This window comes from Hathewaya proteolytica DSM 3090, assembly GCF_900142225.1.
In the GTDB taxonomy this organism is placed as follows: Bacteria; Bacillota; Clostridia; order Clostridiales; family Clostridiaceae; genus Hathewaya; species Hathewaya proteolytica.
This window is the reverse complement of the sequence record NZ_FRAD01000017.1, coordinates 1-57,671: the sequence shown is the minus strand read 5'-3', so window position 1 is coordinate 57,671 and position 57,671 is coordinate 1. Positions and strand designations below refer to the sequence as shown.

The 57,671-nt window shown below is 34.3% G+C and carries 52 protein-coding genes, 2 pseudogenes and 3 riboswitches (1 of these 57 running past the window's edge); of the genes and pseudogenes, 17 read left to right on the top strand and 37 right to left on the bottom strand.

Annotated features, from left to right (window positions below):
* A protein-coding gene (locus BUA73_RS10090) for an HD-GYP domain-containing protein (protein ID WP_072904003.1) crosses the window boundary here: on the top strand, nucleotides 1-161 show its 3' end. The gene continues 916 nt to the left of window position 1, outside the view; the window shows 161 of its 1,077 coding nt (coding positions 917-1,077); the start codon falls outside the window, past its left edge; its stop codon occupies nucleotides 159-161.
* A 340-nt stretch (nucleotides 162-501) separates the two neighbouring features.
* On the opposite strand, the gene BUA73_RS10085 is transcribed toward BUA73_RS10090, so the two are convergent.
* From BUA73_RS10085 to yedE, 8 genes are all read right to left on the bottom strand, one after another.
* Nucleotides 502-1,698 (bottom strand): 6-phosphofructokinase, encoded by a 1,197-nt coding sequence (locus tag BUA73_RS10085; protein WP_242942369.1) that lies wholly within the window; start codon nucleotides 1,696-1,698, stop codon nucleotides 502-504.
* A gap of 212 nt (nucleotides 1,699-1,910) precedes the next feature.
* The gene (locus BUA73_RS10080; RefSeq protein WP_072904001.1) at nucleotides 1,911-2,564 is read right to left on the bottom strand and encodes a hypothetical protein; all 654 of its coding nucleotides are present in this window, start codon (nucleotides 2,562-2,564) and stop codon (nucleotides 1,911-1,913) included.
* A gap of 199 nt (nucleotides 2,565-2,763) precedes the next feature.
* Entirely contained in the window at nucleotides 2,764-4,059 is a 1,296-nt protein-coding gene (gene lysA / locus BUA73_RS10075) for a diaminopimelate decarboxylase (protein WP_072904000.1), read from the bottom strand.
* A gap of 10 nt (nucleotides 4,060-4,069) precedes the next feature.
* Nucleotides 4,070-5,263 carry an aspartate kinase gene (locus tag BUA73_RS10070; protein WP_072904018.1) on the bottom strand — a complete coding sequence of 398 codons (1,194 nt, stop codon included), beginning with the start codon at nucleotides 5,261-5,263 and terminating at the stop codon, nucleotides 4,070-4,072.
* Between the two features lie 127 nt (nucleotides 5,264-5,390).
* Nucleotides 5,391-5,562: riboswitch (Lysine riboswitch) on the bottom strand.
* Between the two features lie 185 nt (nucleotides 5,563-5,747).
* A complete protein-coding gene (locus BUA73_RS10065; protein WP_072903999.1) occupies nucleotides 5,748-6,680 on the bottom strand; it encodes a cation diffusion facilitator family transporter in 933 nt (310 codons plus the stop codon).
* 114 nt (nucleotides 6,681-6,794) lie between these two features.
* A riboswitch (NiCo riboswitch) is annotated at nucleotides 6,795-6,913 on the bottom strand.
* Nucleotides 6,914-7,059: 146 nt separating this feature from the next.
* On the bottom strand, nucleotides 7,060-7,293 hold the full coding sequence (locus BUA73_RS10060) for a putative Se/S carrier protein (protein WP_072903998.1): 234 nt from the start codon (nucleotides 7,291-7,293) through the stop codon (nucleotides 7,060-7,062).
* A gap of 86 nt (nucleotides 7,294-7,379) precedes the next feature.
* A complete protein-coding gene (locus BUA73_RS10055; protein WP_072903997.1) occupies nucleotides 7,380-7,589 on the bottom strand; it encodes a sulfurtransferase TusA family protein in 210 nt (69 codons plus the stop codon).
* Nucleotides 7,579-8,682, bottom strand: a complete 1,104-nt coding sequence (gene yedE, locus BUA73_RS10050) for a YedE family putative selenium transporter (protein WP_072903996.1) — start codon at nucleotides 8,680-8,682, stop codon at nucleotides 7,579-7,581. The genes BUA73_RS10055 and yedE overlap by 11 nt, the downstream gene beginning before the upstream one ends.
* 250 nt (nucleotides 8,683-8,932) lie before the next feature.
* On the opposite strand from yedE, the gene BUA73_RS10045 reads away from it, so the two are divergent.
* Nucleotides 8,933-10,090, top strand: coding sequence for an aminotransferase class V-fold PLP-dependent enzyme (locus BUA73_RS10045; protein ID WP_072903995.1), 1,158 nt, complete (start codon nucleotides 8,933-8,935; stop codon nucleotides 10,088-10,090).
* Between the two features lie 69 nt (nucleotides 10,091-10,159).
* Here the strand turns inward: BUA73_RS10045 and cobN are convergent, their stop codons facing one another.
* From cobN to BUA73_RS10015, 6 genes are all read right to left on the bottom strand, one after another.
* On the bottom strand, nucleotides 10,160-13,858 hold the full coding sequence (gene cobN / locus BUA73_RS10040) for a cobaltochelatase subunit CobN (RefSeq protein ID WP_178139252.1): 3,699 nt from the start codon (nucleotides 13,856-13,858) through the stop codon (nucleotides 10,160-10,162).
* A gap of 23 nt (nucleotides 13,859-13,881) precedes the next feature.
* Nucleotides 13,882-14,676 carry an ABC transporter ATP-binding protein gene (locus tag BUA73_RS10035; protein WP_072903994.1) on the bottom strand — a complete coding sequence of 265 codons (795 nt, stop codon included), beginning with the start codon at nucleotides 14,674-14,676 and terminating at the stop codon, nucleotides 13,882-13,884.
* Nucleotides 14,660-15,691, bottom strand: a complete 1,032-nt coding sequence (locus BUA73_RS10030) for a FecCD family ABC transporter permease (RefSeq protein WP_242942368.1) — start codon at nucleotides 15,689-15,691, stop codon at nucleotides 14,660-14,662. The genes BUA73_RS10035 and BUA73_RS10030 overlap by 17 nt, the downstream gene beginning before the upstream one ends.
* Nucleotides 15,691-16,758 carry an ABC transporter substrate-binding protein gene (locus tag BUA73_RS10025; protein ID WP_072903993.1) on the bottom strand — a complete coding sequence of 356 codons (1,068 nt, stop codon included), beginning with the start codon at nucleotides 16,756-16,758 and terminating at the stop codon, nucleotides 15,691-15,693. Before BUA73_RS10025 ends, BUA73_RS10030 begins: the two co-directional genes overlap by 1 nt.
* Before the next feature lie 208 nt (nucleotides 16,759-16,966).
* Nucleotides 16,967-17,151, bottom strand: a riboswitch (cobalamin riboswitch).
* Between the two features lie 58 nt (nucleotides 17,152-17,209).
* On the bottom strand, nucleotides 17,210-17,491 hold the full coding sequence (locus BUA73_RS10020; protein ID WP_072903992.1) for a hypothetical protein: 282 nt from the start codon (nucleotides 17,489-17,491) through the stop codon (nucleotides 17,210-17,212).
* A 137-nt stretch (nucleotides 17,492-17,628) separates the two neighbouring features.
* Complete coding sequence (locus BUA73_RS10015; RefSeq protein WP_072903991.1) at nucleotides 17,629-18,807, bottom strand: DNA polymerase Y family protein; 1,179 nt, start codon at nucleotides 18,805-18,807, stop codon at nucleotides 17,629-17,631.
* Between the two features lie 197 nt (nucleotides 18,808-19,004).
* Between BUA73_RS10015 and BUA73_RS10010 the strand changes: the two genes are divergently transcribed.
* Nucleotides 19,005-19,412: a helix-turn-helix domain-containing protein gene (locus BUA73_RS10010; RefSeq protein WP_072903990.1), complete on the top strand. Its 408-nt coding sequence runs from the start codon at nucleotides 19,005-19,007 to the stop codon at nucleotides 19,410-19,412.
* A 30-nt stretch (nucleotides 19,413-19,442) separates the two neighbouring features.
* Nucleotides 19,443-19,943: an ImmA/IrrE family metallo-endopeptidase gene (locus BUA73_RS10005; protein WP_072903989.1), complete on the top strand. Its 501-nt coding sequence runs from the start codon at nucleotides 19,443-19,445 to the stop codon at nucleotides 19,941-19,943.
* Between the two features lie 22 nt (nucleotides 19,944-19,965).
* On the opposite strand, the gene BUA73_RS10000 is transcribed toward BUA73_RS10005, so the two are convergent.
* Nucleotides 19,966-22,101 carry a PAS domain-containing sensor histidine kinase gene (locus tag BUA73_RS10000; RefSeq protein ID WP_072903988.1) on the bottom strand — a complete coding sequence of 712 codons (2,136 nt, stop codon included), beginning with the start codon at nucleotides 22,099-22,101 and terminating at the stop codon, nucleotides 19,966-19,968.
* Nucleotides 22,102-22,315: 214 nt separating this feature from the next.
* Here BUA73_RS10000 and BUA73_RS09995 point away from each other — a divergent pair, with 214 nt between their 5' ends.
* The gene (locus BUA73_RS09995; RefSeq protein WP_072903987.1) at nucleotides 22,316-22,936 is read left to right on the top strand and encodes a hypothetical protein; all 621 of its coding nucleotides are present in this window, start codon (nucleotides 22,316-22,318) and stop codon (nucleotides 22,934-22,936) included.
* A 16-nt stretch (nucleotides 22,937-22,952) separates the two neighbouring features.
* Nucleotides 22,953-23,351 carry a (deoxy)nucleoside triphosphate pyrophosphohydrolase gene (locus BUA73_RS09990; protein WP_072903986.1) on the top strand — a complete coding sequence of 133 codons (399 nt, stop codon included), beginning with the start codon at nucleotides 22,953-22,955 and terminating at the stop codon, nucleotides 23,349-23,351.
* A gap of 125 nt (nucleotides 23,352-23,476) precedes the next feature.
* On the opposite strand, the gene BUA73_RS09985 is transcribed toward BUA73_RS09990, so the two are convergent.
* Nucleotides 23,477-24,328: a polysaccharide deacetylase family protein gene (locus tag BUA73_RS09985; protein ID WP_072903985.1), complete on the bottom strand. Its 852-nt coding sequence runs from the start codon at nucleotides 24,326-24,328 to the stop codon at nucleotides 23,477-23,479.
* Nucleotides 24,329-24,416: 88 nt separating this feature from the next.
* A complete protein-coding gene (locus BUA73_RS09980; protein ID WP_072903984.1) occupies nucleotides 24,417-27,377 on the bottom strand; it encodes a DEAD/DEAH box helicase in 2,961 nt (986 codons plus the stop codon).
* A 132-nt stretch (nucleotides 27,378-27,509) separates the two neighbouring features.
* Here BUA73_RS09980 and BUA73_RS09975 point away from each other — a divergent pair, with 132 nt between their 5' ends.
* Nucleotides 27,510-28,184: a Crp/Fnr family transcriptional regulator gene (locus BUA73_RS09975; protein ID WP_072903983.1), complete on the top strand. Its 675-nt coding sequence runs from the start codon at nucleotides 27,510-27,512 to the stop codon at nucleotides 28,182-28,184.
* A gap of 68 nt (nucleotides 28,185-28,252) precedes the next feature.
* Here the strand turns inward: BUA73_RS09975 and trxA are convergent, their stop codons facing one another.
* From trxA to BUA73_RS09915, 12 genes and pseudogenes are all read right to left on the bottom strand, one after another.
* Nucleotides 28,253-28,564: a thioredoxin gene (trxA, locus tag BUA73_RS09970; protein WP_072903982.1), complete on the bottom strand. Its 312-nt coding sequence runs from the start codon at nucleotides 28,562-28,564 to the stop codon at nucleotides 28,253-28,255.
* 126 nt (nucleotides 28,565-28,690) lie between these two features.
* On the bottom strand, nucleotides 28,691-29,431 hold the full coding sequence (locus tag BUA73_RS09965) for an FAD-binding oxidoreductase (RefSeq protein WP_242942367.1): 741 nt from the start codon (nucleotides 29,429-29,431) through the stop codon (nucleotides 28,691-28,693).
* Between the two features lie 150 nt (nucleotides 29,432-29,581).
* Nucleotides 29,582-30,643, bottom strand: a complete 1,062-nt coding sequence (locus BUA73_RS09960; protein ID WP_084672215.1) for a PTS sugar transporter subunit IIC — start codon at nucleotides 30,641-30,643, stop codon at nucleotides 29,582-29,584.
* Nucleotides 30,644-30,840: 197 nt separating this feature from the next.
* Entirely contained in the window at nucleotides 30,841-31,710 is an 870-nt protein-coding gene (locus BUA73_RS09955) for a DNA-binding domain-containing protein (protein WP_072903980.1), read from the bottom strand.
* Nucleotides 31,711-31,751: 41 nt separating this feature from the next.
* The gene (locus BUA73_RS09950; RefSeq protein WP_084672207.1) at nucleotides 31,752-33,077 is read right to left on the bottom strand and encodes a sensor histidine kinase; all 1,326 of its coding nucleotides are present in this window, start codon (nucleotides 33,075-33,077) and stop codon (nucleotides 31,752-31,754) included.
* A gap of 89 nt (nucleotides 33,078-33,166) precedes the next feature.
* Nucleotides 33,167-33,826 carry a response regulator transcription factor gene (locus BUA73_RS09945; protein ID WP_072903979.1) on the bottom strand — a complete coding sequence of 220 codons (660 nt, stop codon included), beginning with the start codon at nucleotides 33,824-33,826 and terminating at the stop codon, nucleotides 33,167-33,169.
* A gap of 28 nt (nucleotides 33,827-33,854) precedes the next feature.
* Nucleotides 33,855-35,636 (bottom strand): annotated as a pseudogene (recQ, locus tag BUA73_RS09940) (DNA helicase RecQ); the annotation flags it as partial.
* Nucleotides 35,637-35,668: 32 nt separating this feature from the next.
* Entirely contained in the window at nucleotides 35,669-36,322 is a 654-nt protein-coding gene (locus BUA73_RS09935; RefSeq protein WP_072903977.1) for a ribonuclease H1 domain-containing protein, read from the bottom strand.
* Between the two features lie 27 nt (nucleotides 36,323-36,349).
* A complete protein-coding gene (locus tag BUA73_RS09930; RefSeq protein ID WP_072903976.1) occupies nucleotides 36,350-37,600 on the bottom strand; it encodes a sensor histidine kinase in 1,251 nt (416 codons plus the stop codon).
* Complete coding sequence (locus BUA73_RS09925) at nucleotides 37,593-38,276, bottom strand: response regulator transcription factor (RefSeq protein WP_072903975.1); 684 nt, start codon at nucleotides 38,274-38,276, stop codon at nucleotides 37,593-37,595. Before BUA73_RS09925 ends, BUA73_RS09930 begins: the two co-directional genes overlap by 8 nt.
* A 21-nt stretch (nucleotides 38,277-38,297) precedes the next feature.
* A complete protein-coding gene (locus BUA73_RS09920) occupies nucleotides 38,298-38,888 on the bottom strand; it encodes a UBA domain-containing protein (RefSeq protein ID WP_072903974.1) in 591 nt (196 codons plus the stop codon).
* A 160-nt stretch (nucleotides 38,889-39,048) separates the two neighbouring features.
* The gene (locus BUA73_RS09915; protein ID WP_072903973.1) at nucleotides 39,049-39,417 is read right to left on the bottom strand and encodes a DUF4342 domain-containing protein; all 369 of its coding nucleotides are present in this window, start codon (nucleotides 39,415-39,417) and stop codon (nucleotides 39,049-39,051) included.
* Between the two features lie 201 nt (nucleotides 39,418-39,618).
* Here BUA73_RS09915 and BUA73_RS09910 point away from each other — a divergent pair, with 201 nt between their 5' ends.
* Nucleotides 39,619-41,376 carry a sensor domain-containing diguanylate cyclase gene (locus BUA73_RS09910; protein WP_072903972.1) on the top strand — a complete coding sequence of 586 codons (1,758 nt, stop codon included), beginning with the start codon at nucleotides 39,619-39,621 and terminating at the stop codon, nucleotides 41,374-41,376.
* 53 nt (nucleotides 41,377-41,429) lie between these two features.
* On the opposite strand, the gene BUA73_RS09905 is transcribed toward BUA73_RS09910, so the two are convergent.
* The 8 genes from BUA73_RS09905 to BUA73_RS09870 all read right to left on the bottom strand — a co-directional run bounded on the left by BUA73_RS09905 (nucleotide 41,430) and on the right by BUA73_RS09870 (nucleotide 49,844).
* Entirely contained in the window at nucleotides 41,430-43,601 is a 2,172-nt protein-coding gene (locus BUA73_RS09905) for a sensor histidine kinase (protein WP_178139251.1), read from the bottom strand.
* A complete protein-coding gene (locus tag BUA73_RS09900) occupies nucleotides 43,570-44,286 on the bottom strand; it encodes a response regulator transcription factor (RefSeq protein ID WP_072903970.1) in 717 nt (238 codons plus the stop codon). The genes BUA73_RS09905 and BUA73_RS09900 overlap by 32 nt, the downstream gene beginning before the upstream one ends.
* A gap of 208 nt (nucleotides 44,287-44,494) precedes the next feature.
* On the bottom strand, nucleotides 44,495-45,559 hold the full coding sequence (locus BUA73_RS09895) for a uroporphyrinogen decarboxylase family protein (RefSeq protein WP_072903969.1): 1,065 nt from the start codon (nucleotides 45,557-45,559) through the stop codon (nucleotides 44,495-44,497).
* A 129-nt stretch (nucleotides 45,560-45,688) separates the two neighbouring features.
* Nucleotides 45,689-47,032: a uracil-xanthine permease family protein gene (locus tag BUA73_RS09890; RefSeq protein ID WP_072903968.1), complete on the bottom strand. Its 1,344-nt coding sequence runs from the start codon at nucleotides 47,030-47,032 to the stop codon at nucleotides 45,689-45,691.
* Nucleotides 47,033-47,134: 102 nt separating this feature from the next.
* Complete coding sequence (locus BUA73_RS09885) at nucleotides 47,135-48,040, bottom strand: SMR family transporter (RefSeq protein WP_072903967.1); 906 nt, start codon at nucleotides 48,038-48,040, stop codon at nucleotides 47,135-47,137.
* A 10-nt stretch (nucleotides 48,041-48,050) separates the two neighbouring features.
* Nucleotides 48,051-48,824, bottom strand: a complete 774-nt coding sequence (locus BUA73_RS09880) for a class I SAM-dependent methyltransferase (protein WP_072903966.1) — start codon at nucleotides 48,822-48,824, stop codon at nucleotides 48,051-48,053.
* Between the two features lie 106 nt (nucleotides 48,825-48,930).
* Nucleotides 48,931-49,194: a ribosomal protein L7/L12 gene (locus BUA73_RS09875; protein WP_072903965.1), complete on the bottom strand. Its 264-nt coding sequence runs from the start codon at nucleotides 49,192-49,194 to the stop codon at nucleotides 48,931-48,933.
* Between the two features lie 62 nt (nucleotides 49,195-49,256).
* Nucleotides 49,257-49,844: a TetR/AcrR family transcriptional regulator gene (locus BUA73_RS09870; protein ID WP_072903964.1), complete on the bottom strand. Its 588-nt coding sequence runs from the start codon at nucleotides 49,842-49,844 to the stop codon at nucleotides 49,257-49,259.
* 189 nt (nucleotides 49,845-50,033) lie between these two features.
* On the opposite strand from BUA73_RS09870, the gene BUA73_RS09865 reads away from it, so the two are divergent.
* From BUA73_RS09865 to BUA73_RS13920, 9 genes and pseudogenes are all read left to right on the top strand, one after another.
* Nucleotides 50,034-50,735 carry an ABC transporter ATP-binding protein gene (locus tag BUA73_RS09865; protein WP_072903963.1) on the top strand — a complete coding sequence of 234 codons (702 nt, stop codon included), beginning with the start codon at nucleotides 50,034-50,036 and terminating at the stop codon, nucleotides 50,733-50,735.
* A 13-nt stretch (nucleotides 50,736-50,748) separates the two neighbouring features.
* Nucleotides 50,749-51,000 carry a hypothetical protein gene (locus tag BUA73_RS09860; RefSeq protein ID WP_242942366.1) on the top strand — a complete coding sequence of 84 codons (252 nt, stop codon included), beginning with the start codon at nucleotides 50,749-50,751 and terminating at the stop codon, nucleotides 50,998-51,000.
* A gap of 152 nt (nucleotides 51,001-51,152) precedes the next feature.
* The gene (locus BUA73_RS09855) at nucleotides 51,153-52,415 is read left to right on the top strand and encodes an IS1380-like element ISEcp1 family transposase (protein WP_000608644.1); all 1,263 of its coding nucleotides are present in this window, start codon (nucleotides 51,153-51,155) and stop codon (nucleotides 52,413-52,415) included.
* Nucleotides 52,416-52,637: 222 nt separating this feature from the next.
* Complete coding sequence (locus tag BUA73_RS09850; protein ID WP_072903962.1) at nucleotides 52,638-52,880, top strand: hypothetical protein; 243 nt, start codon at nucleotides 52,638-52,640, stop codon at nucleotides 52,878-52,880.
* A gap of 1,424 nt (nucleotides 52,881-54,304) precedes the next feature.
* Complete coding sequence (locus BUA73_RS09840) at nucleotides 54,305-54,895, top strand: hypothetical protein (protein ID WP_072903961.1); 591 nt, start codon at nucleotides 54,305-54,307, stop codon at nucleotides 54,893-54,895.
* Between the two features lie 49 nt (nucleotides 54,896-54,944).
* Nucleotides 54,945-55,619 (top strand): hypothetical protein, encoded by a 675-nt coding sequence (locus tag BUA73_RS09835; protein WP_072903960.1) that lies wholly within the window; start codon nucleotides 54,945-54,947, stop codon nucleotides 55,617-55,619.
* 685 nt (nucleotides 55,620-56,304) lie between these two features.
* Nucleotides 56,305-56,409, top strand: a complete 105-nt coding sequence (locus tag BUA73_RS14610) for a zinc-ribbon domain-containing protein (RefSeq protein WP_178139250.1) — start codon at nucleotides 56,305-56,307, stop codon at nucleotides 56,407-56,409.
* Nucleotides 56,410-56,423: 14 nt separating this feature from the next.
* Nucleotides 56,424-57,305 carry a cation diffusion facilitator family transporter gene (locus BUA73_RS09825; protein ID WP_047000134.1) on the top strand — a complete coding sequence of 294 codons (882 nt, stop codon included), beginning with the start codon at nucleotides 56,424-56,426 and terminating at the stop codon, nucleotides 57,303-57,305.
* A 215-nt stretch (nucleotides 57,306-57,520) separates the two neighbouring features.
* Nucleotides 57,521-57,671: pseudogene (locus BUA73_RS13920) on the top strand (IS1380 family transposase); the annotation flags it as partial.

Below are 57,671 nucleotides of genomic sequence, written 5' to 3'. Positions count from 1 at the left end.
AACGCATTGGCATAGTAGTAAAAAACTTTCCTGATTGCTGTACACGCCCGAGAGTTCGGCTTATCAACAAAAAAACTAACAAGATTACTAACGAATACATTAACCTTAAAGATGATATGCACACAACCAACATAACAATTATAGAAGTTGTAAACATTTAATATATCCAAATTATATTCACAAAGTATTTTTAGAACAAAAATAATGCCTGTGCTAAGTTGTAAGCTTATTCACAGGCAATTTTTGTTCTCCAAGAATTCTGTTTATACACATTAAATTTATACTTATCCACAGTTTTTTCAATATTTGTCCACAGATTTTGTGGACAACTGCATTATTTCGTATTTATAATCTGAATTTATAGTATTTAAAACATTTTTTATCTATTAAATATAAGTTTTCCACAATTCTACAGAACTTATCCACAGTTTTTGTGGATAAGCCTGTGAAAAAAACACTTTTTCTGTGTATATTATGTTGATTAAAGCATTTTCATATGACTTACAGTAATGTAGTATATTTAGACACTATATCCATGTGGTCAATTAAAGACTCAACATAGACATTCATATCCTCAGTTATGAAATCATTTTCTTTATCTATCCATGATTGCGGCAACACTTTTGTCATGTTTGCTACATCCTGAATTTCTATAGGCTCAATGGTATATGTATATGGAGTGTTGCTGTTTCTTATTATACCTGGCAATATACCACTCATATTCTGACAGGCGAATTCTACAGCCTTAGCTCCCAATTCAAAGGCCTCTTCTAAATCAACCCTTGAACTTACATGTCCAGCGCATCTTTGAAGTATGTTAAACTCTAAAGCCTTTACTCTCTTTGTCACACCTGACGACAAAATCATAGCCTTCAGCTTCTGTCCTACTCCCCCTAACTGAGCATGTCCAAATTTATCATGAGAAGCATTGTTGTTTGAGTTTGCAACAAAATCTCCATTAGCATATCTTATGCCCTCAGAAACTACGATATACAATCTATCCTTTTTCTCCAGTCCTTCTCTTACTGTATTGAGGAATTTTACATCTTCAAAAGCATTCTCAGGTACATATATGTGGTCCACAATCTGTTTCCCATTTACTTTGGCCGCCACGGCAGATGCAGCTAACCACCCAGCTTCTCTTCCCATGGTTTCAATTATAAGTACACTTTTCTGATCATATACGCTATTGTCTAAATAAGATTCTACAATACAAGTATTTATGTATTTCGCCGCACTAGCAAAACCAGGCGTATGGTCCATTATTTCTAAATCATTATCTATAGTCTTTGGTATACCCACAGCCCTAAAGTCAAGCCCTTTTTCTTTTGCATAATAACTTAAATTCTTCACTGTATCCATGGAATCATTTCCACCTATGTAGAAAAAGGTATCAATGTGGTGCTTCTCAAATATACTAAAAAGTTTTTCATATTGTTCACTATCTTCCTCTATGCTTTTAAGCTTGTACCTACAAGATCCTAGTACTGCAGCTGGAGTACATTTAATCTCCTGGCGTTGCTCCTCAGTAAGATCTGTTACATCCTTTATATTTTCATTTAATATTCCCTGAATACCATTTATGCCTGCCAAAACCCTATTGTACTTCCCACATTTTACTGCCTCTGTCAAAGCACCAATAAAGCTTGAATTAATAACGGCTGTAGGCCCTCCGGATTGTGCAATGATGCAATTCATAATTTACCTCCCATTTTTCCTAACATTATATATGATAATTATTTTTAATAATATACATCATTTCTTTAATAAACAATATTTATTATAACATATATAATCCAAAAATATATAGTAATCTATCTGTAAATAGTTATCTATGTAGCTATTATACGTTATATAAGGTAAATAAGGGTATCACAACTATGTTTACCATGTGATACCCTCATCTATTATTACTTATTTAAAGTATAGCTCTTTAGTATATAATGGCATACAACTACTCCATCCATACTTACCTCATATTTTACACATCCAAGTCCCTCTGAATAATACGAAGTTATAATCATTTTACTATCGTTCTCACTGTGGTTGTCCACTACTTTTACATAAGGACCCTTAAGCTGAAGATCGTCTAGTTTTAAATTTTCACCTACATCCTCTATTTGGCGATTTCCCATTTTGCTACCTTTTTCCAAAGGTTCCCACAAAACATCTGTTTTATCCCCAACATCATTTTTATCTAGATAATTAAGAGTTTCCAAACTTTCAGATTCTCCCTGTGAAAGCTCAGTATACTCCATTACACAACTTAATTTTCCATTATTCTTTTCATATACATTTACAAAGGCACCCCGTCCATCTGTTCCCACAGCCTGATATTTTTCTCCGTTACCTCTTATAAATTGAATATTAGGCGCAAGATCAGTACCATCATAAACAACCTTATAACTTTCCTTTGGAATAAAGGTACTTAAGGTAAGCTTTTCATCAGCCTTAACATTTGGAGTCTCCACTTTTCCATTGATACCAGGTTTAGCTTCCTGACATCCAGCAAGAAAAATCATTACACTACAACAAATTAATAGCTTTTTAAATATGCCTTTCATTTTTTCACCTCATAAATTATTTTCTTTATTATTTATATTATAGTTTATATTATGTTTATATTATATCATGAAAGTTTCTATTATTTAGAAACATAACTATTTTGTAAAACATTTTTGACTTCTTTATTGATTTATGTAAAAATAAAAAGTCCTAAACTTTAGAGGGAGTAAAAACTCCCGCTGAAGCCAAGACTTATTTTTAGTAAATCATTTCATTTTTTATTAAATCTGCATAGGTCTGTCTTTTACAAATTAATTTTGCCGTACCATTGGAAACCATTACCACCGCCGGTTTTGGTATCTTATTATAATTACTAGCCATGGAATACCCATATGCTCCTGTGTTCATAATGGCGATTATATCTCCAGATTTAATTTTTGGCAATGTAATATCCTTTATTAAGATATCCCCCGATTCGCAACACTTTCCTGCTATGGTAATACATTCTTCATCTTCTGAATTTACATTGTTTGCAACTATACTTTCATACTCTGCATCGTATAAGGCTGGTCGTATATTTTCTCCCATTCCACCATCTACAGCTACGTATTTTCTCACCTGTGGTATGTCTTTTATAGCTCCTATGGTATACAAGGTTATACCTGAATTACCAACTATAGACCTACCTGGTTCAATTGTTAAGATTGGAATATTTATATTATACTCTTTTTTCATATTTTCTGCTTTTTCTCGTATGATTTTTGTAAACTCCTCTATTTTCTTCGGCTTATCTCCATCTTTGTAATAAATACCAAAGCCACCACCTAAGTCTATCTCTTTTATCTCAATATTTAGCATTTCTTTTATTTCAGAAGCAATGTTGAACATGACCTTTACTGCCTCTTCATAAGGTTTAGTTTCAAAGATTTGTGATCCAATATGACAATGTATTCCTTGAAAATCTATGTGAGGATATTTTGCCACTTTCTTAACAGCTTTAATTATTCCATGATTCAATTTTGTAAATCCAAATTTAGAATCTATTTGTCCTGTTTTTATATACTCGTGAGTGTGTGCCTCTATACCAGGTGTGACTCTCAATATCACTCTCTGAATTTTTTCGTGTGCCTTTGCATACTTTTCTATTAGTTCCATCTCATAATAATTGTCTACCACAAAAGTGCCTACACCTAATTTAACTCCCATATTGACTTCATCACTGGTTTTATTATTTCCATGAAAATATATACGTTCCATAGGGAAACCGCTCTTTTGAGCAGTATACAGCTCCCCACCAGATACCACGTCTAAATACATACCACATTCCTTGATAATTTTACACATATATAATGTGAGAAATGCTTTTCCGGCATATGCCACTCTATTATCCGTATTTCCAACAAAACTTTTAGTATATCTGTTGCAATTATTGCGTATAAGATTTTCGTCCATTACGTTCAATGGGGTACCATAATCCTCCACAAGATTTTCGGCCTTAAAGCCACCTACATAAAGTTGATTATCTCTTATATCCATATTACCTATAATCTTCATGTTATCACCCCTATAAATTGAATTCTTGTGCAATGATGCTAACTGCTTTTTCTTCATCACTTCTATTTATGGCACAAGTTATTCTTATTTCAGAAGTGGTAATCATTTTTACCTCTATATGATTTTCATCAAACAATCTAAATACCTTTGCAGCCACTCCAGTGGCGTTTCTCATGCCTAATCCCACCACAGAAAATTTAGTTATATTTTCTTCTACGTTTATTTGGTTCTCTTGCACATATTTTGTCAATAAGTCCATACACTGACTCTTTTTTATCATTGGAATAGTAAATGATACACTTACCATTTTATTTACAGGAGCAGTCTGACTAATCATATCTATGCTAATATTATTCTCTGCAATAATGTTAAATAGCTTTGAAATAATATTTATATTTCCCTCTATATCTTTAATATGAATTACTATATCATCGTTATTAGTTGCCATACCTGTTACAGTTTTTAGTTCCATATCTTCATTGTTCATAATGTAAGTTCCCCCTTGATTTTCAGTACTTAGTCCCACGTATATAGGAATATTATATTTGCTTGCTAGTTCTACAGACCTTGCGTGCATTACCTTTGCACCAAGACATGATAGTTCCATCATTTCCTCATAACTAATATAATCCAGCTTTCGTGCCAAATCATATTTTCTAGGATCGGTACTGTATATACCATCTACATCAGTATATATTTCACATTTGGCATGAAGCTTACATGCCAATGCCACCGCAGTAGTATCAGAACCGCCTCTACCAAGAGTAGTCATATCACCTACACTATTCATACCCTGGAACCCAGCTATAATAACAATTTTACCCTGCTTCAGTTCCTCCATAATTTTTTTACTATTTATATCCTTTATAGAACCTTCCCCATGGGTATCCGTTGTTTCTATAGATATTTGGTACCCTGTATAACTTACAGCATCATAGCCCAATTCCTTTATAGCCATAGCTAAAAGAGAAATGGACACAATCTCACCTGTACTTAATAATTGATCAAGTTCCCGTTTGTCGGGTTTTGAACTTACCTCTTCCGATAGCTGTATTAAATGGTTTGTGGTCTTTCCCATAGCTGATAAAACTATGACCATAACATTTCCTTGTGATGCCTTCCCTACAACCTTCTTTGCAATATTTTTAATTTTTTCAGTGGTTGCCACTGAACTTCCACCATACTTTTGAACAATAATATTCATATGCATTCTCCCGTTTCTGCCTAACTCGTCAGAACTTGAGACACCTGTAAGAAACAAAAAGGATGCCATAAGGCTCAACCTTATCGCATCCTATATACGTTTTACACGCAATTAATACAACTTAAGATGACCCTGTAGTTCTCCACTTAAATAAGTGACAGCCATGCATATATTTTATGCATGGCCAGACCAAAAATCTGCAACATTTTTGACCTTCGGCCATGACTCCTTTCTATACCCATCTACATCTTGCAAGATTCCAGATATATACTCTTAATCACAGCGCCTCTACCCTAGGCATATTTTTATATTATTTTTTATATTCAATATTAATTATATATTATATGTATATAAATTTCAACTAATTTTTCATCATATACATACTTTTATCTGCCTCTTCTATCAATTGATCCAGTGTTTTATCGTCATTTTTATAAAATAACGAATAACCTATGCTCATATTCAATTCATAAGGACGTAATTTTTATATATGGTGCCCCCCACGTTCTAAAGGATTTACGTGTACCATACAATGCTTTACATCTGGGAAATGTTCCTCTATGTCGTCGTGAACCTGTTCCGCTATATTATGAGCCTCCTCTAAGGACATATCCCCTTTTAAGGCAATTTCTACATCTACATAAATCCGTGAGCCAAAAAGACGGCTCCTTATGTCATCAATATTTCCCACATTTTCATTATTCATTATGACTGCCTTCATTTCCTCTATGGTTTCCTGTGGGCACGCTTTGTCTACCAATTTGTCTATGGAATCCATAAATACATCGTAAGCCACCTTTATTATGAATATACAGATGACAACACTAGCTATAGGGTCTAGAATGGGGAAGCCAAGTCTAGCTCCAAATATACCTATAAATGAGCCTATAGACGATAATGCGTCTGAACGATGATGCCAAGCATCTGCCATCAAAGCACCTGAATTAATTTTTTTTGCTGCAGCCCTTGTAAACCAATACATCCATTCCTTTACTACAATAGACACCACTGCTGCAGCCAATGCCAAGAAACCTGGGATCTCTAAGGAACCATAATCCCCCCCGACAATCTTAATGATAGCTTTATAGCCTATTATAGCTCCAATACCAGCTAATGTAACAGCTAGTAGTATAGACGCTACACATTCCAACCTTTCATGCCCATACTGATGTTCCTTATCGGATTTTCTATTGGACATAGTCACACCAACCATAACGATAAAAGTGCTAAATACATCAGAAGCTGAGTGAACGGCATCAGAAACCATTGCCCCAGACTTTGCAACAATACCAGCTATAAGCTTTAATAATGACAAGATCACATTGACTATAACGCTTATAGTAGATACCCTCATAGCTATTTTTTTGTCCTCTTTAAAATCTCTAGTGTTCTTTGAATTTAAATTGTTTTGTTCCATAAAAAGTTACCCTCCCAAATTAGTAAGATAGCTCTATGGCACATGCAAAATCAATCAGTGATTCAGTTCCAATTGGGGTAAAGAAAAAACACCTATGGAACAATAATAGTAAACTACTGTCCCACAGATGTTAATAATTAAATAATATTCATCTGCTGCCACCAAAGAGTGGCCCGGCCCCACGAACACAACAACATAAATCCTATGTTCATCGCCTGCTCAGTTTGTACTGTAGATTTGTATGCAGTGCAAAGAGTATTGAATATATTTTATAACACTCATTGCCCATTGTCAATGAGAATAATACCACATTTTTCTACAAAAAATAGGCCTATACCACAAGTTTTTCACCCATAGTATAAGCCTATTTTAATTAAAATTATTCAGCGTCGTATATAAGCTTGTACCCCTCATCTGAAACCTGATAGATTTTCTCTACCTCATCATTGATGTCATCTTCCACAGATTCCGAATAAAACTTAGCGCAGATGCCACAATTGGAACTAAGCTTCCTTGGCACTGGCATAAGCTCGCAGGGACTACTCTTTGCGTCAAGTATTCGCTTAAATTTTATTGCACCCGAATGCGTAAAAAACAAACCTAAATATTCCATAGTAATTCTCCGTTCATATTGACAATTTACATTCCCCTGTTATATTATCATAACCCTTATTATTGTCAATACCATAACTATTTTGCCTATTTGATTGCTGTTATTACGTATCCATCTTCATCGTTGTCTTCCTTTACTGTAACCTTATATCCAGCATTAGTAAGGAATCTTGGTACATTTTCCTTTGGAGCTCCATCATCTACCAGCACTTCAACTTCTTTTTCACCCTTGTCTACAGCTTCTTTTGCAAGAATTACTGGCTGTGGGCAAGATAATCCTCTTGCATTAATTAGCATTAACTTTCACACCCTTTTCTTTATTCTTTGCCTTTTTATCAGCGAACTTTTCAGAATTTAAGTAAGATATTACAAGGAGTACTACAACACATATAATAACTGCAACCTTACCATTTGGAGTAGGTCCTTTACCTGATGAAGCAAGTTTGAAGTTATGGCAGAAAGCTGCACCTAGTACCATTCCAAGTATAGTGATAGATGAGTCACTGTTGCCTTCACCAGCCAATATAAGTTGTCTAAATGGACATCCGCCTAAAAGAACACTGCCCCATCCAACAACTACCATTCCAAGGAAATTCCAAAGACCATCATTATGAGCTATAGGTTGTCCCTCAAAACCGAATTTAAACTGTCCAAAAATTAAATTGCCTATAAATGCAAACAAAATAATACTTAAAAATCCTTTTAATAAATAAGTATCTTTGAACATAACTGTATCTCTGATACCGCCAACCATACACAATCTTGTCTTTTGTCCAATTATTCCTGCTACCATACCAACACCTAAAGCAAAGTATATTGGTGCATGCATAGAACCAGGTCCTTCAGCACTGAATATAATAAATGCAGGTGCTGCAATTAATAATATAAGCAATGCTACATTTACAATTGAAATCGATGTTCCTTCAATCATGCCTTGTTTGTATGTTCTTCTAAGCGAAAAACCTTTTTTAAGGCATACAATACCTACAAGAATACCTGCAATAAATCCAACAAGACCTACAACTGCATTCATGTCTCCACCAGCAATTCTAAGTACCATTCTCATTGGGCATCCAAGGAACATTAAAGCTCCTATCATAACCATAAAGCCTAGTATAAATCTTGTAAATGGAGAGGAACCACCCTTTGATTTAAATTCCTTTCCGATTAAACTCATGCAAAATGCTCCGATTACTATACCAATTACCTCTGGTCTTATGTACTGAACAATTTTTGCATTGTGTATTCCAACTGCTCCTGCAATATCTCTAAGGAAACAAGCGATACACAAACCCATATTGCCTGGGTTACCCATTTTTACCAGCGAAGCCGATAAAAACCCTATGATAGCACCGGCAATGATAATAATAATACCCTTTTTGTCTTTCATAATTACCCTCCTAATTTTTTGTTTTTTATGGTACCACATACCATTTTCTATGTTTTTACTTATAAGTTCCACAGTAATTATATCAAAGTGATTTGTTATATTCATATCAAATACATATTTTAAATAGTTTTTTATCTATCTATTTAAATTTTCTATAGTCATATTTTTACTCCTTCACACTACCCATATTTCATGAAATTAAGGTATAATAAATAATAAGAATATTAACAATGATGATTGGAGAAAATGTATGAAAAAAATATATTTAGACAACGGAGCTACTTCCTATCCAAAAGCTCCTGGCATAGAAAATGTAATTTCAGATTATCTACTAAACTGCGGTTCTTCCGTAAATAGAAGCACTTACAGCGACGCTTTTTCCACAGAAAATACTATTTTTGAAACGAGAGAATTGCTTTGTGAATTATTTAACTTTAATAAGCCTGAAAATGTTATATTCACAAAAAATATAACTGAAAGCTTGAATGTAGTAATGAAAGGCCTTTTAAAATCTGGTGATCACGTCATAGTATCCTCCATGGAACACAATGCCGTAATGCGCCCACTGACGTCCCTTTCTAAAAAAGGAATAGAATTTTCCAGAGTTCCCTGCTCTAGAAAAGGAGATCTAGATCCTACAATTATTGAAAAGTACATAAAATCAAATACAAAGGCCATAATAATGACTCACTGTTCTAATGTATGTGGTACCGTTTTGCCTCTTGAACAGGTTGGAGAAATATGCAAGAAACATAATTTATTTTTCATTGTAGATGCCGCTCAAAGCGCTGGTGTATTGCCTATAGACATGGAGAAATTTAATATAGACTGCCTTTGTTTCACAGGTCATAAGTCACTGTTAGCAGCCCCAGGTATTGGTGGATTCCTTATCAATGACAGATTAAACAAAGAAGTATGCCCTTTAATTGAAGGTGGGACAGGCAGTCTTTCCGACAAAGAAGAGCAACCCTCATATATGCCTGATAAATTTGAAGGTGGAACGCCCAATGTCATAGGAATTCTTTCTTTAAACACCTCCCTAAAATTTATAATGAAAACGGGCCTTGAAGCTATCCACACTCACGAAATGGAACTTTGCAAAGTATTCATGAATGGGTTAAAGGAAATCCCAGGATTGCGCATAGTTGGCCACCACGATCTCGAGGATATGTCACAAAGGTTATCCACAGTGTCAATAACTTTGGTGGACAAAGACATGGGGGAATTTGCACACACTTTAAGTCGTGATTACGGCATATCCACACGTTGCGGAATGCATTGTGCCCCATCAGCTCATGAAACCCTTGGCACCTTCCCAGATGGCACCATAAGATTCAGCATAGGGTATTTCAATACAAAAGAAGACATTGAATATGCATTGAAAACAATACAAGAGATGATGAAATAGAAATTAACTCATATAACAACAAACAAGCTACTACTTCAGTTTTACCTAAAGTGTAGCTTGTTTTGTATATCACAAATCTCTTTCTAACAAACTTTCATTGTCTAAACATTCTCTTTTTAGTACCTTTACAGTCTCCTCATCAACATGCCACATTTCTCTTTGAATTGCTTCTAGCATTCTCTCTATGATGTTTTGCAAGGCCCAAGGATTATTTTCCTTCATCCACTCTGAAAAATCTTTATCCTTTATGAATTTTTCTGTTATCTGATTGTATGTCCAATCGTCTATTACACCTGTGGTAGCACCCCAACCAAATACATAATCCACAGTTCTTGAAACATCTGTTGCACCTTTAAAGCCATGTTTCTTTAAGCCATTGTACCATTTAGGATTCAATAATTTAGTCCTTACAAGAAATTTTGTTTCCTCTTTTATATCTTTAGTCTTTACTCTTGTAGGGTCAGAAGAATCTCCCACAAATCCTTTAATAGCTTTTCCTTTAAACTCAGTGGTGGCTGCCACCATACCACCTAAATATGCGTAATTATCGTCATTGGCAATGACGTCTGTTTCCTTTGTATCTATATTTTTAACTGCTAAATCCAGTTTGGATAACCTGTTCTTAAAAGCTTCCTTGTGACACTGTCCGTAAACCTTTTTTCCGTACACATAGCCACCCCATTCCAAGTATACCTTAGCCATATCGCTGTTAGTTTTCCAATTCTTCTCGTCAACCAGAGTATTTACACCAGCACCATATGCCCCAGGTTTTGCACTAAATATCCTGTAAGAACTTATTTCTCTAGCCTCTTCTAAACTAGTTCCCTGATCCATCAGATCTTTTATATCCTGGTTCATATGCTTTAAAATATAATTCTGCTCTTCTTTTTCATGCATAGATGACACTTCCTGTATAGCTTCATCTATGAGTTCCATTAAATTAGGAAATCCATCTCTAAAAAAACCACTAGCCCTTATGGTTACATCTATACGTGGTCTGCCTAGCTCCTCTAGAGGTATAATATGAAAACCTTTCACCGTTGCACCACCTTGCTGCCATATAGGTCTAACACCAATGAGGTATAATATTTCTGCCACATCTTCACCTCTAGTTCTCATGGTTGGACTTCCAAACAAAACAATACCCACATTTTCAGGATAATCACCATTATTCTCCTGTCTATACCTCTCCAATAATTGTTTCCCTAAATCCACACCTGTATTCCATGCAAATTGTGATGGAATAGAAAAGGGATTTACTGTATAAAAATTCCTCCCTGTGGGAAGGATATCTGCTTGTCCCCTAGTTGGTGCTCCTGAAGGGCCAGGTGGTATGAATCTCCCATTTATAGCATCTACTAAATGCTCTATTTCCTCCCTGGTTCTACATATTTTATTCAAAAGATGGTGCTTAATGTATTTAATAATGTTACATAATTCTTCTTGACATAATACAAAATTGCTAAATATCCTTTGTCTTATATCACAATCTTCATTATCCATGGCAAATTGCACTAATTCAACGGACCTGTCATTGATATCTTCGATGATTTGTCCACCTGTTTTGTTATGTTCTACAATAATTCCAATATTTTCATATAGATAGTCTATAGAATATCCGTAGGCCATAGCTATAGTTTCTCTTAGAGATGGCACATCTGAATTAGACAACCTAGTTAAGGCTACTAAAAACTTTACCATGTTTTCCCCTTCAGGATATTGACCTAAAATATGAAGCCCATTGTTTATAAGTGTATCCTTCATTTCATTGAGATATCCATGAACTTTTTGAAGTTTATCCTGAAAACATACTTCTTCTAATTTAAGATCCTGTTCCAAAGCACATTTATTTATTAACTCCTCTATGTCCTTCTCCATACCCTCACACTTATCTGATTGATAGGTTTTTGCCTCATAATATTCATCTATTTTGTTTTCTAGCTCTTCCAACTCTTCGTACAGGCCAGCATTCTCCATGGCAGGTTCTAAGTGATCTATTATGCACGCATAACTTCGCCTTTTAGCTTGAGTACCCTCCCCTGGATTATTGATAATATACGGATAGATATTAGGTAAATCATCAATAACAACATCACTATTACATTCTTCAGATAATGCCACAGCCTTTCCTGGCAACCATTCCAAAGAGCCGTGCTTTCCCATGTGAATCACAGCATTAGCTTTAAATTTATACTTTATCCACCTGTAGTAAGCTAAATAATGATGTCCCATAGGTATATCTGGACTATGGTATATAGCTCCAGGATCCATGGAAAATCCCCTAGTGGGCTGTATACCAATAAATACATTGCCATTGACCACGCCCGGAATGATTATATTATCATCGTAAACCATGCCATCACCAAGTGGTGTACCCCACTTATCTACCATTTCATCTTTTACTTTTTCTTCTACTCCTTCAAACCACTGAAGGTACTGCTGCCTAGTTACAAACTTAGAGTTTTTTATTTTTTCATCCGTATTCCAACCTTCATGACCTGTAGCACACTTCAAAAGTTCATCCATAAGTTCGCCAGAATTTTCGTATATTTTTTCCACCAATATACCTTCATCTTTTAATGCTTTAAGTATATTAATTATGCTCTGCTGCGTATCAAGACCATAGGCACATCCAATAAATTCATTTTTAGGCGGATAATTGTGCATTATTATAGCTACTTTTTTCTCACTGTTGTCCATACTTCTAAGCTGGGCATAATTCTTGGCTATATTTACAATTTTGTTTATGCGCTCTACACATGGAATATAAGACACAACAGGTATACCTGAATACTTATTTATCCTAGTCTCCTTGTGAGCAATGGGTACAGTGATTATACCACCATCAAATTCTGGCAATGCCACATCTATGGACAAAGCTGACGGCAAAAGGCCGTAGTTTTCCTTTTTCCAAACTTTATAACTATCCGTATTTAGAATTGCTTGAATTACTGGTACATCTATCACATCTAGATATTTTTTATGTTCCTCACCCACAACACCATTGGCAAACATTACAACATTAATTAACACATCTATGACCGGTTTATCATCCTTAATGAAATATTTTTTGTATGCCCCTGCAATGCCAAGATTCCCTAAATTCTGATCTTTATATGTAGACACAAAGACAGGAAGGGCATTGCACCCCATAGCTTCTATTTTTTCAACCAAACTGTCCACAAACAAAACATCGCCATTTAGCCAATAATTCCTATAAAAACTTATACCAATGGTGATTTTGCTTTCATCATAATTTTCCTTTAAATAATCATCTAAAGTAGAAAATGTACCTAGCTTTGGATGATAAATTCCCTCCCAAGGCAAAGTTTTAGGATTTTCGTAGGGTTCATTTCCTTTATTAAAAACATTATTTAAATATTTAAACATATTTACAAAGTTTCTACTGCCACTGTTGACGATATAAGAGAACATCATCTTTGCCACTTTGCCTTCTATGGTATTATATTTCGCCGCCAATTTCATAGAATATTCAGTAGTTCCATGAAGGTAAATTTTCAATCCACGTGGCAGCTCTTGCATTATATCGCTAAAACCTGGAAGACTATCTTCATTTCCCATAAGTTGAATGATAAAAATATCCGCTTCCTTTAAAAATATATCCAACTCTTCCCTGCACCTTTTTAAAGCCAAATTTCGCTTGTGCCACACTTTCAATTGAATTTCATCCTTATTTGTTTCATCATAAGCCTTGCTGATTACTGATAAATACGTATCTACCGCTGTATAATAAGCTATTTTTAGCATATTTCCCTTCATCCCCACTACTTTTAAATTATATTTTGCACATTTTTGCTGTTTACCGGTATAAAAAATGGGCATTTATTATCTTCATCGTAAACTACTTTTACACTTATATTAAACACATTTTCCAGAACATCCTTTGTGATTATTTTTTCAGGTGGACCCTCTAGATATTTTCTATGATCTTTTATAACTATTATATTATCTGAGTATCTAGCAGCTTGATTTAAATCGTGTAAAACCATAACAATAGTTATATTCATCTTTTTATTTAATTTTCTTACTAGTTCCAATAACTCAAACTGATGTGAAATATCCAAATAAGTTGTGGGTTCATCCAATAAAAGTATGTCTGGCTTTTGAGCTAATGCCATGGCTATCCATGCTCTCTGCCGCTCTCCACCTGACATGGTGGATATTTGCCTATGCTGTAATTGTTCTAACCGTGTCTCATAGATAGCCCAATCTATAATCTCGTAATCCTTTTTTGTCAATTTCCCCATCCATCCCAGATAAGGATATCTTCCATATCCGATTAAATCCCTCACAGTAAAATCTTCTGGTACCATGGGGCTTTGTGGAACTATGGCCATTTTCTGCGATATTACTTTGGGATCAATTTCTCTAATATTCTTGTCTTCTAGATATATATTGCCTTTACTTGGTTTCTTTGTTCTTGAAATAGCTTTTAATATGGTGGACTTTCCACAGCCATTAGGCCCAATTATGGTGGTTATAGAGTTTTTTTCTATGTTAAAAGATACATCCTCCACAATAATCTCTTCGTCATATTTTAATTTTAAGTTATCTACTCTTAACACGTTTCTTCAATCCCCCTCTCAATAGATATAGGAAGAATGGAACTCCAAACAATGACAGTATAAGCCCCACAGGTAGTTCAATAGGCTCTACTACCACTCTTGCAATAGTATCACAGATTGTAACTAATGCTGCACCTAGCATAGCACTAGCTGGCAATAAGTATCTATAGTCAGATCCAATTACTATTCTCGTTATATGTGGTACAATAAGTCCTACAAAGCCAAGCATACCAACAACACTGACTGCACTGGCAGCTAATAGAGAAGACAGAAGAATTAAAATTAGTCTTACCCTTTCAATTTTTAGTCCAAGGCTAGTAGCAATTTCATCTCCTAGCATCAATATATTTAATTTTTTGCTCATAATCATGGACAGTATAAATCCAATCACCGCATAAGGAAGGATAAGTTTGAAATCTGCCCAAGTCTTAGCTGATAAACTTCCTACAGTGAACCCTAAAGTATTGTGTACTCTATCAGGATAAAAAATAAGTATCATATTAATGATTGCATTAACCAGTGAGGATATGGCAATACCAGCCAAAATCATTCTCAGAGGATTCACACCATCTTTCCACGATACTATGTATATTATTAATGTAATTGTAAATGCCCCAATAAAAGCACATGGTGTAAGTAGATATGAATAGTTTGGAATCAAAACCAATGTTACGGTAGCTACTAACCCCGCACCTGCTGAAACACCAATGGTATTTGGAGAAGCCAGGGGGTTTCTCATAACCCCCTGTAAAATTGCTCCTGCCAATGACAAACAAACACCTACCGCTCCAGCAACACAAGTTCTTGGGACTCTTACTTTCCATATGATATTTCTACTCAATCCTTCTTTATCAATAAATATAGCTTTAAAAATGTCGGGTATAGATATTTTATAGGCACCAAAGCTAAGACTTATAAAAAAAGATATTATTACACTAGCACCTAAAATCATCATCACAGAGAAAATATAAACCTTTTTCTTGTGCAAAACAGCTAAAGAGTTGTCAGTGTTCACTATTTAATCACCTCTGGGTATAAAATTTTACCTAACTCCTCAAAGGCCTCTCCATATCTTCCATTTGGCTTGTATAGGAATAAATCTTTAGGAAGATAATATATTCTGCCTTCCTTTACAGCATTAAGGCTGCCCCATATATCATTTGACATTACATCCTTCTCAAATCTCTTTTTACATTGTTCTACGTCACCCATAGTTGTAACTAGAATATAATCAGGATTTTTCTCCATAAGTCTTTCTATACTAAAATCTACTTTAGTCTTTCCTTTTCCATCTACACCATCCACAATATTTTTTCCACCCATAAGTTGTACCATATCTCCAACTAGGGAAGTAGGCAACTCGCATTGTACACTTTTTGTGGATGTAAAGAATATTCCTACAGTTGGTTGTTTGTCCACTTTTTTAGTTTTTTCTATAACAGCTTCACATCTTTTTGTAATCTGCGATATTTTTTCATCATATATCTTTTCTGTTCCAAGAATTTTAGAGAATAGATATAGATTTTTCTTGAATCCTTCGTAGGCATTAGTGCTACCGTCTATAATTGCAGTTTCTATCTTGTTTTCTTTAAGACTTTTTGCCAATTTTACCTGATCACTAGATGATGAAGAAATTATAACAAGATCTGGTTCCAATGCTAATAGTTTTTCAAGATTCACCTTGCTAAAAGAACCTAAATTCGTTATATTCTCAGCCTCTTTAGGTACATTAGTTTTCCCATCTACTCTAGCTATAGCCTCACCTCCAGCAAGATACCATAAATCAAGAATAGAATTTAAAAGTACCACAGTTTTTTTTGGGTTTTTTGTTATAGTGGATTCATCTCCAAAACAATCCTTGTATGTAACTTTAGTATCCGTATCCTTAAGAACGAAATCTGGATATAAATTTTTACTTTCGTTGCCTTTTGATTCGGTGCTTACTTGTGACGTTTTTCCCTTGTTATCCTCTTTCTTGTCTACTACTGACTTACCACACCCACTCATTGACACCATAATTGATACCGACATAGTCGCTACCATCAATAAGCTTAATGCCTTTTTTACACTTGATTTTACCATAATGCTATCCTCCATATGTATTATTGTAAATAAAAAAATCCAACCATTTTGGTTGGATTTGAAATCAAAATAAGAATCAGTATAAGAAATGGCCTTAACTAAAACCATAACTTGTTAAAATAAACTATGTTCTATAACACAAACATAAAGAGAACACTGCCATAATATTAACATACTAACCTTTATTTCTTTCACTTCCCACCGAAGCGATAAAATATAATATAAGGCAGGTCTCCTGACTTGTAGATCTTCTTACTCTCTTCCCTTCCCAAAAGAAATACTTTTCTTTCAGTGGCTCTAAAGATTTCATCCCTACACACAGTAGCGGGGGCTGTAAAGGCATCTCACCTTTTTCCCATTTAAACTATAGGTACCTCACATTTTCAATATAGAGTATACGATATTATGAATTCCGTGTCAATACATCCGTTATAATGATAATTAGTTTGTATTACTTTATTGCCCTTATCTGTTGTATAATATGTTCATGCTCCTTAACCTCACCAGTTAAGGAATTTACTTTACCCTGAATGTTCGCCATTTGAAAGGCAATTTTTTCCTGTTCTGCTCTTGTTACTTTTATATTTTCTTCGGTGGCCCTTGCTATAGCATAAAGCTCATCTATCTTCACAACCATAGCTTTCTGTGTCTTCTCGACGGTGTCAAGTCTTGCATCCATCTTGTCAAGTTTTCCAATTATAAGTTCAAACATTTGTTTAGTCTCACTATCCATAAATTCACCACCTAAACTTCTTATAGTATAATATATATTTTATCATTAGAATTTATTCATAACAAGTGGCAAAGCATTCCACTCAGCATAGATGTTTACATTATATTATGCACATAATCAAAGTCGTTTATTCCTACTCATTTCAGAAGCCTAGCAAAGCAAATTTTATTGTTTCCAAAGCGCTTACGTATATCATTTACAACATATTCTGCTTTTTCTTGCTTAAGCTGTGAATCATAACTGCAAAGTAAGTCTAGCTGAAGGGGGATATCCCTGGACTGCAAAGATTTAGTTCGCACTGTAAGAGCCCTAATATTTTTCTTCCAGGGATAACTTTTAATAAAAAGCTCATATGCTTTTTTAGCAATAATAAGACTACTATCTGTACTATATGCAATCTTGCCCTCGTGACTAAACGTTGAAAATTCATTATCTTTTATTTCTAATTGAATAACTCCTGCAACCATATTTTTGTTTTTCAGTTGTGATGCTACGGATTCTGAAAGATACAGAATCAGTTTCCACACCTGTTCATTGCTGCTTAAATCTTTACTTGTAGTAGTACCGTGGCCTACGCTCTTTACATCTTCACTATATAAAAAGTCTTTTACAGGAGATCTGTTTTGTCCATTGGCATTGCACCACAAATCATAGCCTACCTTGCCAAATTTATGAATTAAAAAATCTACATTACACTTTGCCAAATCTCCTATTGTGTGTATACAATAGCGATCTAACTTAGCTTTTGTAGATTTTCCTATACCTATCATTGAAGATGCTGGCAGCCACCATATCTTCTCCCTGAAATCCCTCGACGATATTTCGGTCACCGCATCAGGTTTTTTCAAGTCGCTGCCGAGCTTTGCAAATATTTTATTGTAGGAAACTCCCACGGATATTGTAAGTCCCAACTGCGACTTTACTTCTTCTTTTATTTTAAAAGCAATATCCGAGGGTTTTCCAAAGAGTCTTGTACTTCCCGTCACGTCTAACCAGCATTCATCTATGCCAAAAGGTTCAATGAGATTGGTATACTTATAATATATATTTTGAACAAGCTTTGAATACTTAGCGTACTCATCATGGTGTGGTGGGACTACTACTAAGCCCTTACATTTCTGTCTCGCCTGCCACACTGCTTCTCCCGTTTTTATACCACAGGCCTTTGCTTTGTTGTTTTTTGCTAGTACAATGCCATGCCTATCCTGTTCACTGCCTCCAACTATTATATATTCATTTTTCAGTTCTGGATGGAGCATACACTCTACAGATGCATAAAAATTATTTAAATCACAATGCAAAATTGCCCGGTCCATAAGTTTCACTCCCCCTTGACAATAGGTGAAAGTTTAGTTATGATTAAAGTGAAATTAGTTTCACCTTCTATGCTTTATATTCTATACGAAAGTTGTTTCACTGTCAATAGTTTTTATGAAATTTATTTCACCTTATAAAATATATCTAATCATATCCTTAATGTATGAACTTGAAATTAAAGAAAGGAAGTGTTATTATGCAGTTTAAAGACAAATTGAGAAAAATGCGAACTGAAAATAAAATGACTCAAGAAGAGCTATCAAATAAATTAGGTGTAACTAAAAGAACACTGATAAATTATGAAAAGGGGAATTGTTATCCCAAGAGCACTGAGATCTTCAGCAAACTTTCCTCTATATTTAATGTAAGTACTGACTATCTTATGATGGATGAAAGTGAAAACATAAACTCCAATGAAAAAAGCATTGAGATGGACTCCAAGCTTCAGGCTATGAACTTGATTTCTGAAGTAAGTGCACTGTTTTCAGGGGGTAACTTAGAAGAAGGGGACAAAGACGCTGTAATGCAAGCCCTTATGGAAGCGTACTTAGATGCAAAGAAAAATGGTGAGCAACACCATGAAAACATATTTACAAAATCATAAAAAAGTAAAGTTTAGGGAAGTGTATAATAAATGAGCTATAACTACATCGAAAAAATTGCATACGACCTCATAACTAGATATAAAAGCTGTGATCCTTTTGACATAGCCCAAGGACTGGGCATAAAAATAATGTATAGATCCGACTTTACTAAATTAAAAGGTATGTATGCCATTATATGTGATAGTAAATATATATTTATAAATTCAAATTTACCTTGGGAGATGCAGCGAATAGTATGTGCCCATGAGCTCGGTCACTCCCTGCTTCACGATGATCTAGCCCGTTCTTCTGTACTACAGGAATTTATGCTGTACGACATGAAGAACAGGCCAGAGTATGAAGCAAATCTTTTTGCTAGCTCACTGCTCATCGACTCCAAAGAATTTATATCATTAGCTCAGGAAGGTTACGATGTAGTTCAACTAGCTAGTATATTGAATACAGACATTAATCTTATCCTTATAAAAATGTCTCTTTTAAAGGATACCATTGATAGTGTAAATTTAAATAATGCCCAACACCACCTATAAGTTCTTAAAATTTTTACTTATACTACAGATATATATCTGAAAATTCCACCTCCACGCTAGTCTTAGAGCTCTGAAGTATTACAGAATCCTTGTTTGTAGAGGTCTCCCTTAACTTGCATAAAGGTATATAAAATACCATCTTTGTACCTTGTTTAAAGGAAGAATCTATATATATCTTGCCATTGTGCAGCTCAACGAATGCTTTGCACAAGGCTAGTCCTATCCCACTGCCCTCTGTAGTTCTAGTTAAAAGATTATCCACCTGAGTAAAAGAAGAGAAAACCTTTTCATAGTTTTCTTCGGCTATTCCGCACCCATCATCCTTTACCCATACATACAACCTGTTGCTGTTCCTATCCACATTGGCCCCCAAACCTATTTTCCCGCCAAGACTAGTAAATTTAATAGCATTGGACAACAAATTCAATATTACTTTCTCCATCTTCTCTTTATCACAGGATATGGTAATATTTACATTGTCTAAATAGCAAGAAAACTGTCTATTTATTATTCGGCAAAAAGATTCTACATGTTTAGTAATTTCTCTAATATAAGCCATAAGGTTCACATTTCTATAATTCATTTTCATACATCCAGAGTTTATGGCAGCTATATCAATTAAATTATTTGATAATCTTAAAATTCTATAGGAGTTTTGCTTTATAAGAGCAATGTTATCAATCTTTCCCTCATCCACAGAATTATTTTTATTTCGGATCTCTTCTAGCTGAACGGCAGACAGTATAATGTTTAAAGGAGTTCTAAACTCATGAGATATATTTGTAATAAACTCATTTTTCACTTTTTCTTTGTCTATCTCACTTTGTAATAATTTAGTTTTAGCTTTTAACTCATTTATGCCAGTTACATCTTGTCCAGTAAGTACTATTTCATTATTAATAGTGTCGATGTAGTAGTACACATCCAAATCCTTAAAAGAGCCATCCTTGCACATGGCCTTGCAAGGTCCCACATAAACCCTAGTATTATACCTTTTATTTGAGTCTATTACGTCCCTTAATTTTTTTGAATTACTTATAATCATTTCGTGTATTTTCTGCTGTTTAATTTCCTCAAAAGTCCATCCCAACAGTTTTATTACACTATAGGATGTGGTAAGAATATTGAATTCAATGTCCATTACGATACATAAATCCATGGAATTGTTCAAATATCTATTCAACGTATTTTGCAACTTTACCTTTTCGCTCAATTGATTTGTCACGTCGTGGAGTAACTGTATATTTTTCAAACATAAGGATATTCTATTGATAACACGCCTTATAAGAACGTACCCCTCCTCCTCTAAATGACCATTGCTTAAATAAATACTGAGCATTCCCAGAACTCTTCCATCATAGATTATAGGCATGTACATTATATACTTATCTAATAGATATTTGTTGTACGCATCTTCAAAACCATGCTCTGCAAAAAACCTCTCATAGGATTTCATAGGAACAGGATAAAATAGATTTTTGCAGTTTCTCTTCATGTATTCCTGCTGATAATCATCAAAAGGAAGCTCTACCCCATCCATTATCTTGCTATCTATGCCAATGCAGATTCGCTTCTTTATGATCTTAAACTTTTCATCATAGATCCATATACTCATTCCGTCCAATACAATTTTATGGCTTATCTCTTGCATGTACTCATACAATTCTTCATATATGAACTCTTCTTTTCTTTCATTGTCATCTCCTATGATGCTGTATTGTATATTGTATTGGTTTCCATATTCATCACTTTTCTCAGTATAAATGTCCTTCTTATATGAAACCTTTGCAATGCAAATACATTTGTTGCAATCTCCATTGTAATCTAATATGGGAATACTAGTAACTCTCCAGACCATTTCTTTCCCATCAATATATATACATTGGTTAAAACTCTTTTTTTCCTTTAAAATAATTATTTTCTGTTTAAGACTTGAAATGTATTTAGCATTTCGGGTTCCTAAAATCAGCTCTACATCTTTCGCAACATCTTCTTCGTTTCTTATGTTTAATACTTTAAGAAATGCATTATTAACATATGTATACTTACCATTGGCATCCACAATATACACTGGCATTTCATAATTTTTATAACTATTCAAATGGTATTCTAATTGGCCTTCATTGATATATTTGCAATCTATTAAATATTGATACATTGGTAACCTTCCTATCTTATATAATTAACACACAAATTATATCATACTACGCAATAAATATAAACTCAATATTTCACAGGACAAACTCTTCAAAAAATTCTAGACAATTTGCTAAAAAAATAACATTCTTCTTGTAATGTTTCTGTAATTCTCCTACAATAGAACATAGTATAATATAAAATATATAAGTATACATTTTAGGAGGTTGAAGTGAGTGAAAGTATCAAATAAAGTAAAAAGTAAAAAACTAAAACCAGCTAAGACATCAGCATTGCAGTTTATGTTCTTTTTTTTCCCCATAATGGCCATAGTATCCTTCATTCTAATACTAAAGTTCCCTGGAACAATAGATGCCACAAAGAATGTTGTAATTTCCATAGATAAAGAAAACAAAACTGTGTCAGGAACAGCAAATTTAGATAAGAATCTTTCCGTAAGCAAGCTTACAAATTTTTGTATTGACTCATCATTTGTTGTCCTAGATTATGCAGTTTCCAAAAACTTTGAGGTTAAGCCAAAATCCATGAAAATTAACAGTGAAAACTATATTGTAGACATAAAGCTTAATCCAGATTGCAAGTTAGAAGAATTGCCATCATCAAAACCCAACAGAAAATTATATATATCATCAAATGATTACATCTTAGATATGAAAATAACTGGTGCCAATGGATTTCAAATCTCTGGGGAAGATGCCATCTCTTCATTTGTAAAAAAACATCTTAATCTTTTCCTTAGAGGAGAACAAAACGAACTTTATGAAACAAGACCAACAGAAGCTTACTACGTTTATGAACCTAACCAAAAATTTCTCATGGAAAAAAGCAATAATTAAAATGTAGGTGAGTATGATGAAAAAGACAATACAAGTAGTAGGCGCCATTTTAGAAAACCAAAATAATGAAATTCTCTGTGCCCTCCGTTCTCCATCAATGTCCATGGGAAACCTTTGGGAATTTCCAGGGGGTAAGGTTGAAAAATATGAAGATTTAAAAGAAGCCATTGTCCGGGAAATAAAGGAAGAATTAAATTGTGATATAAAGGCATTAGAAATATTCAACCACAATGTCCATGAATATGAAAATATTATAGTTAACCTGATCACCGTGCGTTGCGAGCTAATAAATGATAGCCATCCTATAAAATCCGAGCACGCCGCCCTTATATGGTTAAAACGCCCATGTCTTTGCTCCTTGAAATGGGCACCTGCTGATATTCCAGCTATGGAAGCTCTCGCAAAAGAATTGTAGATGGAAAGTATATGTGGCTCTTTTGGCTATAGCAGTGATAGAATATCTATTAGGTAAATTTTTCAGTAAAAATAAAAACTGATACCCCACTAAGAAACACCTTAGTGATCGGTACCAGTTTTATTTTATTTACTATTTATTAAATGTGATAAAGGTTTAAAGGTATACCCCATTTCTTCCCATTTTGTAAGAAGGTCATCTAATACTTCTCCGTTGGTCTTAGACGTGTTGTGTAACAAAACCACAGCGCCTGGATGTATCCTTTCAGTCAGCTTACTCATAGCAGTTTCTCTGGACGGTTGACTATTTTGGTTCCAATCTGCATACGCTAGACTCCAAAAGAAAGTTTTATAACCAAATTTATCTGCCATCTTCAAATTATTTATATTGTATTTCCCCTGCGGTGGTCTGTAATATGTTTCAATATCCTTGCCTATGATCTCTTTAAACTTTTCAGAAACACTTTCCAATTCTTTTTTGAACTGAACTTCATCTGAAATCCTGGCCATATCTGGATGGTGGTATGTGTGATTTCCCACGGCGTGGCCCTCGGCTACCATTCTCTTTACCATTTCTGGTGCACTCTCTAGAAAGTGTCCTACTACAAAAAAAGTGCCTGGTGCATTATGTTTCTTTAATGCATCTAAAATAGGTTCAGTGTTGCCATTTTCATAGCCACAATCGAAAGTAAGGTAAACTACCTTCTCATCTGCACTTCCCATATAATATGCATTGTACTTTTTCATCTCTCCTACAGATGCTGTTCCCGTTGGTTGCTGCCCCTGAGTTTTAAATCCGCCCAAGCCCCAATTTTTTGTCTCCGTTGAGTTTGAAAGTATTGGGCTTACTTTAGTTAGATTACCATGGATAACCTTATCCGCAAATACTCCCATCACAGCAAACAACGAAATCGCAAATACGATTTTGAATACTCTAGCAGTACCATTGTTCTTCTTTAGTTTTTTCTTCTCTTCCATTGCAAACCTCCGATTCCAAGTTAAGCATTTTACTCAATTAGCTTTCCCCATTCTAACCTTTTTAATTCTGCAATGATTATTCTATTCACTAACTACATATATATTCATAAATATCATCTCTAACAGCAGTATGCAAAATATACTTTATCTCCACCGCTTTTTTGTTTGCCTCCTTCATGATGATTGGGTTAGGAGTTCCAACAGTATTTATCCTTCCAAGATAGTAAAATTCCTTGGAAATCTTGTCATCCTTATTTTTTCTCACAAACAGATGCATGCAAACATGATCCCTTTCCGCGCTATAAGCTTGCCTAACATCCGGTGATTCAGGACTTCTTCCTGATTTTGAAATAGCAATAATCTCATTCTGTGAAAGGAATCTATCATGATAGTTAATGGATGCTTGAATATCATCATCTTTATCATAATTTATGAAAACTGGATAAGTTTTTGTTTTGCTGTTAAATTTATATCCACCAATATTAGTGGCTACCTCGCATTTTTCCCATTCTAAGAGCCAGCATACATCCTCATATGTATATTTTTCATAGAGAGTAAAATTAGTGCTCATATATCTGTTGATGTATTGCTTTTCAAATCTATTCAAACCAAAGTCTACAAGTTCATTAACCATATTTTTAAAATCACGGTTCTCTAACATACCTTTAAAAGAGGATGATACTCTATAGTCATTTTCATACTTTTCAATGAATATACATTTCTCATATGTTTTTTTACCTGTACCTACTGGAAATTCATTAGTAAGCATATTAACTACAGATAGCTCCGTATGAGATGTAAAACTTATATTATATTTTTCCATTAATTTCAATTTTAGCTTACCCATTAAACTTGTAGTCTGTTCTAGACAAAGTTTAATAAGCAAAAGCTCATGCGGACGCTTCCCACAACAAAGTTTTTTTGATATAAATTCTATGAACAACTGCTCCCCATCGTCTAATTTAATCTTATATTCTTCATCATACTTACACAAAAACCTATGATAAGTTCCAAGGGATTTGTTTTCGAAAATTCTTAAAGGATCTATTTCATCGTAACGCTCAAAGTCCATTAAACTAGGAATATATCCTATTTTATTTTTCAATGCAATATACTTTTCCTTAATCAGCTTTACCTCAGAAAAATTAGCTTTATCGATGGCTTCAAAAATTCTTTTTCGAGCTACTTCATCAAAATTTATAGTAGAACACCCCGGTATAATCCTACTTCCTTCAACTACATATCTTCTAATATTGTCCTTGTTATAAGTTCTGTCCCCTGATAAAGCTATGGGAATCATGAAATTATTATTGTAATTACCCACAAAATCGATGACAACTACATACTCTTTTGATGGATTTTTTCTAAGCCCTCTTCCAAGCTGTTGAACAAAAATTATAGATGACTTTGTAGGCCGAAGCATTACAACCTGATTAATAACTGGTATATCAACACCTTCATTAAATATATCCACCGTAAATATATAGTCCAGAGCATTTTCGTTGCTGTCCTGTTCCACTCTTTCAATGGCTTCTTCACGTACACTTTGGCTATCATCCCCAGTAAGAGCCAAAGTTCTATATCCGCGTTCATTGAATTTAATAGATAATTCCCTAGCTTCATTTTTATTGCTACAAAAAACTAACCCCTTTACTCTATCACCGTAATATCCATAGAAATTAATTTTTTCAATTATGTGCTCCACTCTTTCATCTTGAACCAAATATCTAAACTCCGTATTGTCCGTCATCTCCACACCATCAACATTTATATCAGATATTCCAAAATAATGAAATGGACAAAGCAGATCATTTTCTAAAGCTTGCTTTAGCCTTATTTCATAAGCAATATTATAATCAAACAACTCAAAAATATTAAAATCATCATTTCTTTCTGGGGTGGCAGTCATCCCCAGCAAGAACTTAGGTTTAAAGTATTCAAATATTCTATGGTAAGATGATGCCCCCGCCTTGTGCACTTCATCTATTACAATATAATCAAATTCATCTGGTTTAAAGCACCCAAGAGTTTCCTCCTTGCTCAAAGTTTGCACAGTGCAAAATATAAAGTCACAATGTACTTCCTTTGATACACCAGATAATATTCCCATGGTTCTTGTGTCTCCAAATACATTCCTATAACTTTCCATAGCCTGTCTAGCAATCTGTTCTCTGTGAACTATGAACAATGCCCTTTTAGGATTAAACTCTCTCACATCAAAAGCCGAAAGATATGTTTTTCCAGTTCCCGTAGCTGATATTAACAATGCCTTTTCTTTGTGGTTCTCTCTAAGATTTTTTAATGAACATATAGCCTCTGCCTGCATTCTGTTTGGTTTCAGCTTGTATTGTTCCAATCTAGGTACCAAGCTCTTCTTTGCAAAGCTCCTCTGTTGTCTGTATAGTTCTTCATAGGAACTTATCCACTCTTCAGTAAGCTCAATTGAGTCTTTCCACATAAATTTAAACTCATTTAACACCTCGTCACTCAAAGCCCCATTTTCTAATGATGATACCGTTACATTCCATTCCTTATTCTTTGTAAGTGCTTTTTGGGTTAAATTTGAACTACCTACCACAAATTTGTAGTAATCATCATATTTAAAAATATATCCCTTAGTATGAAATTCTTCTTTTGTATACACCCTTACTGATATGTTGCTAAAACTTAATAATTTTCGTAAAGCCTTAGGCTCACTGAAATTCAAATAGTCAGTAGTTATTATTCTACCCTTAATCCCCCTATTTTTAAGTTCGTCTAAAATTTGAATCAAAGTTATAAGACCACTACTAGTTATAAATGCTACAGATATCATAAACTCATTGCAGCTTTTAAGCTGTGATTCTATATAATTTAATACCTTAATGCCCTTCTTGTTATCATTTATCAACAATTTAGGCATTAAGAAATTTTTACAATTTGTTCTTGAATCTATAAAAGCCGCCTTGGAAGCCCCCATTATATCATCTGATATAGGATCTATTTCTTCAACTGATTTTGGTTCTATATTATATAATAATGTCTCTTCAACTAAGCTGTTATAATTCATTAAATCCCCTCCAAATCCATAACATTAGAATTATTATATCATATTTTTATATCCATAATTACCCCTCTTTTTAAGCACTGTTGATATTTTCCTTGACGCAAGGTATCATTAAACTATAAGGGGGAATTAATCTTGGTTAAAAATGATAATATTGAATTTCTAGAGAGCAGATTGCCATTTTGGCATGACTTAACTGAAGAGCAGAAGAATTTACTGATTTCTAGTTCTACTGTTGGACACTATGAAAAAGGCCAGTCCATAACCGGCTATAATAGTGAATGTGTGGGGTTGATAATTGTAAAGACTGGTACCCTTCGAATCTATATGACTTCAGAGGATGGAAGAGAAGTAACACTTTACAGAATTGAACCCGGAGAAGTGTGCGTATTCTCCGCTTCTTGCGTTCTTAAGACTATCAACTTTGACGTGTACATTGTAGCCCAATCTGAATGTTACATATTAGAAATAGATTCTCTGACTTTTTCTCAGCTATTTAAAGAAAATATGCATGTTGAACTCTATGCCTACAAATTGGCCACGGAAAGATTTTCCGATGTTATGTGGTCAATGCAACAAATCCTTTTCACAAGCTTTGACAAACGACTTGCATCATTTTTATTAGATGAAAGTTTGAATACTGGCAGTGATATTTTATACATCACCCACGAAGAGATTGCAAAACACGTAGGTTCTGCAAGGGAAGTGGTGTCAAGAATGCTAAAATATTTTTCCAATGAAGGCATGGTAGGTTTATCACGTGGCAAAATTACCATAACAAATAAGGGAAGATTGCGCAGTTTGCTATAAGTATCTAGCAAGCCTTGCGCTTATCTTCCCTTTTTTTAAATCCAATTTTATTTCAAGTTAACTGTTTATTATAAGCCTAATAATTTAAGAATCTCATCCTTTTCTCTAAATCCTGCAGATGAAGTAACCACATTTCCGTTTTTAATTACTACAAGTGTAGGTATGCTCATAACTCTGAATTTCTTTGCCAAGTCACGTTGTTCGTCTACGTTCACCTTGCATATCTTCGCCTCTGTAACCTCATCTGCCAATTCCTCTATTACTGGCAAAAGTCTCTGGCAAGGTCCACACCAAGATGCCCAAAAGTCTATCAATACTGGTTTATCAGAGTTCATTACCTCTGATTCAAAATTTTCGTTTGTGATGTGTAGTGCTGACATAATATCCTCTCCTTAATATATAATATATTTTATTTTTATTGTTTGTCTTGTTTCATTTGTTTATACTCTTATTATACACTATTATTATTATTAATCAGTGACTTAATCACAGAACAGTATACAACTTTACTTTCCTGAACCAAAGAATTCAAAATTTATATTCTCTTCTTTCACGGCCATGGCCTTTAAAGCGTTTTCGATATTACTCATAAATGGTGGTGGACCGCAGAAATAAAAGTCACCATCCCAAGGTAAATTGTCTTTTATCCACTGTTCTGTTAGATAACCTTCAAAATCATAGTCTTCATGCACAATATCCTCTGGTAAAGGTTTGCTATAAAACACTATGGATTTAAGGTTTCCATAATATTTTTGAAGATTTTTTATGTCATCCCCAAAGGTTTGGACAGAGCTATTCTGCACTGCCTGAACAAAAATTATCTCCCTCTTTGAATTCACTGCTTCATATAACATGGATAGTAGTGGTGTTATTCCTATACCACCTGAAAGTAAAACAAGAGGTTTATTGCTGTTTTCATTTAAGACAAACTTTCCCGTAGGTGGCAAAGCCTTTATCACGTCTCCCACCTTAAATTCATCGGTGAGATAAGTGCTTATAAGCCCTCCCTCCACTTTTTTTACACTGATTCTGTAAATCTCCTCATTAGGTTTCATAGACAAACTGTACGTTCTCATAGCACTTTTGTACTTTTCATCCTTAGAATTAACATCGATTGGCAGAAATTGACCTGGTTTGTGAAGCTGAAGCTTACCGCCATCAACAGCCTTGAAATAAAACGATGTTACTTCTTTGTTTTCACGTATTTTATCCGTTAAAACTAATTCTTTAAATCCTTGCCACATCATGCACACCATCCTTTATATAATTTCACAAAAAAATCATTGTATACAAGCATACTTCAATAACAAATTTTGCTTTATCCCCATAAGATAATGATACCATAAAAAAAGACTATCTTAAAATTATTTTAAGATAGTCTCAAGGAATTTAACATTCTAGTTTAAAACATTGCTTCCTTTTAGCTCTATGGTATCTACTTTTTTATCATATACTTCTTTTTTCTCGTATACTTCTTTTTCATCTGAAGTATTTGCAACTACTACTGTTCCGTTCTTTCTTCTAATAGCTGCAAAGATTTTAGCACCAATGTATCCGGATACAGTTCCACCTAGTGCTGCAAAAGCTATTGCAAGGATTACGTTCATAGGCTTATTGAAAGCAAAAGGTGCTAAAAGACCTGGTATTGGAGACGCCGTTCCTGGGGCATTGTTTATTATACCAAAGTAGGCAGCTGCTAAACCAGATAGTCCTCCGCCAAAGAAGTTTGAGCAATAAATAGGCACGGGGTTTTTAGTTATTATATGTGCCTGGGTCAAAGGTTCCAACATTACCGCTATTACGTTGCTATTGTTTCCAAGTTTCAATTTTTTGAATATGATTCCATTAGTGAAAGAACCACCTACACAAGCTATGGCCGCTATACCCATTGCCAAGCCCCTCAAACCCAACATTGCTGTTATGGCCATGGAACTTAGCGGTGAAGTACATATCATCTTCATTATTCCTCCTAAAAGGAATCCCATAACAATGGGCGATTGATCTGCCGCTACAGATATCATGTTTCCTATACTTACAAGAGTCATATCTACCACTGGATTTATTAATATGGCAAGCCCTCTAGCCAGTGGTGCTATAAGTATAGCCCCTACAACTACGTCCAGTCCTTCTGGCAACTTTTTCTCCATAATTGGCGCTATAAGTCCAACTATGTAGCCCGCAAAGAATCCAGGCAAAATTCCAAAACCGCCTAAGGCCACACCTGCAACTACAGCGTACACTGGTGTTACACCCATGGCTATAGGTACAAGTATTGCTGCCGCCACGCCTCCCATACTGCCTGAAACTGTTCCTACTTGTGCCAAAAATTGAACTCCAATAAAATCTCCGCTTATATATCTGTGTATTGCCTCTACAAGAAACGTAGCCACCGCTGCATTGGCAAGTCCAGACATAGCTTTACTTCCCTTTGGTGCTTTGAAGCTGAACACTGAAAACATGCCCAGAGTCAATAGTAATAATCCTATACCTTTTACCACATCGAACAACTTGAACACTCCTTTACCTGTTTTATAGTGTAGAAAGTTTTAAGTACATCTTTTTTTCTTTCAAAGAGTATAAAACACAGGTTACCCAAAGTTTCAATTTGTTTCAATTTGTTTTTAAAATGTTTCAACTTGTTTCTCACAAGGTAAAATTATCTACAATACATAAGAATGCCTTCTAAAAACTTCTTTACATTGACCTTGCCACCCATTACTCTGCGACCTCTTATGTAGTCCATTTCCTTCTTTACCTCTTCAAAACTATATAGGCTAGTAGAAAATTCAGTGAAAATATCATTCATGTAATCCTCTATGCCTAGATTTGCAAGGTTTTTCAACCCCACAGCGCTAGTTCTCCTTATTCTCTGCTCTAGAGATTTATAATTTTCATTAAAGATAGACAACAGTTCCTTTAAAGTATAATTGTTTATGTTTATATTATTTTCTGTTATGTAGCCTATTATGTTGCGTATATCTGTACATCCTGCCTCTCCAAGTAACCCTAACTTCTTCATTACCTCATCTGCCTTTACATAATCTTCATTATTATTAGCTAATTTCCACTTATTTTCTGAGCTTGGATTTTTATATACATTATCTGCCTTTAACTCATCCATACCAAAGACGCTGCCTATGGTAGTCAATTTTTTTCTCAAGTTTATACTTTCCATCACCTTAGATATAACCTTTTCAACTTCCACGGCATTTACAGGTTTATTTATGTAAAACTCTACACCATTTTCATACGCCTTCGCCACAATATCCTTAGAGTTTACTTGGGAGATCATTATGAAGGATGTGTCCACTCCGTTATCTCTGCAATTTCTAACTAGGGAAATACCGTCTACCCCAGACATTAAAAGGTCCACTAAAACTATATCTGGGTTGTGTGACACTATATAATCTTGAGCTTCCCGCGGGTCAGTAAAGACACCCTGTACAACACCACAACCCCTATCTTCTATAATTTTCTTAAGTATGAAACATACATTAAGATCATCTTCTACAATAATAATATTCAACAGACTTCACTTCCTTTTCTAATTTGCCTTTTCTAATTTGCCTATTCTGTAAGATTACTTAATGGTATATAAATTGTGAATATGGTAAACTCATTTATCCTAGACTCTACCTTCATATGTCCGCCTAGCTTATTTTCAACTATTTCTTTTACGATGCTTAAACCTAGCCCTCTGTTTACGCTGCCCGTATCGTAATTTATTTTAGTAGAAAAGCCCGGTGAAAATATATATTTCATGTTTTCAGTGCTTATACCATCACCATTATCCTTAATGGTGAGTTTACAACAACTTCCCTCTTGTTCTTCACATATATAAATATATCCCTGCTCCCTAGAGGCATCCATGGCATTCATTATAAGGTTTCTCAATATGGACATTATATAGTAGTGCCTTTTTGTATTGAAATTTACTGTGGTTCTAAATTTTAAATTAACATTTTTTTCAGTGTTGGTCATGTATTTTTTCATGGAACTATTTAGGATATCAAAAATATCCTCCATGCTCATACCATTCTCCTCTTGCCTATCCTCTAGTGTCTCTTCAAGTCCTCTAAGGACCAACATATTCTGTTTTTTTATCTCATGAATGTCCTTTGCTATGGATAGAACTTCACCCTTTATCACATCATCATCGCTGATGTTGTTGTAAAGATCGTAAGCGTTTCCCATGACTTGTTCAATATCCGCCATACTTTTTTCCATCCAATACAATTCAGTTTTTAATCTAGAGGTGGTATCTAAAAGTTTTTTATACCTGACCTCATGCTCCCTTCTAGAGATAAGTAAAGAATACCTATCCATAATGTTTATTATGGCCCAAATCAGCAAGGATCTAAGTAGGGCAAACACTGCGATTCCCAAAATTCCTTGTAAATTAATACTGCTGTTATTGATGAAACTCCTTATTAACATCTCGCTAAGATTTGCCGTAAAATCGCATATAAGACAGAGGTACAACAACACATTCTTTTTTCTCCTGTGATTTAGTTTTGCTGTTAAAAAACCAAATGCACAAAAATAAACTACATAAAAGAATATTTCTGGGAAAAATGTATAAACTCCATTGTATAAATTTTTCATATTAAAACCATTAAAAGATGTATACGTCATTATTCTCATAGAATATACGCATAAAGATGATAGCAACCCTGTGTAAATAAAATTAATATGACTCATCATATAATAATACACAGGCAACATTACAATTCCCATAGAAATTCTTAGATTGAACATGTTTGTTTGAAGATATACCTGCGACAAAAGCGCTATATTTATGGCAATGAACCACGAACTTTTTTTCCATTCTGTGACTTTCAATTTAAAGCTTATAGTTACCCCACCCTTTCGAAATTTGTCTATTTCCATCATAATACAGCAGTCCTTTCATTTCAACCTAGAAATAAACATAACGAATAAAAACCTGCCATCTAATCATAAATTGATAGACAGCAGGTACTTTACATTTCAAGTTTATACCCCATTTTATATACAGTTATTATATAATCCTCAAGATGCAGTTTTTTTCTAAGTTTTCTTATGTGAACATCCACAGTCCTAGAATCACTAGAACACTCATCACCCCAAACCAGCTCGTGAATCTTTTCCCTAGACATATTCACATTGGGGTTAATTACAAGAACCTCCAAAAGATCAAACTCTTTTCTTGTCAGCTCTACCTCGGTTCCATCAATCTGAACTAGCTGCTTTTTTAAATCTACATTTACATTCTTACCAATTTGAAAATTTCTTTGTGAAGACTTTCTTTTTCCAAAAGTTACTTGCACACGTGCCATCAGATTTTCTATCTCGAAGTTCCTATCATTATCAATTGTATGGCCAAGGGTAACTTTGTTTGCACCATTTTCTTGTTCTTTATCTGGACTCTTCACAAACACAACAGGTACATTAGAAAAAGTTCCATTGTTCATATCTGAAATAAGATTATTGTAGGATAGTTTCACATCCATAATAATAAGTTCTATATCAGCATTAAGAGCAACTTCTAATAACCTGTTTACATTAGTTACCTTTATATATTCGTAGCCTAGCTCCCTCAATCCTAAAGCAATTTCATTGATAAATTGTATATCTTCTTCTATAATTAATACTTTCCCCAAACCGCCAATCGACCTCCTTTCTTTAAGTGTTAACCTCTATCCCATTTTCCATTACATATTCATGAATGACTTTTGAAAATTCAGCTCCATATCTTTCATACTTAACTTGTCCCACTCCACTAATATCCAAAAGTTGCTCCTTGGTCTCCGGGTACCTTATGCTCATTTCCTTTAAAGTACTATCCGCAAACACAATGTAAGGCGGCACTTTATCCCTTTTAGCGATTTCCAGTCTAAGCTCAGTAAGCCTAGTATACAATTCGTTGTGAGTAAATACCTTTTGTACCCTGTGTTCTTCTTTGAACTCTACCTTAAACTGTCCCTTTAGGATTTTTGCAGAAGTATTGTTAAGCTTTAAAACTGGAAATTCGCCTTCTACCACATCTACATACCTATGGGCCGCCAAAGTATTTATAAAATCCTTTAATTGCTCTTTTTGCATATTTTTCATTATACCATATGTAGACAATTTATCAAATCCACCAGCTATAACCTTTTTATTTTTAGATCCTTTAAGCACATCTATTAATATGGTACTTCCATAAGGTCTCCCCAATCTAAAAATACAAGATAATACTTTCTGGGCATCTACGGTTCTGTCCACTATTTCACCTTGGCCATTGCAGTTGCTGCAATTATCACATTTACCCTCATGCTCCTCTCCAAAATAATTTAAGATGTATTTTCTAAGGCAATTATTAGTATATACATAGTCTACCATATCCTGAAGCATCTTGTACTGATTATTTTTTCTCTCTGAATTTTCAACACTGACCTCTATTAGATATCTCTGAATATGCACATCTTCTTGTGCAAATAGCAGTATACATTGACTCTTTTCTCCATCTCTCCCTGCCCTACCTATCTCTTGATAATAAGCTTCAATATTTTTAGGCATATTATAATGAATGACGTACCTTATATTTGATTTATCTATCCCCATGCCAAAAGCATTGGTGGCCACCATAATATTTACTCTATCGTAAACAAAATCCTCTTGGCTATCCTTTCTTTCCTCATCATTCATTCCCCCATGATACCTGGCAACAGACATCCCCCTGTCCTTTAACAATTGGTATGTCTTATCCACTTCTTTTCTGGTAGCGCAATATATTATGCCACAAGTATCGCTATTTTCCTGCATATACTTTGTAATATACTGGTTCTTGTTGCCACCCTTTACAACCTGTAACTCCAAATTTTCTCTATCGAACCCAGCGATGAATATCTTTGGATTGTGCAAATTCAAAAGATCCACTATATCCTGGCGCACTTCCTTAGTGGCAGTAGCTGTAAAAGCTGTTACCACGGGCCTGTTTCCTAAAGACTCAATAAACTTTACAATATTCCTATAGCTTGGCCTAAAATCATGTCCCCATTGAGACACACAATGAGCCTCATCCACAGAAACCATAGATACCTTCATAGTGCTCATAATAGCACAGAAATCATAAGAATTAAGTCTTTCCGGGGCTACATAAAGAATTTTTATCTTATCATTTCTCATGTTATCTATCACCATAGAAACTTCTGCATCACACAGCGTACTATTTATATAGGCAGAAGGTATCCCAAGTTCTCTTAAATTGTCCACCTGGTCCTTCATAAGGGATATAAGAGGTGATATGACCACGGTTATGCCATCCATCATCAAAGCAGGTATCTGATAGCAAATGGATTTGCCTCCCCCAGTTGGCATAATAGCAAGCACATCTTTTCCCTTTAGAATATCCTTTATTATTTCTTCCTGTGCCGCTCTAAAAGAGTGGTATCCAAAATACTGTTTCAATAAATCTATGGGTTCTATCATTATTTAACTACCTAATCCTTTCACAAAATTAATTACCTTTTACTTTCTGCCAGTGCCTTCTTTGCCAGTCTATCCGCCTCTTCATTGTATTCCACCCCTGAGTGAGCTAATACCTTTGTGAAGTTGATTTTCAAAAACTCCCTATGTTCTTGTATAAACTTAGCATAAGATCTTGTTCCATCCTTGTTGGTTTTCCAAGAACCATCCGCCCACCTTGCAATACCTTCGTAGTCATGATATATCATGATAGCTTTGCAATTGTTTTCCTTTGCCCACTGGATAGCTCTCATAGTGCCGAGCAACTCCCCCGCCACATTTCTCATGGAAATATACTCCTCGTTATCACCTACACCTGAAAGACGAATAATTTCACTGCCTTCAAGAATAACACATCCGTAAGAATAATTGCCGTATTCATTGGAGTAACTGCCGTCTACATAGGCTTCCACACAACCTTCTTGCATTTCCCTACAAGACTTAGAAGTTTCCTTTAAGTCATTAGATTCATAAGTGTCATTATCCTCACTAGATGAACCCATAATAAAATCCTCTGCCTCTCCATAAGTTGTAAAACTTTTATATATAGCACCGCTGTACCCGCTAACCTGTGATTTACATTCATCCCAAGTGTTAAATACTCCTGTCTTTCTTCCACATTTAACCGCATAATATTTCTTCTGAGCCATGCACAAATCACTCCTTTTTACCTATAATTATTTTTTAGGCAGATACACCCTTATCCTTGTACCAATGCCTTTCCTGCTTATTACGGAAAAATAGCCTCTGTGGTTATCTACAATCCACTTAGCAATAGATAACCCAAGGCCCGTACCCCCAGTTTTCCTAGCTCTTGCCGTGTCTGCTCTGAAAAATCTGTCAAATATGTGGCAAACATCCCCGCTGTCCATGCCTATACCGTTGTCCTGCACTGAAATATACGGCTCACCTTTTTCAGTTTTACCTGTTCTAAGTACAATGCTCTCCCCTTGGTCTGTATATTTTGCGGCATTCTCTATGAGTATGCGAACAGTCTGTTTTAATAGTGGCTCATCTGCATACATCTCAATTATACCCTCTGGATAATACTCATATACATGTTTCACGTCTATCATTTTAGACTCCTCAAAGACCTCATTCATCATATCACTAAGCATAAATTCAGTGTACTTCAACTGGGTTTTGCCATTTATGCCACGGGCTAAAAACAAAAGTTGTTCCACAAGATTTTTCATATTTTCGGACTCACTTTTTATTGCCAATATGGACTCGTTTAATACGCTCTCATCCTCTTTTCCCCACCTATCCAGCATATTAGCATACCCCTGAATTACAGCAATAGGGGTTCTAAGTTCGTGGGAAGCATCAGATACAAACCTAGCTTGCTGCCTGTAAGACTCACGCATCCTCTCTAGAAGATTATTTATAGCCTCTTCAAGGCCCTTAAGTTCACTATTGCCTGTGTGTATTTTTTCCCCTGAAGTCATGGGGCTAACTTTTGCTATGGCCTCTTCTAAATCCTGAACCATATTTTCATCAAAGTTTAGATTGCTTAATCTGTTAGCCATTTCCGATATCTGATTTAATGGTTTCAAAATACGTCTTATCTTTACTCTTCCAAAAATAATCTCATTCAATATCATAAAAATCTGCACTATAAATGCCACTCCAGCTGTAATTCCCATGGTTACCATAAATCCTCCAACCTGTGCCACCATGGTTTTACCACTGGATGAAATCACAGTATATGTGGCTTCATTAAATGCTACAATATTGAAGTTCCTTGATGCATCCTTTGCAATGTTGCCAAAATAACTTAATTCAGTTTGTATACCCCATACTATTACAGCAACACAGATAACTATTACATCCATAAATAAAAATCGCAAAAAGGTCTTCATAACAAAATTGAAATTAAGTTCTCTTACAATAGATTTAACTTTTTTATCAGATTTTATTTTACTCATCTTTTATGACATACCCCACTCCACGCACCGTGGTTATAAGCTTTATCCCAAAAGCATCATCAATTTTACTTCTTAAATATCGAATATACACGTCTATCACATTGGTTTCACCCAAATAATCATAACCGCAAACCTTTTCCATCAAAGTCTCCCTAGTCATAACTATATTTTTATTTTCTAATAGAACCTGAAGAAGACAAAATTCACGATTTGTAAGTTCTACCTCTATTTCTCCATAGGTCACTCTATGCCTAGCTTTGTCAAGGCATAATTCACCGCAATGCAAAACTTCTGACAATAGTTGATTATCCATAACTATTCTCTTCTTTAAAGCCGTTCTTATCCTGGCCAATAATTCCTCAATGGCAAAAGGCTTTGTAATATAGTCATCAGCCCCACCATCCAGGCCCGCTACTTTATCCATAATAGCATCTCTGGCTGTCAGCATTATAACCGGCACATCAGAGGTCTTTCGAAGCCGTCGAAGCACTTCCAAACCATTGAGTTCAGGAAGCATTATATCCAGTAATACAAGTTCTGCTTTGCCCTGCTCTGATATTTCAAGGCCCTCTCTACCATTGTTAGCCTTTATAACCTGGTATCCCTCATGTTTCAACTCCAATTCTACAAATCTTGCAATCTTCTCCTCATCCTCTACCAATAAAATTGTACTCATGCCTATGCCCCTTCTACCTTTTTATTTATACTTTCCGTTTTTCTTCATCTTTGCTCTTATATTATTTCTTACTTTTTCAGCCTTACAGTGTGCCCTGTTAAATAGGCTATTTATATCATCACCATTACCACCAAGTGCCTCACCATCTATGGAAAATTCCACATTACATAAAAGAGCCACTATGACTAAAGGTATTACAATACGATAGCAAAAGATTAGTAGCAAAGCAACTACAGTAATGGGCAACCGAAGAACACTTCCTTCCCGCCTCTTTATCTCTATAAATACACCATTGCATTTTTCTATAAACTTACATGCCTTCTCAAAGGCACTCCTTGTCTTTTCGTGCCTTTCATCATATTTTTTCCTATCCTTGTTTTCATAATACTGCCATGATTTTTCCTCACAGCAAGCTACAATTTCACTAAAACTCTTATTTCTGTCATTGGTGAAATATATCTTCATATCAGGTGATTTAACCTTGCCAACGTCCTCTAATTGTAACATGGCATCTATAATATCCCAATCATTAGATTCTAAAGCCATCTTTGCATCCTCAAAAGTCACAGCAGCATTTTCAGTAAGTTTCCTTATAAGCTTGTCATGGTCCATAATCATTGCTCCCATTCCTCACATTTAATATGGTGAAACCAATCTTAATATGTCAATTCCCCCTGTTATTATTATATCATTGTTAAAACTTATTTAGTATATATTAAATAAGGGGAACTCAGAATAATGAGTCCCCCTATCAGTATTGCCAATCCAGTGTTTATTGTCTATAGCCCTCTTTAAAATCATTTTTCATGTTTCTTGCAGAATCAGCTGCCTTTCCAAAAACATCATTGATATCATCACTTTTTATATTTGGGCCAACTAAAGAAAATTTATGATCCGTAAACAACCCTACCACCGTTAAAACTGCTACGGGTACAAAGGCTACCACGGTAAGGAAAGCACAAAGTGTAAGTGATAATTTTATGGTCCTTCTTCCATCCTTTGTTACCATAAGATAATTGACACATCCCTTTTTAATGGTTCTGGAAATAAATTTGCATATCCTGCCTAATAGCTCACCTATACCATAGCTTTTCTCATATCCATTTTCATTGTACTGCTCTAAATTTTTGTCTTTTTCCATATACATCATCTCCATATTTTTATTATGATTACATAATAAACAACAAAGATTAATGTAAAATATATTAAACATTAAAAATAGATTAAAAAACTTAATTTTCTTATTTTATCCTGTTTTATTGCTAAATTTTAGTCCGATATGTATTTTTACTATGATATACTAATTATATAATCAAAGATATTATGTTTAGGTGGTGGATGTATGACAAAAAATGATATTATAGATGCACTGGGGGAAATAGGTATAATCGACTGCATCAAATCTCTTTTAGTTGAAGAAGATTTGCACAAAGCAATGACTACTGTTTTAGAATACGTACTTCACTACTATAAAGCTGACAGAGCCTACGTTTTTGAATTCGACTGGGAGAAAAATCTCTCTCACAATACCTATGAAAAATGCATAGATAAAGTAACGCCTCAAAAAGATAATCTTCAATCCATTCCCACTTTCATTATGAATAGATGGATAGAAGAATTCAACAAAAACAATTGTGTAATAATAAAAAATATGGAAGACATGAAGATTGATTATCCTGAAGAATACGAAAGTTTATCCTGTCAGGATATCCATAGCTTGATGGCTGTCCCTTTTAGAATAAATCAAGAGATTGTAGGATTTCTTGGGGTGGACAACCCTGATGACTTATCTAAGGGAAGTGAATTCCTTTGTTCTCTTTCTTACTTTATTATAAACGAAATTTCAAAACGGAGAATGAACGACAAGTTAAAATATCTTAGCTATCATGATTCTCTTACAAATTTGAACAATAGAAATAAGTACATGGACTATACATCTAAAATCAATCCAGAAGCGCTTTCCTCTTTAGGTGTGATTTTTGCAGATATCAATGGCTTAAAGCAGATTAATGATACATATGGCCACAGCTATGGTGATGCTGTAATTATATCCATATCCCAGGCAATTAAAAACACCTTTAAAGACCATTATGTTTTTAGACTCAGTGGAGATGAATTTGTGGTGTTCTGTGAGAACATCTCTAGACAAAACTTTTTAAAAAGCATTGATAGCTTTAAAGCATCACTGCTATCTAAAAGCAACAACGGTGTTTCCATAGGTTACACTTGGTGTGATTCAGAAATCAATCTTAGAAAAATGGTATATGACGCAGATGAACTGATGTACATTAACAAACAAGAATTTTATAAAAAAAATCTGACAAACAAAAAAACTCATGTTCCTTTATTGCTGAAGGATTTATTGGACTCCCTAAATCACAAAAAATTCACTGTGTTTCTTCAACCTAAATTTGATTTATCAACAGATAAAGTATACGGGGCTGAAGCCTTGGTTAGGCGCATAAATTCAGAAATGAGCATAGTTCCACCAGACAAGTTTATACCTCTTCTTGAGAAAGAAAAGACTATCCAATATTTAGATTTCTTTGTATTTGAAGAATGTTGTAGACTTCTAAACAACTGGATTTCCCGAGGAAAAACACCCATGAAAATATCTCTAAACTTTTCTAGGATTACACTGATGGAAGAAAGCTTTATTCACCACGTCATGGAAATATGTAAAAAATACAAAGTTTCTCCACGCATGATTGAAATTGAAATAACCGAAAGTGTGGGGGAAATTGAGCGCAATTACATAGCTTCCATAGGAGCTGAACTAAAAAAGTTAGGTTTTATACTTTCTTTAGATGATTTCGGTTGTATGTATTCTAGCCTGGATATGATTACCCTCCTAGATTTTGATGTAATTAAAATAGACAAAAGCTTAGTTCTTAATATAGAAAAAAATAAAAAAAGCGAGATCATAATTAAGAATATAATTAATATTTGCCATGATATGAATATTAAATGTCTAGTAGAAGGCATAGAAAATCTTCAGCAGTTAAACTTCATGAAAGAACTAAATTGTGATTATATACAAGGCTACGTGATCAGCAAGCCCATTTCCATAGATTGCTTTGAAACAGCCTACATGATATAGGAAAATAAAGTACCCCATGAACTTTCACAGGGTACTTTAAATTATATAATATTTTATTTTTTGAAATTAATAGTTACTTTAAATAAATCACCATCAATTTGTATTTCGAAGTGTCCCCCTTGCAATTCCACAAAACTTTTTGCAATGGCAAGTCCAAGACCTGTTCCATCAGTATTCCTAGACTTATCTCCTCTTTGAAATCGTTCTAATATCTCCTGTGCATCAAAATTCATTTCTTCTGCAGATATGTTCTTCATTTCAATTTGTACTATATCATCTAGATCTACTACATCTATATAAACTCTAGAACCATGCAATGCATATTTGCAAATATTGCTTACTAGATTGTCAAATACTCTAAATGTGCGTTGACCATCGAGAGACAAGATAAGCTTTTCTTCTGGAAATTTCATTTTAATGTTCAAATCCGCTTCCTTAATCTTATCCTCTAATTCCACCAATGTTTCCTTTATTAAGGATACAATGTCTATATTATCTACATTTAAAGTCATGTTTCCACTACTAGCCTTAGTTACCTCGAATAAATCCTCAATGAGGTACTTTAGCCTTTGAGACTTCTTATCAACGGTATCCAAATATTCCTTTCTCTCTTCCTCGGATATGTTGTTGCCTTTCAATAAATCCACATAAGTAATGATAGAAGTCAATGGTGTTTTAAGATCATGAGATACATTGGAGATTAGTTCAGTCTTCATTCTTTGACTTTTTACTTCCTCATCCACCGCCTTTTTAAAGCCCTTTTGCACATTCTTTAGTTCATCCCGCATAGAATTGAAAGGCCCTATATCATCCTCCAGTTCAATGTCCAGTTGTCCATCTCCCATACTGTCTGTTGCTTCCAACAATGTGTTATAGTTTTTTCTTATCTCTTTAATCTTTTTTTCCATGATGTAATACAAAAATCCAGTATATATAATGGCTATAAATATGCCAAAAAACCATATGCTACTTATAAAAATCATAATTATAAGATTTATACCGAGAATAGTTAGCAATTTCTTTGTATTTTTATCCTTAAGATCCACATTGCTAAGTGTATGCCCAACTTTTCTTATACCTCTTCCCACAGCTGAAAACACAATGAATAAAAGACAATGTTCCTTAAAGTATTTTTTAATTCCAACCTGGAATATATATTTTACAAGAACTACAAATAAAAATGTAAACAGAAGAAGTGTAAAAGCAAATCCTATACTTATTATTCCTTCACTAATCCTTGCCATATTTGCATTCAAAAAGATTTCATTTAATACACTGAAAAGACTGCCATCTATTTTTTTACACATCACCAGCACAAATAAAGCATAAGCAGCCATAAGCAAGCCCAACATCACCATCAATATTTCTATGGGTACTCTCCTCATTAACTTAAATATCTTTAGCCTTTCTGAATACCTATAAGGAATAACTATGGCACATAATAGTACAAAAACTAATGCCGGTATTAAGTATTTCATGGACTCATTTGCATATAAAGACCCATTTAATTGATCCGTATAATGAGTAATACTGTCTTTATACTTTAGATCCTTCAACACCCCGTATACAACAGATGTATTATTTACAGGAAAAACATAGGACCCGTATCCCATAAAAATTATATTTAAATCATTAACACGCATCATATCCATTACTATTTCAGGTTTAGCACCATGTATGGAACCAAATGATACTGCCCCATTCTCATCATAGTTGAGCGCAATATAAAATTGGTACTCACTATTCAGCTGTTGGATTATGTTATTATCTTGTTTCTCTTTTAAAAGCTCTCCAAGTTTTTCATTGCCACGCTTTTGTATAGAAGTTCCCTCATTATCTTTAGCATAATAATCTAGATTCATAATACTAGTACTTAGAAAATTATCATTTCCATAAATATTTATGTCCACAATACCCGACGCATGTTTTATATAATCCGCATCATACTGACTTTGTAATGCTGTCTTATCCAAAAATACCTCTGAGGGGGTTTTTTGATTTCCACCATCTCCATTATGCATATTGTAATATATAGAATAGGTGGCTGTTTTCATATAATCCACAATTTTAGGTTCCTCAAATATATTGGTTACATGCCTTTTAGCCACATCTTCTTTTATAAATTTTCCGCTGTATACTACACCTATAGAAACTGAAAAAATCAATAACATAATTAAAAAATTACTTATTACTCTACTTATTTTGTCTTTCGATTTTATATCCAACACCCCACACCACCTTTAAATATCTCGGTTTCTTTACATCAATCTCTATTTTTTCTCGTATATTTCTCACATGAACCATGACGGTATCGGTATTCACAGCCCTTTCGTTCCATACTCTCTCGTATATCTCATCCGCTGAGAAAACTCTTCCAATATTACTCATGAGAAGCTGCAAAATTTTAAATTCAATAGGTGTAATCTTTACGGACTCGCCGTCTACAAACACCTCTTTCGTTGATAAGTTTATCTCTAATCCACCAGCATCAATAACATTATTATTTTCTTCTTTTAGAATATCATCTTTTATATTCATGTATTTCGTATATCTTCTAAGTTGAGAATTTACTCTAGCAAGAAGTTCCAAAGGTTGAAATGGTTTAGTCACATAATCATCCGCACCTATGTTTAAACCCATTATTTTATCTATATCCTCAGACTTAGCTGAAAGAATAATCACTGGAAACGTGAACTCTTCCCTAAGTTTCATGGTAAAAGCTAAACCATCCATTCTGGGCATCATAACATCCACAATAGCCAAATGAACTTCTTGCTTCTCAAGTATCTCCAGACCTTCTATACCATTGCCAGCTTTAAAAACATTGTAACCTTGGTTTCCTAGGTATATACCGATAGCGTCCCTTATATCCTTTTCATCTTCCACCACTAAAATATTATAAGCATTCATCCTAAAAACCCCTTCTTAAATAATCTTACTAATATTTTAACACATATACCCCCCCTTAGAATCTTCAACTTTACTCACCTCTCTATCCTACCCAATTCATACTTATATGCTATCATTCAATACTAAAAATAAAGCGGTATAAATTCTAAAGAAAATCTAAAGAATTTATACCGCGTGTTCCTTTCTTTATTTCCTATTGGTTTTCCCACTAAAAATTTTTAGGATCTAATGGCCATTTTCCATATTTCCTAGCTGAAGCCATGAACTGATCTATGTTTTCCAAAGGTGCTTGTGCTATATCGCACCCAGATGCCAGAATGTATCCTTTAGGACTATTATAGGCTTTTTTGAAACAGTCCTTAACAGCATTGTCCACATCTTGTGTACTACCAAGCATGAGTGTTTGTACTGGATCTACATTTCCAAGTATGCAAATCTTGTCGCCTATGGTTTGTTTGGTAAACTCCAAATCTACCTTGTTATCAACACTTATCATATCACAACCTGATTCTAACATATCTGTTAGCATATCTTTTGTATTTCCGCAAATGTGATAACACACCATGCCGCCTACATCATGAACAGCTTGCATAATCCTTCTGCCATAAGGCAATGCGAATTCTCTATATTGCTTTGGTCGTAAAAGTGTTCCAGAAGCTATTGGATCACAAACCACAACCACTACACCTATCTTAGCAAACTCAGCACATATCATCTTTAAAGCTTCCGTGCAAAATTCAATTAGCTCATGAACTTTATCAGGTTGCTTCCTTATAGATTTCAAAAACTCTTCTGTTCTATAAACACTTGCTGCCGCCGTAAATGGTCCTGAAATCAAAACACCTACAGGCACTTCATCGTGAGTTTTTTCTCTAGCAATTTGACATGCATCATAATTCAATTTAAACCATGGATCATTTTTTAACTCTAATTTACGCATGTCAAGCTTGTTTATATCATCCAAATCTTTCAATGCATACTCCATTAAGGCTGGGACCGCATCCTCAGGATTATTAGTTTTACTGCCTAGTGCAGTTCCGATTCCATGCAACCCATACTCAATAATCATAAGATCGTGCCCGAATCTTTCATAGCAAGCCACCTGTGCCATAGCCTGATTGTATGCTGTGCTTCTCTTTTCTCTATGAGTCATTCCTGCAGCTTTACCAGCCATAGATACCGTAAACGGCATTGCTAGCGCCCTGTCTATTGATTGACCACTTAGGAAACCCTTCATTCGCTGATTCGGCGTCATTTCATCATCCTTGTGCATTATTACTCCCCCTACTCAGGATATTATCCCTGATTGATTAATGTAATTCTATTTCATTCTAATTTTAACCTTTATATATTCTTCATTCTAATAGATTATTTAGATAGAAATTACATTACCTATAGGTTTTTATAATTCCTTATTATCCTGTTCCAAGGACTTAGGTAAAACTAAGTTTAATATTACTGCCATTAGAAATACCACTGCCACACAATTTTCGGCAAATACATTCTGTATCATAGTAGGGAATATTCTAAATATCTCTGGCACTTGCGTAAATCCTATACCCACACTAAGAGATAAGGCTGATATTAATAAATTTCTCTGATTAAAGCCACATTTTGCCATCATCTCTAGTCCGCTTATAACAATGGATCCGAACATAATAAGAGTACAGCCCCCAAGCACTGCCTCTGGTAAAGTCGTAAGAATAGCCCCGAATATTGGAAATAAACCAGCCAATACCATAATTACAGCACCCATTAAAATAGAAAACCTATTTATTACTTTGGTCATAGCCACAAGACCTACATTCTGACTGAAAGATGTTATAGGCAAACAACCAAATAAGCCAGACAATGAGCTTACAAATCCATCACAAGCAATAGAACCTGAGATTTCCTTATCCGATACTTCTCTTCCAAGACCAGACATAGCAAGGGCTGATGTATCTCCTATGGTTTCTGTTGCTGACACAAGAAATATTAAAACCACAGATACAATAGCATTGATATTGAATTTAGGTACGAAAGGCATAAGCTCTGGTAAAGCAATTATCTTTGAATTCTCAAGGGCCGAAAAATCTACCATGCCCATGAACATTGCCACTATGTATCCAACAACTAATCCAAATAATACAGCTAATTGTTTTCTATATGACTTCGCAAAAATAGTAAATAAAAGGCAGCTTGTCAATGTAATTCCGCCCAAAATAAGATTAGAAGCAGATCCGAACTCTGGGTTTCCAAACCCACCACCAAAGGAGTTTGTCCCAACGCTTAAAAGTGAGAATCCTATGGCAACTACCACGCTTGCCGCCACAATAGGACTTATTATTTTTCTCCAATACTTAGCAAAAATTCCCAGTATTCCTTCAATAATACCACCAACAATTACAGCGCCCACAGCGGTTTCGTATCCATATTGAGCGGCGATAAAGCAAAGTATAGATACAAAGGTAAAACTAATTCCCATTACAATAGGCAATCCTGATCCCACTTTCCATACAGGATATAGCTGAATCATGGTTCCTATACCGGCAATAATCATGGCACATTGTATAAGCGCTGCAGTTTGTGAGGCGCTTAGTTTCGCAGCACCTGCCACAATTATTATAGGTGTTATATTTGCCACAAACATAGCTAAAACGTGCTGCAATCCAAAAGGTACCGCCTGCTTTAAAGGCACTCTTCCATCCAACTCATATACGCTACCCATGACATGATTTGAATTTTTTACTTTAGTTTTTTTCATGAAATTATCTCCTTAACATATATTAGTTCAAAAATAAAGTGATGTATCCCATTATATCACGTACATTAATATTATTCTATATATGTTTGTTCGCCTATATTGTTAAATATTTACCATGCTTAAAGCTATCAACGTCACCACCATAGCAATTATCTCCTTCTTTTTTAACTTTTCTCCAAAGATAACAAAGCTAGTAGCCATGATTATCACAATTGATCCTGCACTATAAATTGGATAAACCACAGTAGCTGGCAACTTGTTTAACGCTTCTATTAAGAAGAGAGTGGAAAGCATATTGGGAACTCCAACAGCTACACCGCATAGCGCCGATTTTATATTCATAGCCTTGTTTTTGTCATTTACCGTGAGGCCAATGCTTATAATAAGAGCTGTGGCAAATAGAACAAGCATAAAATGACTCTTCATCTCTGCCATAGCATATTTTTGAAAGAGTTTATTGCTGAATTCCCCAAAGCCCACCACTAAAAACATTATAAGCAATGTAGGCTTTATGGATGATTTCTCCCCAGAATCAAAATTAAAATTTACCATTATAATGGCACTCAAAGACAATAGAATGCCACATAATTGTAGGGCACTGGGGAACTCTCTCCAAACTATCATAGAAAACACCATAGGTACAATTATACCCATTTTATTAAACATACCAGACAGACTAGCTCCACTACTTTTTATAGAGCTCTGATATAATAGAAATCCAAGCAAATAAAGTATTCCCGTGGCTACACCCAGTATTATTGCCCATAACCAACTGCCCTGTACAGTTATATTTCCATTAAAGTTTCCTACTAGACACTGTAAAAATCCTTGTCCACTGAACAAAATGGGTTGTCCAGATTTAAGCAACATAACTAAGGAAATTGTAGTAGCAGTTAAATAATTGAAACTAGTTACCTGAAATTTATTCACCCATTCCTTGCTTCCACTATATTTAAAAATTAATGCAATGGATGCACTACTTAGTGCCGCTAAAAATAAATATATCATATGTATCTCCTTACTTTTTTAAAATATCCACCGTATGGGCACTGGCTCCTAATAGCTCTGGCCTCTCACAGGTGGACAAATGATATTGCATAAAAAGCTCAAAGGTATCGTCGTCCATTTCGTTGAACACAGGGCGCATATAGTCTGCTGCTCCATCTGCAGCGATAATTTTTATTCTCTCAAGACCAACTTCATCTTTAATTTTGTTTATGTCCTCAATTCTCACATAATCGTACAAATCCGCTGGCTCTGCTATAACGTGAAAGTTGTCATCTAGCTTTCCATTATCCATACACTGTCGAATATGCTTTTCCTTGAAACCATATGTAAGCACACTGTACTCATTCATACAGTAAGCAACAAGTATGTATCCACCTTCTTTTGTAACACGCTTTGCCTCTTGGAGGGCCTTAACCTTATCCTCAAAGGAGTATAGATGGTACATAGGGCCAAATACCAGTGTCATATGAAAAGTATCATCTTGAAACCTAGACAAATCTAGTGCCGTTCCCTGAAAAGCCTTCACCGTACTGCCCTTAGACTTTAGTACACCAAGATTGTGTTTTACCAGCTCCACAGCGGTAACATTGTAGCCCTCATTGGCAAGCTGTACAGAATATCTGCCCGTGCCAGCCCCTACATCAAGAACCATCTTGTTTTTATCGTCCCCAAGATAATGGTGAATATATTTCATAGATGTTATGTACTCAACCTGCCCATATTTTCTTGTCAATCTCTTATCTTCGCAAAATTTATTGTAATACTTCTCTAATTCAACGGTCATATAAAATTCTCCTTAAACTAACAAGTTAGTGTAACGTTCTTTACACTATCACTAATAAAATGCCACATGACTCTTTTCACATGGCATTTCTTTTTTTACTATAGAATTATAATGAATCAATGTAATCCTTTGCTTCCTTTAACCCAACCCCAGTGTGTTCTCTATATCGTTTTATGGCTTTTATCTTTTTACCTTCTGCTATGAGTTTCTTTAGATCCTCATCAATTTCACATTCATCAAGTCCTAGATGTTTAGTGATCTTATTCAGCTTATTATTAATGTGCTCTAATTGTGAATTAATGCGCTCAATAGCAATGATTACAACCATTATCATTGTAATAATCGCGCCAAGTGACACACTCCACTCCATGCTACCCCTCCTCTTACATGTATGCTGTAAAACACAGTGAATTTATTTCTTATAACCATACACTATTTTAACATACATTTACTACTATTCAAATATGCATTACTTAAAACACTAACCGAATTAATTATGGTGACCACCTCTTTTGGTGATTCAGGCAAATCATTGTCTAGCCAAGTCTGGATAATGGAAATACAACCACCCACAACGTACCTTATATAATAATTTAAATATGATGGATTAAACTCCGTTGATGTATTACTTAACTTGCCAAAATCAGCTTGGCTAGCGATGGATATTACCTTGTCTAAAATTTTATTGTCCCCCTGTCTACAAATAAGGATTTTACACAACTCCTTGTTTTCCTTAATGAGCTCTAACACTTTAAGTAACAAAGAATCGTAGTATTTTTCCACGGGTGTTTCATCTATATATTTAATAATTTTATTGAAAAACTCATCCTCAATACATTGAAGTAAATCATATGCATCCTTGTAATGAGCGTAAAATGTCCCCCTGTTAATGTCTGCTCCTTTACATATATCTGTCACTGTGACCTGGTGAATGTCATTAGTTTTCAAGAGTTCTAATAAACTATCTTTTATTGCATTCTTGGTGTATATAATTCGACGATTTCCCTTAACTCCAGCCATATTTTTCATTCCTCTTTTCTAATATTTAATTTTCTGTACAAACAAATATAATTTGTTCAGTTAATAACATCCTAAAAATAATTGCTTATTGTTTATAAACTATTACTATTCTATAATAATATTATATTATTAATCAAACACTATGTCTATTTCATAACAGTATATACATGAAAAAAATGGAGGAATATTATGTCGTACATAAGTATTAAAGATCTATATAAAGAATATAAAGTTGGAGAAACCGTAGTCATGGCCAATAATGGTGTATCATTTTCCGTAGAAAAAGGAGAATTTGCTGTTATACTAGGGCCCAGTGGTGCTGGAAAGTCCACAGTGCTTAATATTCTAGGGGGCATGGACAACGGAGACAAAGGCAGTATAACAGTAGATGGTACTGATATTTCTAAGTTTAACCATAAACAACTCACTAAATACAGGAGAAATGATGTAGGTTTTGTATTCCAATTTTATAATCTTGTACAAAACCTAACTGCAAAGGAAAATGTAGAGCTTGCCACACAAATCTCAAAGAATTCCTTAAATGTGGAGGAAACCCTTGAGCTAGTAGGACTATCCCATAGAAAAGATAACTTCCCTTCTCAATTGTCTGGTGGTGAACAGCAAAGGGTGTCCATAGCAAGAGCCGTGGCAAAAAACCCAAAATTATTGCTTTGTGACGAGCCCACCGGTGCCCTTGATTACAAAACAGGCAAACAAGTTCTAAAAATACTTCAAGACACCTGCAGAAAAATGGGCACCACAGTTGTAGTCATAACTCATAATTCTGCAATTGCACAAATGGCTGACAGAATAATCAAGATTAACGATGCAAAAGTTAGAAGCATGGAAATCAATAAAAACCCTGTTTCAGTTGAAAATATTCAATGGTAGAGGTAAACATCAGATGAAATCTTATAATAAATTAACTTGGAGAGAAATTTTATCATCAAAGGCCAGATTCCTTTCTATCCTTATTATCATTCTTCTAGGTGTAGCTTTTTATTCTGGCATACGCTCTGCAGGGCCTGATATGAACAAAGGAATTAACAAGCTATATGATGATTACAAACTTATGGATAGCAAAATAGTATCCAATTATGGAATTCAACAAGAAGATATAGACCTAGATTCTACGTCAGTACTTCAAAAAGTATAATCAAAGCCTTGATAAATATGCGTTCCTTCGAAATTCAGCTTTCACCCATTGGGTGAAAGAAAAGTGCTCAAAAATATGTTAAATTATCAGCTTTTATGACTCGATATATGGTAAAATAATAGTAAGAAAAGTAGTAAAAAGGGGTTCTAATTATGATTAATAAAATTGATTTCAAAGCTAAGAATCTAACATCAAATGCAGGTCTTTTTCTGCTCCTTGAGAATGCAAAAAGCAATGGGATTTTTGATTTTATTGAAAATGACCTCGTATTTGATAATGACTCAACAAATAAAATCAAGATGAATCATATAAAGACCATGCTCTGCGGTCACTTCATTGGCATTGATAAGTTAGAACGTCTAAAGCTACTTCAAAATGATCCCCTCGTCAACGAGTTTGATATTTCCGTAAAAGAACCTGAAACAGTGTCACGGTTTCTAGGAAACTTCAACTTCAAGACAACCCAAATGTTTAGAGACATTAATTTTAAAGTCTTTAAAAAACTGCTCACTAAAAGTAAATTGACATCCATTACGATTGATATTGATAGTAGTGTAATTAACGTAGAAGGTCATCAAGAAGGTGCGTCAAAAGGATATAATCCTAAGAAACTGGGAAACCGATGCTACAATATCCAATTTGCATTTTGCGACGAATTAAAAGCATATGTTACCGGATTTGTAAGAAGTGGCAATACTTACACTGCAAACGGTGCTGCGGAAATGATCAAAGAAATTGTTGCTAACATCAAATCAGACGATTTAGAAATTTTATTTCGAATGGATAGTGGCTACTTTGATGAAAAAATTATCGAAACGATAGAATCTCTTGGATGCAAATATTTAATTAAAGCCAAAAGTTATTCTACACTCACCTCACAAGCAACGAATTCATCAATTGTATTCGTTAAAGGAGAAGAAGGTAGAGAAACTACAGAACTGTATACAAAATTAGTTAAATGGGAAAAAGACAGAAGATTTGTCGTATCTCGCGTACTGAAACCAGAAAAAGAAAGAGCACAATTATCACTTTTAGAAGGTTCCGAATACGACTACTTTTTCTTTGTAACAAATACTACCTTGCTTTCTGAAAAAGTAGTTATATACTATGAAAAGCGTGGTAATGCTGAAAACTATATCAAAGAAGCCAAATACGACATGGCGGTGGGTCATCTCTTGCTAAAGTCATTTTGGGCGAATGAAGCCGTGTTTCAAATGATGATGCTTTCATATAACCTATTTTTGTTGTTCAAGTTTGATTCCTTGGACTCTTCAGAATACAGACAGCAAATAAAGACCTTTCGTTTGAAGTATGTATTTCTTGCAGCAAAAATAATCAAAACCGCAAGATATGTAATCATGAAGTTGTCGGAAAACTATCCGTACAAGGGAGTGTATGAAAAATGTCTGGTATAATAAGAATATCATCAATAAAATTGAGTGTTGCTCTGTGGATAACTTGCAGAGTTTATTAAGTATCATTGCAGCAAAGATGAAATCAATGATTTATCAAAAATGATTGAAAGGTGGTTGTAAATAATGTTACAATGTGTGAGAAGCAGTCTAAATTCTTCGTGAAATAGTGATTTTTGAAGCTAATAAAAAACACACGTGGAATTTAGGTGTAAAGCTTATGAAATGAATCTAACGGATATGCCTGCAACAAGATATCAGACTGCATGTGAGAAAGTTGGAATAGAAGCAGAATTTGTGGAGACTTATGGAGGAAGTGATTTCAATATTCTTGCGGAAAAGGGGATGATAGGACTTGTTCTATCAAATGCAATGAATGATGTACATTCTTGTAAAGAGTATACATCGGTAGAAGATTTATATCAAAGTACACTTATTGTAAGGGAAATCATCCAGGATCCACGTTAAATTGTGTGAAAAAACAAGACAAATACAAAAAAATAAGGTAAAAAAAGCTTAAAAAAATAGTTGACAATCATAAAGAATGAAGGTAATGTGAAGTATAACTATTAGATGAATCCACTAATGTAACACAGTTTTATAGATGACAATATTGAGTTAAGGAATAAAGTAAGGAAGTAAGTAATAATTCAGAATGTTTTGTTGAAAGATATTTTTAGTAAATTACGTTTATGTTATAAAATGTTTGAAAAAACATTTAAACTATCGTAAAATTAAATAAAACAATGAAGACTGACGATTGTTAACAAGTGAATTTTTAGAGTAATATTCAGTTTATAAATAATTTAACTTCATTAATTATCATATCAAGTATACAACAAAACAGTTTGCGGTTGATGGGATGTGTTTGTTTAATACTTGCCTGATGCAAAGTACCTTTATCACCTATGTTCACAGTCTGCATCCGCTCTGGGCTGATTGTCAGGTTTAAACTTGTTGATCAGAAAAGATTTCGGATTGTCTCGTGAAGTATTCGAAGCAATTGGCATAAAATCCAGTCCAATAAAAAAAGTATCTATAATCACTTTACCAGCAAGAAGGAATACATGTGATTTCATGATATCGGAAAGTATGGAGTGATCAAATTTTCTAAGAAAACGGTCAAAAGTCCCGTAAGATGGAAGTAGAACGGTAATATCAAATCCACAATAATGAGTGATGAGAAGGTTGTTGTTGAGGTAATGGACAAGGTTCGTAATCATGGAGAAACCTTCACATTTCATAACAATAAAGGAACAGATTATGGATGATTTAAAAAGCCTTTATGCCTAGCGGACGGATACTCCTGAACGAGAGATAAATCCAGTTTCAGAAAAAGAGTGTCATAAAATTTAGCAATGAGTTGAGAAGTAAAAATTCTAATATCTTTAATAATTTCTTGACGGTAGATAGCAATCAGCTCCTTTCTGGAATATTGATTTTGATAAGTTAATTATGCCATTTGAAGCTGGTTGTTACTATAAATTTGGGGTGGTAAAGAGGTTTGCCATACCTTGTAAATTCGCATAAATATTGAAGTTGCGGAGTTTTGCTCATAGCTAAAGAAATAAGCATCGGGAGGTGTGAGACCAATGATAAATTATGTTTAATTGAAAAGACTGCATTTATTCTAAATAATTACGTGTAACTAATAGTTAAGCCAATAATTTACCAACTACTATTTGACTTATATTATGAAATGAGACCGACCATAAAAGTCGATAGATAGATCAAAAATTTATTTAAAAGTTTTTGGCATAGAAAAGATCTTTCAAAATAAATGTAGTTGAATAGTTAAGATTAAGCTAAGTCAAATGCTATAATTTTACAGAAGAAATATATTCTTCTTTGGTGAATCAATAATCATAAGTGTACTAATGGGAGGAATGCAAATGAATTTAAGAAAATTTAAAAATGTTATTTGTTTTGTCATTATGGGTTGTATCATTTTTTCTAATGCTATATATGTTAGTGCAGCCGATAGGATATGTTGGAACAAAAAAATGACAGGTGGTGCAAGTATATTTTATTGGGTGTCTTCAGATGTAATTTATGCAAGTAATATTAGAAATGCGGAGATAGAAATTGAGATTCCAGCTGCGGGATATAAAAACCCTATGAAGATGACTAAAACCACAGAAAAGAAGCAATCACAAATGGATTTTTACCAATATTCAGATGCTAATTCATCAACAATAGCAGCTACATATTCATATCTAGCTGGTTCTCAAACCCCGATGTATGTTAGTGATAAAGATAACTATGATTGGCAATGGTGTAAAATCGAGTTAAACAAACCTTTGATGAATCAAAGAACCCCTGCAGGCAGAACAGTTACATGTGTTCATGAAATGCTTCATGCTTTTGGCGGAAAAGATACATATTCTTCAGATCAAACATGGTCTATTATGTATGGATTGTCAAGCGGAACTGCTACAGGTGTCACATCAGACGCTAATGCATTTTTAAATGAAAAATATTAAACAATGGAAAAGATACTTTGTTTTATTGTAAAAGTAAGGAGGACTATATATGAAAAAAAGAATATTATATAGTATTTTAGCAATTACGATAGTTTCAAGTGTTGGATGTGCTGAAAACACAGCCTTGAATGATGAAGTAGATAAAAAGGGGAAAGCTAATACTACTATGTCTTTTGAGTCGCAACAAGGAACAGAAGAAAAAGCAGATACGTATATCTCTTCAGAGTGTACTTGGGCTTATGATGTTACAGATCCAGAAATTGTTTTGGAAAATGCAGATTATTTTGTTAAGATTCGAGTGAAAACAAAAGAGAAGACAAAATATTTTGTAAAAAATAAAATGATGCCGAGTAGAACCTACAATGTGGAGGTACTTGATGTTATATCTCCAGAGAATGCAACACTACCAAAAAATATAAAAATCGCTATTAATGGTGGTGTAGTTTCTATGGAAGAATACGTAAATACTTTAGATTCAGAAACCAAAGAAAAAACAAAAACTGATGGTCTATCTAAAAAGGATTTGCAAAAACTTATCATGATCTCTGATGAATCATATTATGAATTAACGCAAGGAAATGAATATTACATTTGTATTCGTGATTTGACACAAGACGAAAATTACAAAGGATATTATGGATTGCCTGAAGGTGGGTACGATGTTTTTCAAGAAAAGGACGGATTATATATAAATGTATTGACACAAGAAACACTAGCTAAATAAATTTGTATGGAAAATACTAAATTACTGATACATGCAAAAGCAATAAGAGAACTGCGCCTTCTCCTCAGAGCATTGGTGGAATGGAAAAATATGCTTTTGGCGGTGGGAAAGCCGACAGAGGATATAGACGAGCTACTTATCCTTTTATGCAAATGACCGCCATACAACTAAATATTGCAATGCAAAGCACCTATTTCAAGACTGGAAAGAAAGTCAAGAAATAGGTGTTTTTTTGTACCCGAAAATCTGCATTTTTACAGAAATCGGATAATATTAAACTCGTTTTAGGTATTAAATAAAACATAAACACTTCTCTATAATATTGGTATTGTAACATTTTCGCTATGAATTGTAGCAAGTGAACTTTCAACATAAATTCAAAAAGGGAGTGATAACTATGAGTTTTTTTCTAAATCATCAAAAGGACATCATTATAAAAAAGGCAATAACGGGTACAATCATTATGGACAAAAAGGAGTTTTAGGTAATCTTTTTAATACTGTTTTTTCAGGAAGTCATTCAAGGAATCATTATGATCCTTATTACCAACCATACCAAAATCAGCAAATGAATCCTAATCAACCAATACAAATGAATCAGTCTATGCAAAATCAGACCATAGGTCAGCATAACAATTTGATTTGTAGTAAATGTAATTCTAAAATCCCCGGGTTCGAAATTCTGCTTGGAATGTGGTGAAAGGGTAAATTTGGAATTGACGTGCCATAATTGTAAGGAAAAGCTTTTGCCAAATGCAAAATTCTGCATGAATTGTGGAACAAAGATATAGAAAAAGGAGAATCAATGAATAAAGAAACACGAAATACAAAACAAGCAATATGGGTGCTATGGATTATCATGGGATTGAACTTTGGAGTTGCTATTTTTAAAATTGCCATAGGAACAATCGCAAATAGTGGAAGTATTATCGCAGATGGATATCATTCTTTAAGTGATGGAAGCGGCAATATTGTAGGAATTGTTGGTTTGTCTATTGCCGGTCGTCCTATAGACAATAATCATCCATATGGGCACAAGAAATTTGAAACTATTTCAAGTATGATAATAGGGATGTTATTATTTGTTGTAGGAAGTAAAGTTGCATTTAATTCTATTACTAATATAATACATCCAAAAACACCTGAGATATCCATGATTAGCTTTGTTGTAATGATTAGTACATTGATAGTAAATATTTTTGTTGTTATATATGAACGATCACAAGGGATAAAACTATCAAGTGATGTTTTAGTATCTGATTCGGAACATACAAAAAGTGATGTACTTATTACATGTGGGGTTATTGTTACAATGATTTTATTGCAAATGGGCGTTCCCCCAATTATAGATGGATGCGTATCATTATTAATTTCATTGTTTATATTTAAAGCAAGTTTTGAAATATTTATGGAAGCAACCAAAACATTAACAGATTCAGCGGTTCTGAATAGTGAAGAAATATATGAAGTAACAATGTCATGTGAAGAAGTAAAAGAGTGTCATAAGATAAGAAGTAGAGGAAGAAAAGATGAAGTATTTATAGACCTGCATGTATTGGTTATCCCAGATATGAAAGTTTCTGAGGCACATGCGTTGCAACATAAAATTGAAAATGTACTTAAATCAAAATTTGGTAGCCAGATTTCAGCCATAATACATGTTGAACCATATTACGAGTCTGTTTAATAAATTAATTTGTTATGAATGTTATGAAACCTGAGATTCTACGTCAGTACTTTATAAACCACCCTCAAAGCATTGATAAATATACGTTCCTTCAAAATTCAGCTTTCACCCATTGGGTGAAAGAAAAATGCTCAAAAATGTGTTGAATTATCAGCTTTTATGAGTCGATATATGGTACAATAATAGTAACAAAAGAAGAAAAAGGGGTTTAAATTATGATTAATAAAATTGATTTCACAGCTAAGAATCTAACATCAAATGCAGGTCTTTTTCTTCTCCTTGAGAACGCAAAAAGTAATGAGATTTTTGATCTAGTTGAAAATGACCTCGTATTTGATAATGACTCCACAAATAAAATCAAGATGA

Coding starts and splice junctions, on each gene's coding strand:
- BUA73_RS09950 (WP_084672207.1), bottom strand. CDS start 33,077: ATGATGGAAATAGACAAATTTCGAAAGGGTGGGGTAACTATAAGCTTT.
- BUA73_RS10065 (WP_072903999.1), bottom strand. CDS start 6,680: ATGGAACAAAACAATTTAAATTCAAAGAACACTAGAGATTTTAAAGAG.
- BUA73_RS09870 (WP_072903964.1), bottom strand. CDS start 49,844: ATGGCTGGAGTTAAGGGAAATCGTCGAATTATATACACCAAGAATGCA.
- cobN (WP_178139252.1), bottom strand. CDS start 13,858: ATGCTAAAAATAGCTTATTATACAGCGGTAGATACGTATTTATCAGTA.
- BUA73_RS09885 (WP_072903967.1), bottom strand. CDS start 48,040: ATGATATATTTATTTTTAGCGGCACTAAGTAGTGCATCCATTGCATTA.
- BUA73_RS09980 (WP_072903984.1), bottom strand. CDS start 27,377: ATGAATTATAACAGCTTAGTTGAAGAGACATTATTATATAATATAGAA.
- BUA73_RS09865 (WP_072903963.1), top strand. CDS start 50,034: ATGTCGTACATAAGTATTAAAGATCTATATAAAGAATATAAAGTTGGA.
- BUA73_RS09960 (WP_084672215.1), bottom strand. CDS start 30,643: ATGTTTTCAGTGTTCAGCTTCAAAGCACCAAAGGGAAGTAAAGCTATG.
- BUA73_RS10060 (WP_072903998.1), bottom strand. CDS start 7,293: ATGGAATATTTAGGTTTGTTTTTTACGCATTCGGGTGCAATAAAATTT.
- BUA73_RS10025 (WP_072903993.1), bottom strand. CDS start 16,758: ATGGTAAAATCAAGTGTAAAAAAGGCATTAAGCTTATTGATGGTAGCG.
- BUA73_RS10010 (WP_072903990.1), top strand. CDS start 19,005: ATGCAGTTTAAAGACAAATTGAGAAAAATGCGAACTGAAAATAAAATG.
- BUA73_RS09880 (WP_072903966.1), bottom strand. CDS start 48,824: ATGACCGTTGAATTAGAGAAGTATTACAATAAATTTTGCGAAGATAAG.
- BUA73_RS10005 (WP_072903989.1), top strand. CDS start 19,443: ATGAGCTATAACTACATCGAAAAAATTGCATACGACCTCATAACTAGA.
- BUA73_RS10015 (WP_072903991.1), bottom strand. CDS start 18,807: ATGGACCGGGCAATTTTGCATTGTGATTTAAATAATTTTTATGCATCT.
- BUA73_RS09920 (WP_072903974.1), bottom strand. CDS start 38,888: ATGGACCATGACAAGCTTATAAGGAAACTTACTGAAAATGCTGCTGTG.
- BUA73_RS09910 (WP_072903972.1), top strand. CDS start 39,619: ATGACAAAAAATGATATTATAGATGCACTGGGGGAAATAGGTATAATC.
- yedE (WP_072903996.1), bottom strand. CDS start 8,682: ATGAAAGACAAAAAGGGTATTATTATTATCATTGCCGGTGCTATCATA.
- BUA73_RS09840 (WP_072903961.1), top strand. CDS start 54,305: ATGAATTTAAGAAAATTTAAAAATGTTATTTGTTTTGTCATTATGGGT.
- BUA73_RS09930 (WP_072903976.1), bottom strand. CDS start 37,600: ATGAGTAAAATAAAATCTGATAAAAAAGTTAAATCTATTGTAAGAGAA.
- BUA73_RS09900 (WP_072903970.1), bottom strand. CDS start 44,286: ATGAATGCTTATAATATTTTAGTGGTGGAAGATGAAAAGGATATAAGG.
- BUA73_RS09860 (WP_242942366.1), top strand. CDS start 50,749: ATGAAATCTTATAATAAATTAACTTGGAGAGAAATTTTATCATCAAAG.
- BUA73_RS09835 (WP_072903960.1), top strand. CDS start 54,945: ATGAAAAAAAGAATATTATATAGTATTTTAGCAATTACGATAGTTTCA.
- BUA73_RS09895 (WP_072903969.1), bottom strand. CDS start 45,559: ATGCACAAGGATGATGAAATGACGCCGAATCAGCGAATGAAGGGTTTC.
- BUA73_RS10045 (WP_072903995.1), top strand. CDS start 8,933: ATGAAAAAAATATATTTAGACAACGGAGCTACTTCCTATCCAAAAGCT.
- BUA73_RS09990 (WP_072903986.1), top strand. CDS start 22,953: ATGAAAAAGACAATACAAGTAGTAGGCGCCATTTTAGAAAACCAAAAT.
- BUA73_RS10070 (WP_072904018.1), bottom strand. CDS start 5,263: ATGAATATTATTGTTCAAAAGTATGGTGGAAGTTCAGTGGCAACCACT.
- BUA73_RS09915 (WP_072903973.1), bottom strand. CDS start 39,417: ATGGAAAAAGACAAAAATTTAGAGCAGTACAATGAAAATGGATATGAG.
- BUA73_RS10085 (WP_242942369.1), bottom strand. CDS start 1,698: ATGAATTGCATCATTGCACAATCCGGAGGGCCTACAGCCGTTATTAAT.
- BUA73_RS09890 (WP_072903968.1), bottom strand. CDS start 47,032: ATGAAAAAAACTAAAGTAAAAAATTCAAATCATGTCATGGGTAGCGTA.
- BUA73_RS10055 (WP_072903997.1), bottom strand. CDS start 7,589: ATGCTAATTAATGCAAGAGGATTATCTTGCCCACAGCCAGTAATTCTT.
- BUA73_RS09825 (WP_047000134.1), top strand. CDS start 56,424: ATGAATAAAGAAACACGAAATACAAAACAAGCAATATGGGTGCTATGG.
- trxA (WP_072903982.1), bottom strand. CDS start 28,564: ATGTCAGCACTACACATCACAAACGAAAATTTTGAATCAGAGGTAATG.
- BUA73_RS09925 (WP_072903975.1), bottom strand. CDS start 38,276: ATGAGTACAATTTTATTGGTAGAGGATGAGGAGAAGATTGCAAGATTT.
- BUA73_RS09965 (WP_242942367.1), bottom strand. CDS start 29,431: ATGATGTGGCAAGGATTTAAAGAATTAGTTTTAACGGATAAAATACGT.
- BUA73_RS10020 (WP_072903992.1), bottom strand. CDS start 17,491: ATGGATAGTGAGACTAAACAAATGTTTGAACTTATAATTGGAAAACTT.
- lysA (WP_072904000.1), bottom strand. CDS start 4,059: ATGAAGATTATAGGTAATATGGATATAAGAGATAATCAACTTTATGTA.
- BUA73_RS09935 (WP_072903977.1), bottom strand. CDS start 36,322: ATGGCTCAGAAGAAATATTATGCGGTTAAATGTGGAAGAAAGACAGGA.
- BUA73_RS09855 (WP_000608644.1), top strand. CDS start 51,153: ATGATTAATAAAATTGATTTCAAAGCTAAGAATCTAACATCAAATGCA.
- BUA73_RS10000 (WP_072903988.1), bottom strand. CDS start 22,101: ATGTATCAATATTTAATAGATTGCAAATATATCAATGAAGGCCAATTA.
- BUA73_RS10080 (WP_072904001.1), bottom strand. CDS start 2,564: ATGAAAGGCATATTTAAAAAGCTATTAATTTGTTGTAGTGTAATGATT.
- BUA73_RS09985 (WP_072903985.1), bottom strand. CDS start 24,328: ATGGAAGAGAAGAAAAAACTAAAGAAGAACAATGGTACTGCTAGAGTA.
- BUA73_RS09875 (WP_072903965.1), bottom strand. CDS start 49,194: ATGGAGTGGAGTGTGTCACTTGGCGCGATTATTACAATGATAATGGTT.
- BUA73_RS09850 (WP_072903962.1), top strand. CDS start 52,638: ATGAATCTAACGGATATGCCTGCAACAAGATATCAGACTGCATGTGAG.